This window comes from Nocardiopsis chromatogenes YIM 90109 (assembly GCF_000341185.1).
GTDB lineage: Bacteria > Actinomycetota > Actinomycetes > Streptosporangiales > Streptosporangiaceae > Nocardiopsis_A > Nocardiopsis_A chromatogenes.
In genome coordinates this window covers 1-47,282 of record NZ_ANBH01000106.1, presented here as the reverse complement: position 1 = coordinate 47,282, position 47,282 = coordinate 1, and the positions used below count along the sequence as shown (strand labels likewise).

Sequence of the window (47,282 nt, the reverse complement as noted above, 5' to 3'; positions counted from 1 at the left end):
CGCAGTCGGCAGAAGTTCCACCACTCCAGCGGACGTGCCCCCCGTCAGGCGGGGAACCGGGCCGGTCGGCGGCCGCGTCCAACGGGGCGCGTGTTTCCGCTTGCCCCCTGGAGGACGAACCGATGAGCCCACGCTTTTGGCAGAGGCCGCGAGGAAAGCGGGGCAAGCGGGACGCGTGGGACGACGCCGCCGAGTTCGTCGCGTGGGCGGCCGACTCCCGCAAGGGCCAGGACACGCCCGGCGACGACGTCGAACGCGACGAGTGGGGCGTACCGCTCGACCGGTCGCAGGAGCGCGCCACCCTCCTGCGCTCCGACCTCCCCGGCTGGCTGCGCGTCTGGATGCGCGGTCCGCGCGGCTCCGACGCGCGCAAGGCGCTGCACTGGAGGAACCTGCTCCTCCTGCCGACCGCCCTGATGTTCTCGGTCATGATCGTCGCGGTGCTGGTCGCCTGGCGCATCGAACGCTGGACCGACCCGGTCACCGAGGTCGGCACCGGCGCCGTGGAGTTCTCCGGCGTCGCCTGGCAGAGCGAGGACGACACGCGTGTGCAAGCGCGCGAGGGCGCGGTCGCCGCGCACGGCGTGAAGGGGTGGGCGACCGATGACGGAGTCGTGCGCGCCGACTACCGCGGCCTGACCGCCTACGCGGCCGAGGACGGCGCCCCGATGTGGCGCTATGAGCCCGCACCGGATGAGATCTGCGCGGTCGACCAGGGGGTTGACCAGGGGCAGGCCCCTGGGGTGGTTGTGCTGCTGCTCGCCTTGGAGAAGGACGAGGTCGACCACCCCGACGGCGACGGGAGGCGGGTCCGCTCGTGCGATACGGCCGTCGCCGTCGACCTGTCCGACGGCCGGGAGCTCTGGCGGACCGGTGTCGACCGCGACCCGGAGGGCATCGTCACCGCGGCCGGGGTATGGACCGTGGGCGACCTGGTCCTGGTCCGCTGGGGAGAACACCTGTCCGCCATGGACGCCGCCACCGGCGAGCGCGTCTGGTCGGCCCCGGGGGCGGGCGGCTCGGAGGAGGACATGTGCACCCTGGAGTCCGTGCGGGCCCGCCCCGGGGAGGGCGACCTGGTCGGATGGGTGAGGTGCCTGGAGGACGGGGTGAGCCCGTACCTGGTCGTGCTGGACCCCGCCGACGGGTCGGAGCGGACGCGGGTGGAGCCGCCACCGGAGTACTCCGGTGGCACCCACGTCTACCGCCTGGTGTCGGCGGATCCGGCCGTGGTGGCGGTCGACGGGCTGCTGCACGACGACATCGGGCGGCATCTGCTGGTGGTGGACCCCGATACCGGCCGGACGCGGCGCATCGACGGTGAGGGAGGGACGGCCTCGGTGGTGTCGAGCCCGTGGGGGATCGACGTGGCCGAAGCCGGGGTGCTGGCCGAAGGGGGCACCGCTTTCGCGGCCACGGACGTGCGCGACGACACCAACCGCGCGGTGGCCTTCGACATCGCCTCCGGGGAACAGGCGTGGTCCGCACGGCTGCCCGAGAAGACCCGTGTGCGCCCGGTCGCGCTCGACGGAGACCGGCTGCTGGCGCTCGGCGCGGAGACGGTGCCCTCTGAGCCTTCTGAGCCCTCCGGACGGGAAGAGGAGTCGCCGGGCGGGGAGCCGGGTGGCGGGTCCGAGCCGGAGCCGGACGAACCGGTGACCACCGGCCCGGTCATGGCCTTCGACACGGCCACCGGAGCGGTCACCCGGATCTCTGGGGACATCGACCACGGGGTCGACATCGGCGAGAACGACCCGGAGACCGTGTGGGACGGCGAGACGGTCTACGTTCTCCCCGAACCGGTGGCCGCTCCTGAGGACGGCGAGCCGTCCCCGGCGGTCGTCGCCATCCGGTGAGGGAGGACCGCGAAGGGCTCCGGCCGCGGCCGGAGCCCTCTCACGCGCTCTGGTCGCCGCTCGCCCGGCCGGGCCTCACTCCTCGATCGGGATGTCCTCGAACGTGCCGAACGGCCCCGCGTTGAACGTCACCGACTCGACGTCAGGCGGCGGGGCGGGGACGTAGTAATAGCCGTACTGCGGCGTGTCCTTCTGCCGGGTCGGCGGGAACGGCGCCGCGCCGACGGCGGCGTAGTGCCGGTCCTCCCTGTCGGCCTTGACGTCGATGTAGGTGGTGCCGGTCGCCGGATCGGTCACCGAGAACGGGAAGTTCCCGAACCCCGAGTTGAGCGGGGCGTCGGTCCGCGCCAGCCGCTCGCCGTCGTGCGCGATCGCGAACCGCGTGACCAGGAAGGCGCCGTCCCGATAGAACGGGTAGACCTCGATGCTCCACGTCCTCTTGTCGGCGCCGACGTAGGGCTGGGCGATGCCTTCCTCGGACGCCACGGGTTCGAGGTCGGCGTGCGAGTGGAAGGTGCCGGGCCCCTCGACCTCCTCGGGGTCGGTGCGCCCGGTCTCCACCTCGCCCTCCTCCTCGGTCTCGGTCTCGGTGACGACGTCCTCCTTGAAGGCGTAGGAGATCTCCACCCGGCGGTTCGCCGCGCGCGCCTCCTCGTCGTCGTCACCGCCCTCCGAGCGGACCGGGTCCGAGGAGCCCTTGCCGACGGTCTCGTACTCGTAGCCCGAGCCGAGCCCGTCCTCCAGGATGTCCTTCACGGCCTCGGCACGCTGCTCGGAGAGTTCCTGGTTGTAGGCGTCGTCCCCGATACCGTCGGTGTGGCCGGTGATGGTGATCGGCGGCTTCTCCGGGTCGGCGCGCTCACGCGTCTCGTCGATGACGTCCTTGAGGACGTTCGCGGCCTGGCCGTTGACCTCCGCCTTGTCGAACTCGAAGAGCACGTCGGTGCGCAGCGCCACCGTCTCCCGCTCGGTGTCGGTGTCGCGCTGCTGGACCACGCCCACGGTCGTCCCGGTGAGCTCCCGGTACCCCTCGCCCTCGTCCAGGGGCTCGGGGTCGCCGACGGCGACGGGGTAGGTGAAGGTGTCGCCCTCGCTCGGCGCCTGTTCAGGCGGCTCGGTCGGGTAGTCCTTGGGCTCCCCGTCGACGACCGGGACCCCGGCGAACTCGCCGATCCCGCCCGGGGCGCGGACCGTGACCGTGTCGACGCCCTCCTCCAGCGGGGGCGAGAAGACGACGATCTCGTAGGTGACGCCGGGGATCCACTGGTCGTCGCTGAACCGGGGGAGCCGGGTGCCGAGGTCGGTGTAGACGCCGTAGGCGTGTTGGCGGACCGTGTCGATCAGTTGGAACTGGCTGAGCGAGCGGCTGGCGGCCGCGTGTGAGGAGAAGATGTTCTGTTCGACGTCCACCGGTTCGTCTTCGAGGCTGGTGAACTCGATGGTGGTGCGCGTCCGGTCGTCGAGCCGGGCGACCTCGGTGATCTCCACGCGCGCCTTCAGGTAGGTGTCCCATTTCCCGACATGGCCTTCTTGGACGAATCCGCCGTCCGGGACCGAGGGGCCGGAGCCCTCACCGCCGCCGTCCTCCTTTCCGTTCTCCTGAGCCGAGCATCCTGTCAGTACCAAGGCCCCGGCGAGGGGGAGCGAGACCAGGGCGAGTGCGCCCCGCCCGGGTCTGTGCCCGCCGTTCGGTGCGTCGGTGCGCCTTCCGTGTCCGTGCATAGGGGGTCTCCTCTTCCGGGTCCGTATCCGTCGGGTCGGTATCCGTGGCCCCGCGGGGTGCCATCCGAGGATTCGGACGCACCCCGTGCACGGATGGTTCTCATGCGCACGCGAATCGTCATCGGCGAGGCGCAGGTGCGGCGCGGTGGCGGGCGGGGAGCCGCTGCGGCCCCCGCCCGGTACCCTCCTGGGGACCGAGCCGAGGAGGTGCCGTGGAGCGGGAACGGGGCGGCCGCGTGCTGGCCGCCAATCTGCGGGTGCTGCGCGAGCGGTCGGCGCTGTCGCTGTCGGAGCTGGCGCGCCGCTCCGGCATCGCCAAGGGGACCCTGTCCCAGCTGGAGTCCGGCTCGGGCAACCCCACCATCGAGACGGTGTTCAGCTTGTCGAACGCTCTGGGGGTTCCGGTCTCGTCCCTGCTGACCGAGCGCGAGGACCCCGAGGTGGTGCTGGTCCGCTCGGACGGCCTGGAGGTGCTCAGCAGCAACGCCGTCGACCTGCGGATGCTGCGCCGGATGGACCTCACCGAGCGCGTGATCGAGCTCTACGACCAGCGGGTCCGGCCGGGGGAGCGGCAGTACTCCTCCGGCCACCCCGGCCGCGAGCACGTGGTGGTCACCGACGGGGTGCTGCGTGTGGGCCCGCCGGAGTCGCCGTATGAGCTGAACCCCGGCGACTACGTGTGCTTCCCGGCCGATCGCCCGCACATCTACGAGACCGTCGGCGGCCCGGTGGTGTCGGTGCTGCTGCTGGAGTACCCGGCCGACGCGGGCCCGCCGACCCTGGGCGGCTCCTGCCCCGCCGAGGGCGCCGCCCGGAACGGCTGAGCTGAGTCGGCACCCCTGGGAAGTGCCCGGACGTGTCGGGCCGGACCGGGGGCCGCCACGGGGCCGACGGCGCTTTCGGCGGCGCTTTCGCCGATATCTTTGCAGGTGGGGTCTGTGGCGCGGGCAGGGACGGATCCGACGGGGCGCCCCTGCCGTGCCTCCGCTCGCGTGCGCCCTGGCCCCCTGTGTCCCCATGGCGCATCCGGGGGAGAGTGCCCAACGGGGGGATTGACGTAGATCACACCGGCTGCCTAACCTCGCGGTGTTCATTTCATTGAACACCCATTGGGGGTGCGACGTGACCGGACACCCGGACGCCGTCGTGGTCGGCGCGGGCATCGTCGGCGCCGCGTGCGCCGAGGCCCTGGGCCGGGCGGGGCTGCGCGTCACCGTCGTCGAACGCGGCGCCCCGGCCGGGGCCACCACCGCCGGCGGCGAGGGCAACGTGCTCGTCTCCGACAAGGAGCCCGGCCCCGAGCTGGAGCTCGCCCGGTCCTCCCTGCGCCGCTGGCCGGACGTCCTGCGCGGGGCCGCCGCCGTCGCCCCGGACGCCCCGGACCCCGAATGGGACCCCAAGGGTGGACTCGTCGCGGCCCTGGGCGGAGAGGCCGGGGAACCGCTCACCGCCTTCGCCGCCGCCCAGCGCGCCGCCGGGGTCGACGCCCGCGCCATCGGCGGCGGCGAGGCGCGCGAGCTGGAACCCGGCCTGTCCCCGGAGGTGGGCGCGGCGGTCCTCTACCCGCAGGACGCCCAGCTCCAGCCGGTCGCCGCCGCCGCGGCCCTCCTGGCGGCCGTGCGCGCCCGCGGCGGCGAGGTGCGCCACGGCACGGCCGCCCTCGGCCTGGTACGCGGCGCCTCCGGCGCGGTCGCGGGCCTGCGCACCGACCGGGGCGCCATCCCGTGCGGGGCCGTCGTCAACGCGTGCGGCCCCTGGGCGGGCGAGTTCTCCCGCCTGGCCGGCGCCCCCGTCGACGTCCGTCCGCGCCGCGGCATGGTGCTCGTGACCGCTCCGCTCCCGCCGGGCACCGTGCGCCGGAAGGTCTACGACGCCGACTACGTGGGCGCGGTGGGTGCGGGCGAGGCCGACCTGCGCACCTCCACCGTGGTGGAGTCCACGCACGCGGGGACCGTACTGATCGGCTCCAGCCGCCAGCGGGTCGGATTCGACGACACCGTGCGGGTGGAGGTGCTGCGCGCCATCGCGCGCAAGGCCGTGGCCCTGTTCCCGGCGCTGGCGCGGGTCCCGGTGATGCGCGCCTACGGGGGCTTCCGCCCCTACACGCCCGACCACCTGCCCGTCATCGGGGAGGACCCGCGCATCCCCGGCCTGTGGCACGCGACCGGCCATGAGGGGGCGGGCATCGGCCTGGCCGCGGGGACCGGGCACCTGCTCGCCGCCCTGTTCACCGGCGCGCCCACCGACACCGACCCGCACCCCTTCCGCGTGCTCCGAGGAGAGGAGACCGGCCGTGAGTGAGTATCTGACCGTGACCGTCGACGGGGAGCGGGTGACGGCCGTCCCGGGACAGACCGTGGCCGCGCTCCTCATCGGGCTCGGGCGCCGGTCCTGGCGCACCACCCGCGGTGAAGGGCGGCCGCGCGGGATCTTCTGCGGGATCGGGGTGTGCTTCGACTGCCTCGTCGTCGTCAACGGCGAACCCGACGTCCGTGCCTGCCGCCGCCGCGTCGCCGACGGGGACGCCATCCGCGTCCAGCACGGTGCGCAGACCCCGTCATGACCGCGCGTCGGCCGGTGGCCCCCGTGCACGTCCGTCATGGGACGGCGCGCAGGAGTCGCGGGGGCCGGGCGCGGACCGGGGCACGGCCGTGTGGGCCGCACTCGCCCCGGCGGGCGCCCGAAGAGGCGGCAGGGCTCGGGGTGGGGCGGAGGCGCCGCCATCGGACCCTGCCCGCCCACCCCGACGCCTGTACGGCCATCGCCGCGGAGGATCGGCCCGCGGGAGGAAAAGTGACCGGAAACCCGCGTGGATCGGAGACCCAGTCATGACCGTGCATCCACCCGTCACCGTCGTCGGTGCCGGTCCCGCCGGGCTGGCCGCCGCCAGCGCGGCCACCGCCGCCGGGGCCCGGGTCCGCCTCATCGATGCCGAGCCCTCCCCAGGAGGGCAGTACCTGCGCGGCGACGCCCTCGGCCGGGCGTACGACGGCGCAAAGGTCCACGGCGCCCGTGTGCCCGACGGCGTCGACTACCTTCCCGACACGGAGGTGTGGGCGCTCGAACCGCTCCCCGGCGGCGGTGCCCGCCTCCACCTGCGCACCGGCCCCGCCGACGGCTCAGGGGGCGCGGTCGGCGCGGGCAGGGCCGACCCGGTCGGCCGCCCGGGGCCCTCCACCGGTCGGACCACGGGGGAGCCCGACGCCGCCCCGCCGTCGGGTACGACGGCAGACGACCGACCCGGCCCGATGGGCGTCCGAAGCGCCCCGTCCACCCGGCCCCGGGCGGACGATGGCCGTGCCGCGCCGTTGGAGGCGACCTCCACCGTCGCCGTCCACACCGTCGACGCCCCGGTCCTGGTCCTGGCCACCGGCGCGCACGACCGCGTCCTGCCCTTCCCCGGCTGGGACCTGCCCGGAGTCGTCACCGCCGGAGCCGCCCAGGCCCTCGCCAAATCCCAGCGCACCGCCATCGGACACAACGCGGTCGTCGCCGGGACCGGTCCGTTCCTGCTCCCCGTCGCCCGCTCCCTGCACGGCGTCGGCGCACGTGTGGCCGCCGTCCTCGAAGCGGGCGCCCCCGTCTCCGGCTGGCTGGGCGACCCCGGAGGCGCCGCCGCGGGCTTGGGCAAGCTCGGCGAACTCGCCGGACACACCGCCGCCCTGGCACGCCGCCGCGTCCCCTACCGCACCCGCACCGCCGTCATCGAGGCCCACGGCGACGGCGCCCTGGAGGCGGTGACCACCGCACGCCTCGACCCCCGATGGCGCCCGCTCCCCGGCACCGAACGCACCATCGCCGCCGACGCCCTCTGCCTGGGCTTCGGGTTCACCCCGCGCCTGGAGGCGGCCATCGCCGCGGGGTGCGCGACCTCGGGCGGATTCGTCCGCGTCGACGCGGCACAGGCCACCTCGGCGCGCGGAGTGTTCGCCGCCGGAGAGCCGACCGGCATCGGCGGCGCGGCGCTCGCCGCCGCCGAAGGGGAGGTCGCCGGAACGGCGGCCGCGCGCGCCGCCGGACACCCCGTCGCCCCGCCCCTGGGCGCCCTGCGCCGCGTCCGCACGGGCCGCAGGTTCGCGGCCGGGCTCGCCGCCGCCCACCCCATAGGCCCCGGCTGGAAGGAATGGCCGCGAGACGACACCCTCGTCTGCCGCTGCGAGGAGGTGGCCCTGCGCGACCTCCACGCCGCGGCCCGCTCCGCCCCGGGCGGCCGCGCCTTCAGACTCGCCTCCCGGGCCGGGCTGGGCCTGTGCCAAGGGCGGGTGTGCGGGCGCAACACCGCCGAACTCATCGGCCTCACCGACGAGGACGCCCGGCGCTTCGACCGCCGCCCCATCGCCGTCCCCATCCGCCTCGGCGACCTCGCCGACGACACCTGACCCGCCGCCCGGTCCACGGGACCCCCTACGACCGCCGCCACCACCACCAGGGAGAAGCACCATGCCCGATGAAAGGCTCGACGGCGTCATCGTCGCCACCGCCCTGCCCTACGCCCCCGACGAGCGCGCACCGGCGGGCCTACGCGTCGACCTCGACGCCTACGCCGAACACTGCCGCTGGCTCATCGACAGCGGGTGCCGGGGCGTGGGCCCCAACGGCTCCCTCGGCGAATACTCCTCTCTGGAGCCCGACGAGCGCCGGGCCGTCGCCCGCACCGCCGTCGAGGCGGTCGGCGACGACGGGGCCGTCGTCGTGGGCGTCCACGGCGTCGGAGCCCACCAGGCCCGCATGTGGGCCGAGCGCGCCGCCGAGGACGGCGCCGACGGCGTCCTGTGCCTGCCGCCCACCATGTACCGCGCCGACCGCGCCGCCCTCCTGCACCACTTCGAGCAGGTCGCCTCGGTCGGACTGCCCGTCATGGTGTACAACAACCCCATCGACACCAAGGTCGACCTGGCCCCCGGCCTCGTCGCCGAGATCGCCGCCATCGACAACGTCGTGGCCGTCAAGGAGTTCTCCGGGGACGTGCGCCGCGTCCTGGAACTGCGCGAACGCGTGCCGGACCTGGCCGTCGTCGCCGGGGCCGACGACGTCGTCCTGGAATCCCTCCTCATGGGCGCCACCGGCTGGTTCGCCGGGTTCCCCAACGTCTTCCCCGCCGCCTCGGTGCGGCTGTACGAGCTCGCGCGCGCCGGGCGCCTGGACGAGGCGCGCGCCCTGTACGAGCCCCTGGTGGGCGCGTTCCGCTGGGACTCGCGCACCGAGTTCGTGCAGGCGATCAAGCACGGCATGGACATGGTCGGCCGGTACGGCGGCCCCTGCCGCCCGCCGCGCAGCCCTATCACCGGGCAGCGCCTCGCCGACTTGGAGGCCGACATGCGCCGCGCCATGGACCACCTCGACGCGCACCCCGTGGCGGCCTGAGATGCGGGCCGCACGCTACCTCTCCGCCGTCGACTCCCACACCGAGGGGATGCCGACCCGCGTCATCACCGGCGGCGTGGCCCCCGTGCCCGGGGCCACCATGGCCGAGCGCCGCGCCCACTTCGCCGAGCACCTGGACCACATCCGGGAGCTGCTCGTCAACGAGCCGCGGGGGCACCCCGCCATGAGCGGGGCGATCCTCCAGCCGCCCCTGCGCCCCGACGCCGACTGGGGCGTGCTGTTCATCGAGGTCTCCGGCCTGCTCCCGATGTGCGGCCACGGCACCATCGGGGTGGCCACCGTGCTGGTGGAGACCGGGATGGTGGAGGTCTCCGAGCCGGTCACCCGCGTCCGCCTGGACACACCGGCGGGCCTGGTCACCGCGGAGGTCGCCGTCGAGGACGGGAGGGCCGAGGCGGTCACCTTCCGCAACGTCCCGGCCTTCGCGGTGGAGACCGGCGCCTCGGTCACCGTTCCGGGCCTGGGCGAGGTCGCCTACGACATGGCCTTCGGCGGCAACTTCTACGCCATCGTGGACATCGCCGACCTGCACATCCCCTTCGACCGGGCCGAGCGGGACCGGATGATGGACGCCGGGACGGCGATCATGGCGGCCATCAACGAGCAGGCGCCTCCGGTGCACCCGGCCGACCCCGGGATCTCCGGGTGCAAGCACGTGCAGTTGGTCGCCCCCGGGCGGGACGGGGCCGACGCCCGCAACGCCATGGTCATCCACCCCGGCTGGTTCGACCGCTCGCCCTGCGGCACCGGCACCAGCGCGCGCATGGCCCAGCTGCACACGCGCGGAGAACTGCCTCTGGACCGCGACTTCGTCAACGAGTCCCTGATCGGGACGCGCTTCACCGGCCGCCTCGTCGAGACGGCCGAGGTCGGCGGCGTACCCGCCGTCGTCCCCACCATCACCGGCCGCGCCTGGATCACGGGCATGGGCCAGTACCTCCTCGACCCCCGGGACCCGTTCCCGCGCGGGTTCACCCTGTAGCGCCCGGAGAGCCCCTGACCAGACGGGGCGCGGAGCCGCCGGACCGAAGCCGCGGGGCGGCGTCCGGCAGCGGGTGCGGGCTCGCGTGACGGCCGAAACGGCCCGTCCGCACGAGGCGGAGCGATCCTCGGCCCCGTTCCCACGCCCCCGTCCCGTCAGGGCCTCCCGGTGCCACCGACGCGGGGCCGGCCGCCCGGCCGCGCCCCGCCCATCCCCCACGGCCCGTACCGCTCGCGCCTCCAGGGCCCGGCGCTCGTCCTGCGCGCATTCGCGAATGCCGACCGGCCGAGCCGTCCCCCCTGAGCGGCGCCGACGGGCCGACCCACGGACGACCGGAAGGCGGTCCGCCATGGATTTCCTCGTCGCGCTCAACGACCGGCTCTGGGACCCCCTCGTGGTCCTCGCACTCGGGCTGGGACTCGTCCTGACCGTCCTCACCCGGGGCGTACAGTTCCGCCGCATCCCCGACATGCTCCGCCAGATCCGCGGAGGCGGCGGCACCGAGGCGGGCGTCTCCTCCTTCCAGGCGCTGATGCTCACCCTCTCCAGCCGCATCGGCGTCGGCAACATCGCCGGGGTCGCCACCGCCATCGCCGCCGGAGGCCCCGGCGCCCTGGTGTGGATGGCGGTGATGGGCCTCCTCGGCGGCGCCCTCGCCTTCGTCGAGGCCACCGTCGCCCAGATCTACAAGCGCCGCGTCGACGGCCGGTACTGGGGCGGTATCCCCTACTACATCGAGCGCGGCCTGGGGCGGAAGTGGCTCGCCGTCGTCGCGGCGCTCACCGCGCTCACCCTGTACGCCGTCCTGGCCCCCGGCGTGCAGGCCAACAGCATCACCGCGGCGTTCGACACCGCCGCCGGTGTCGACCCGTGGATCACCGGCGCCGTCCTGACCGCCCTGCTCGGCTCCATCATCGTCGGGGGGCGGGCCCGCATCGTCGCCGCCGCCGACAGGCTCGTGCCCGTCATGGCCGTCGGCTACATCGCGGCGGCCCTGGCGGTACTGGCGGCCAACGCCTCGGCCGTTCCCGGGGCGCTGCGGCTCATCGCGGCCAGCGCCGTCGGCGCCGACGCGGTCTTCGGCGGCATCGTGGGCGCCGCCGTGGCCTGGGGCGTGCGGCGGGCGGTCTTCTCCAACGTCGCCGGGGTCGGCGAGGGCACCTACGGCGCCGCCGCCGCAGAGGTGTCCCACCCGGTCAAGCAGGGCCTGGTACAGGCGTTCTCGGTCTACATCGACACGCTGTTCGTGTGCACCGCCACCGGGCTCATGATCGTGGTCACCGGGAACTACAACGTGACCGCGCCCGACGGGAGCGCGGTGGTGGAGCACCTCCCGGGAACCGAGGCCGGGCCCGCCTATACCCAGGGCGCCGTCGGCACGCTCTTCGCCGGTGCCGGTCCGCTGTTCGTCGCGCTGGCGCTCGCCCTGTTCGCGTTCACCGCGCTGATCGCCTTCACCTTCATCGCGGAGACCAATCTGACCTACCTGTTCGGGGCGGCGCCGCCCCGGGCCGCGCTGGCGGCCCTGCGCGGGGCGGTGCTCGCGGTCACCTTCTCCGGGGCGGTGCAGTCCGCCGACCTGGTGTGGGCGGTCGGCGACGTCGGGTACGCCTCGCTGGCCTGGGTGAACATGCTGTGCCTGCTGTTCCTGGCCAGGCCCGCCCTGGCGGCGCTGCGCGACTACGACGCCCAGCGCAGGCAGGGCCGCGACCCGGTGTTCGACCCGGAGGCGGCGGGCGTGCGCGGCGCCGACCTATGGGAGCGGGGCGGCGCACCGCGCCGACCGGAGGCCTGACACGCCCCCCCCTGGGGCGGCCGCAGCCCGGCCGCCCCAGGACGCGTTCACCCCGTCATGTCGAAGTGCGCGATGACCTTGTCCGGGCGCAGGCGCGCCACGACCTCCCCGGGGACGCCGTTGCGGCGGCCGAACTCCTCGGCCCGCTCGCGCCCCATGTAGCGCGCGGCGATCTCCGTAGCCGTACGCAGCAGCTCGCCGGGGTCCTCCGAGAGCGTGACGCGCCCCTGCACCTGGACGAACGCGAACGGCGGCTCCTCCAGGTCGACGCTGATCGCCACACGCGGGTCCCGGGCCATGGAGCGCCCCTTGGCGGTCTCTCCGCCGGTGTTGAACACGATGTCCCCGTCCTCGACGATGAACCAGACCGGAGCCACGAGGGGGCGGCCGTCCGAGGCGGTGAAGGCGAGCTTCGCGGTGCGCGTGCCCTCCATGAGGAAGTCGCGCACGCGGGTGTCGTTCAGCGATGGCATACGAGCACCGTAGTCCGGGGCGGCCGCGCGGACGGTGCACGGGCATGTGTGTCGTGGAACCGGGGACCGGTCGTGCCGCAGGGGGCGGAGCTCCCGCGCGCTTGCGCTACACTCTCCGTCGTGACCTGCCACGAGCACCGCTATACGTTTACCGAGCCGGCCCGGGTGCGGCCGGCCGCTGGAGCGTGAGCAGAGCGGTCGACGGGTCCCGAGCCGGCTGAGAGCGAGAAGGCGACGCCTTCCGCTCTTTTTCTTTTTCCAGCGGTCGGCTCCCCTTTGGCCAGGTGGGCGGTCGGCCGCCCTCAAGCCGAAAGGAACCAGCGACGATGACCCCCACCAACGGCGCCGCCGATCCGAACGCCCCCCGGGTGCAGGAGCTGCGCGGGCGCATCGACCAGGTCGACGCCCAGCTCGCCGAGCTGCTCGAACGGCGCGCGCTGCTGGCCGCGCAGGTGCAGCGCCTCAAGCCGGTCGGCGGGTACGCCGGACGCGACGAGAACCGCGAGCGCCGCCTCGTCGCCGCCATGGCCCGCCGCGCCCCGAGGCTGGGGGAGCGGCGCCTGTCCCGCATCATGCGCGCCGTGATCGAGGCGGGGCTGGACGCCGCCGAGCAGGACCGGTCTCCCGCCTGACCACCGGCCCGGCCGGGGCCTCCGGCCCCCGCCTTTGCAGGGGGCCGTGGCCGACCACGGGAGTGCGTGGTAAGAGAGGGGCGTCCTGGAACGGGCCCGAGCGCACGGAGGTGGCCGTGGCCGACGGAAGGGCACCGGCCGCCCGCACGCGGCCGCCGGTACCGGTGACCCCCACGACGATGGAGCTGCTGCGCACCGGCCCCTTTCACGATGCCCTGCGCGCGGCGGTCGAGGACAGCGGGCTGACCCTGGAGGGCCTGCAGCGGCGCATCCGCATGCGCGGGGTGCGGGTCAGTCTCACCGCCCTGAGCTACTGGAGGCAGGGCCGCAGCAGACCCGAGCGCCCCGACTCGCTTCGCGCGCTCCGCGCCATCGAGGACATCCTGCGCCTCCCCGACGGCGCGCTGCTCGCGCTCCTCGGGCCGCCCCGCCCGCGCGGGCGCTGGGCCCACCGGTCGGCAGGCGCGCTCTCCGCCCCTGGCGGCCCCGTGCCCTTCCCGCCCGGTACCGGGGCCCCGGTCGCCTGCGACACCGCGCTGCGCGCGTTCTGCCAGATGGACAGTGTCCGGGTGGGGGCCGACCGGTCGATTCGCAGGGTGAGCACCCGCATGGTGCTGCGCGCGCTGGACGAGGGGCCCGAGCGGTGCACGGTCGTCTACAGCGGAGAGCCGGGCGTTCCCCCCTCGGCCATCCGGCCGGAGGCCGTCGAAGGCTGCACGCTGGGGCGGGTGCGCCGCCACCCGCACGACCCCCTGGTCGCGGCGGAGCTGCTCTTCGGCCGCGCGCTGCACGCCGGGCAGACGCACCTCATCGAATACGCCTTCACCATCACCGACCCGACCGCCAGCAGGGACTTCCGCAGGGCGTTCCGCTATCCCGCGCAGACCTACGTCCTCGACGTCCGCTTCGACCCCCGCGCGCTGCCGAAGAGGTGCTTCCGCTTCTCCCAGCCGGACCCCGCCTCCCCCGAGGTGGTCGAGGGCGAGCTCGACCCGGAGCCCCGCGGGTCGGTGCACATCGCCGAACACGGCATGGGCGGCGGGGTCCTGGGCATCGGCTGGGACTGAGCGCCAGGCGGTTCACCGCCGGGTTCACCGCTGCGCCGAGAAGGCCTCCACCATCTGGCGGAAGTCGTCGTCGGCGTACAGGGCGATGCTCCTGGCCTCGTGGTCCACCTCCACCCGGACGGGCCGCAGGTCCGGTCGGCCGTCGGGGCCGCCTCCCGGGCGCCACCAGAACACCCGGTCGGTGATGGGCTTGTCCCCCTGGACGAAGTGGGCGGCCACGTCCTGCAGGGTCTCCAGCGCGGCGACCGGGTGGTGCCCCCCGATGGGGTGGGCGATGACCACCTGCGGAACCGGCAGGATGACGAGGGCCCCCGACGGCGGCACCCCGCCCAGCGCCCGGTCGAGCGTGTGCACGTGCGCCGCCATGTACGGGTGCTCGCCCCCGATGTGCACCAGCGGGAGCCCTCCCGGCCCCTCGTGCGGAGTGATCTCCGCGGGCTCGTCCACCGAGTTGCGGATGGCGGCCTGGAACGCCCCTTCGGGGGAGGCGCCGGTCTGGTCGAGGGCGGAGCGCTGGAGTGCCTGCACGGTGTCGGGGAAGTCGACGGCGACCGTCTCCCACAGGCCCGGAGCGAGTTCGCGTGTGACGAGTCCGGCGCGCATCTCCTCGGTCAGCGCCGACTCCGGGTACAGCCGCAGGCGCAGCGCCTGCACCCCCTCGCCGGAGACGGTCTCGGGCTGGTGCGTGACGCGCCCCAGGTCCCGTGCGCAGTCCCGGGCGAAGTCCGCGGCCAGCGCCTCGGCCTCGGCGGCCGGGCGGCCCTCGACGGCCGAACGGTAGCCGCGCGCGTCGATCTTGGCCGCGAACCCGTCCGGCGTCTTCAGCCCGATCGTCCCCGGGTCGAGGAAGACCGCCGAGAAGCCCTGCCCCTCCAAGGCCCGCAGCACCGTGTGGCCTGCGCCGTCGTCCTGCGGCAGCGGGTAGTGCGTGCCCAGCGGCACGCCGCGGCGCCGAAAGCCGCGCATCATGCCGCGGACCACGCCCGCGGCGAACTCGGGCAGGTCGCCGGGCGGCAGGCCGCCGGCCTCCCGGAAGGCGTCGGCCAGTTCCAGGTCGGTGGTGCCGCCCCCGGGCAGTGCCACCCGGATCCCGGCGGAGCCGATGTGCTCGGCCTGGATGCGCTCGCGGGAGAAGGCCTCCAACAGGGCGGAGGCGAAGTCCGGCCCAGGGGCGCTCGCGGCGGCGCGGTGCCGGCCGTGCGCCGGCGTCATCTCGTCACTCACGTTCCTGCGACGCTGTGGGCCCCCGCCGCGGTTCCCGTTCCCCTTTACCCGGACGGAGCCGCGCTTTACCCGGTGCGGGTGATGATGGCGGTGAGGGGGTGGCTACCGTGGTCAATCCTGTCTGGACCGGCACCCTGACGTTCGGCATGGTGTCGCTGTCGGTGCGGCTCTACAGCGCCCGCGAGCGGCACGGCCCGGTCATGCACCAGTTCCAGCGCGGGACCTCGGACCGGATCCGCTACAAGCGGGTGAACGAGCGGACCGGGAAGGAGGTCTCCCGGGACGACATCGTCCGCGGCGCGCGCGTGGACGAGGACGACGGGGAGGACTATGTGGTCCTGGAACCCCAGGACCTCGAGTCGATCCTCCCGGCGCGCTCGCGCGCGATGGAGATCCGCGGGTTCGTCCCCCGGCAGCAGGTCGACCCGCTCTGGTACGCGGCGACGTACTTCGTCGGCCCCAAGGAGCGCGCCGCCGCCAAGCCCTACCGGCTGCTGTGCTCGGCCCTGGAGCGCACGGGGCGGCTCGGGCTGGCGACGTTCATCATGCGCGACCGCGAGCACCTGGTCCTGGTGGGGCCGCAGCAGGGCGTGCTCTCGGCGTCGACGCTGTGGTGGCCCGACGAGATCCGCGCCCCGGAGGACGTGATGCCGCCGATCGCCGAGGCCGACCTGAACGAATCGGAGCTGGGACTGGCCGAGCAGCTCGTGGAGGCGATGGCGGCGGACTGGGAGCCGTCCGACTACAGCGACGCCTACGAGCAGCGCCTGGAGGAGCTGATCGAGGCCAAGGGCAAGGGCCGCACGATCAGCTACCAGGAGGAGGAGCCCGAGGAGAGGGGCACCGTCGTCGAGTTGACCGACGCCCTGCGGGAGAGCCTGAAGGACCGGAAGAAGAACGGGAAGGGCTCGGGCGGCAAGCAGAAGGGCGGCGGGTCCACGCGCGCGCGTGCGCCCAGCCCGCGCCGCGCCCAGGAGGGGGAGGACGCGGCGGGGCGGCCCGCCAGACAGACGAAGAAGGAACTGCTCAAGGAGGCGGGGGACCTGGAGATCCAGGGCCGCTCGAAGATGAGCAGGGACGAGCTGGCCGAGGCCGTGGAGGAGGCGAGGAACGCCCCATCGCGCGCGGCACGCTGAACCGTGCCCCCGTCGGCTCCGCCGCGCCTCCTCAGACGCGGAGCGTCCTGTGCCCGGTGTCCCGCGCCCGTGCCCGTCAGCCGCCCGCGTCCGATTCGATCTCCAGGCCCGGGGGCACGTCGCCCGGCGCCAGGTCCGGGCGGGGACGGATGTAGCGCACCAGGTGGCGCCACTTGCCGCCCGCCACCGAGACGTCCGGCTCGATCTCCACCACCAGCTCCGGTTCGACACGCGTGTAGGGCTGGCGCGACTCCCGGCCCCAGGCCGGGCCGAGGGTGCGGGGCCACGGGTGGTCCTCGCCCGCCTTGGCCAGAAGGCCGTCGAGCCCTTCCCGCTGCGTCTCGTCCAGGTCGGAGGTCCGTCCCACCGGCCGCAGCGCACCCGTCTCCGGGTCGCGGCGCCCCAGGATGAGGGCCCACGGATGGTCCGGACGGCCCACCACGCCCCCCACCACGGCCTCGGTGGTGGTGACCCGCTTGAGCTTGTCCCACCCCCGGCGCCCGGGCCGGTAGGCGCGTCGGCCGTCCTTGATGACGAGCCCCTCGATCCCCGTGTCGGCCAGCCCGTCGAACCACTCCCGCGCCGTAGCCGGGTCGCCGGTCTGCCAGCCCAGGACCAGGTGCGGGTCGTCGACGCCGTCGAAGAGCCGCTCCAACCGGGAGCGGCGGTGGCGCAGCGCGCGCCGGGTGAGGTCGGCGCCGTCCTCGCGCAGCAGGTCGAAGAGCACGATGTGGCACGGCTCCTCGGCCGCCAGGCGCCGGGCCGACCGGGGGGAGGCGCGGTTGCGCCGCTGCAGGGCGGCGAAGTCCAGGCGGCCGTCGGCCCAGCGGACGATCTCGCCGTCGGCGAGGACCCCGCCGGGCAGCTGGGCCTCCAGGGCGGCGGCGACCTCGGGCCAGCGCGTGTCCAGTCGGCGGCCCCGCCGCGACATCAGGCGGGTGGGGGCGGTCGACGCCAGCGCGCGGAAGCCGTCCCACTTCGGCTCGTACACCAGGTGCGGGCCTTCGGGCAGGACCGGCACCGTGCGCGCCAGCATCGGTTCCACAAGGACACCGTGCCCGGCCGCTGTCCAGGGCAATCGTGGAAAGGACAGGGGCGGGGGCGCGGCCCGCCCCCTCGGCCCGGGGGCGGTCGCCGCAATGGGCCTAGATGGGCCTAGGCAGGGGAGGGCCCCGCGCCTATCGTCGCGACTGTCCCGCCGCATCCGGCGGCCGCGGCGCCGCGCCGACCGGCGCGCCGCGCCCACGGGCGGGAAGCGACCGCGCCCCGCCCCACCCCCGACGTCCTCCCACACCGCGAGGAACGCCATGTCTTACATCCCCCGCACCCTGCGAAGGACCCGGCCCGTGGAACGGAGCCCGCACGCCCGGAGGGCGGCCGCCGTCGGCGCCGCGGCCCTGGCGGCCGTGTTCGCCGCCGCGCTCCTCGCGGCACCGGCCCCCGCCGCCGCGGACGGGGCCGCCACCGGGCAGGTGCAGCAGGCGCAGATCGTCGCAGGAGACCCCTTCATCAACACCTCCGCCCCCCACTCCCGCTGCACGATCGGCGCCGTCGTCACGGTCGGCTTCCTGGCCGCCTCGACCTGCGGGTCGGCGGGCGACAGGATCAGCGGCCGCGACGGCGGCACCGGGACCGTCGCCTGGAGCTCCAAGGAGAGCGGGGTGCTGCTCGTCGAGGCCGACGACAACTGGAGGCCCACGCCCTACATCAACACCCACGGCGGCGGGCGGGCCGTCGTCCGCGGGACCACCGAGGCACCCGTGGGTGCCGGGGTCTGCCGGACCGGGTCGACCACCGGGTGGCACTGCGGGATCATCCAGGCGAAGAACCAGACGATCCGCACCCCCGACGGGACCGTGTACAACGTGACCCGCACCAACGTGTGCGCCGAACCCGGGGACCAGGGCGGGGCCTTCTACTCCGGCGGCCACCTCCAGGGGCTCACGCTGGGCGGCTCGGGCAACTGCGCGTCCGGCGGAACCACCTTCTTCCTGCCCATCGGCCCGATCCTGGCCCGGTACGCACTGACACCGGTGACCGGCTAGCGTCGAAGGCGATCGGCGGGCGCCGATCGGCGGGCGGTCCCGGCGGTGGCGCCCCGGTCCATGCGGCGTCCACGGCCGGAGCCGCCCGCGCTCCCGACCGCCCGGAGGGGCGGGGGCCGGATCGAGGGGGATCCGTTGCCGAACGGCGCCCGATCCGTGACGCCCGAATGGCGCTCCAGAGCGACAATGGAGCCCAGAAGTGGTAGAGGAGCCCGCGCCCGGCGGGAGGTCCGCGCGGACGTGCGGCCCTCACGGGAGGTGGATGCCATGTCCACGATCGCTCACGCCCGCTCGCACGCGCTCGTGCACGCCTGGCGGGGCCTGGTCTCCGGCCTGGCGGGCGGTGTCGTCTTCGGGGCCCTCATGGCCGCCACCGGCATGCTCCCGATGGTCGGCATGCTGGTGGGCACCGAGAACGCGGTCGCCGGAGGTGCGGTGCACCTGGTGATCTCGGCCGGGTTCGGCCTGGTCTTCGGCCTGATCGCGGGCGCCATCGCCGACCGCCCCGGCCCGGTACTGGCCGCCGGCGCGGTCTACGGCGCCTTCTGGTGGGTGGTGGGAGGCCTGGCCCTCATGCCGGCCATGCTCGGCATGCCGCTGTTCGAGATCACCGCGAACGCATGGACCAGCCTGTTCGGCCACCTGCTGTACGGCCTGGTCACCGCGGCCGTCCTGATGTGGATGAGCCACAAGGAGGTGTGAGTCGCGACCGGGGCGCCGCCCCCGCCCGGCGCGGGGCGGCGCCCCCGCGCGCCCCGGCGGGGGAGCGGCCGCCCGGCCCGCGGCGGTGGCGCGGCCGCGCCGTGAGTGGCAAGCTGGTGAGGCGTGGCCGTACGAGACCGAATCACCGATACCGAATGGTCCCTGCTGGCGCCGCTGATGCCCGTCGGCGCCGGAGAAGGAGAGGCGCCGGGGGACTTGCGCCCCGTGGTCGAGGCGGTGCTGGAGCGCCTGCGCACCGGGTGCCCCTGGCACGAGTTGGGCGGCCCCGCCGCCGAAGGGGCGGCCGCCGCCGAGTGGTACCGGCGCTGGAGCGCCGACGGCACCTGGCAGCGCATCGCCGACCGCCTGCGCATCGATCCGGCGACCGGCCGGAGCCTTGTGGACAGGCCCCAGGTCGAGGCGGCGTGCGCGGTGCGCCCCGCGCCCGTCGCGGTGTGGATGGGCGCCAGGTGCACCCTGCGGCGCACCCGACGCCCGCACGGCGGCCCGCACTGAGGGGGCCGCACTGAGGGGCGCCGCCGTCCGGCGGCGCCCCGCTCCGGCGGGCGCGTCCCTCACATCCGCGGAGGCACCGCGGCCCGGCCGCCCGGGGCGAGCTGTGCCCGCCAGGCGGCGGGCGGGTGGCCGAAGAGGTCGGTGGACACGATCCGGTCGTAGGGGGCGCACCGGGCGTACCCCTGGTCGGGGCGGGCGATGAACACCTGCGCCGGGCAGCCCGCCTGGGCGAGGCGCCAGCGCGCGGCCGCCGCCTCCACGGGGTCCGCGGCGGTCGCCGTCACCAACGCGGGGTCGCCGGTCCGGTGGCAGATCAGGGCGGTGGCGTAGCCGCTGCCGCAGCCCACGTGCAGGACCCGCATGCCCGGGCCGATGTCGGCGCTGTCCAACACCGTGAGCAGGGTGGCCAGGGCGGGGTCGGGGCCCATCGGGTCCGCGGACCACAGGGGCCGCGCGGAGAAGAGGCGGCGGGGGACGGCGGCCACGGCCGGGCGCCAGGCGGCCGGTGCGTAGCAGGCGGCGTGGGCGCGGGACAGGGCGGTGGTGGACACGGGGGCACTCCCGGTGCTCGGGGACGGGGGCAGGGCGCGAGCGGGGTGCACCTAGAGTAGTCGCTCCGCGCAGGTCCGTGAGGGGCGGGGGAAGGGGACGGGGGCGTCCCTCCGAAGACCGCTGCGGGGCCTGGCGGACGTGTCCGGGGCCGTGCGTCCCGGGCCGCCCGTGCCGGGCGGCCGCGTCCCGGCGGGGACGGCCGCGCCGACCGGGTGCGCCGTCAGCCCGCGGTGCGGGGGTAGCCCGGGATCGCCCGGCTCACGAGCCACGTCACCACGCCGCACCCGGCCCCCACCAGCGTGCCGACGACCAGGCTGCTCACGAAGGAGAACCCGCGCATCAGGAACTCCTCGGCCGCGCCGGGGAGCGCCCCCTCCAGGTTGCCGCCCAGCGCAGGCGGCGCTTCGAAGGCCCAGGCCCAGGTGACCTGGTGCGTCACCGCCAGCAGCACCCCGTAGGCGACGCCCACCGCGATCAGGGTCACCAGGGGGTTGGGGACGCGCCGCCACAGGGCGACCGCCACCCACACGGTGAGCGGCGCCCAGACCAGGAAGGCGTTGCCCACCGCCCCCACGAGGTCCAGATCGTGTGCGACGACCCGGGGGACCCCGAGCAGGGCCAGTCCGATGATCCCCGGTACCGGAAGGCCCAGACGCCCTCGGGAACCCTGCGCTGTTCGACCGCTCACCTTCACTCCTCCTGTCGCACTCTCGCACTCGCACGGGGCCGCACCATGCGCACCGCCGTACGCGTCCGCGACGAGTGAGCCTAGGTAGCCGCCCCCCGTCCGCGCCTCACTCTGTGCGCTGCAATCGGTCTACATCGCGGGGTGTACGCGGACGGCCGCGCGTGCACCTCTGGGTGTTCCGACCGCGCGCACGGACGGTGTCCCCAGGGCCCCCACCGCACCGGTGCGGCCTCCGTTCGGCCGGGTCGGCGCGGTGGCCCCGGCCCTGAGCCGAGGCCGCCGAGAGTTCCGCCGTTCCAGCGGAGGCCGCCGTGCCCACCGGAGGGGCCCCCGCCGGAGGCGGCCCGCGCGGAGCGGGCCGGGGCTCCGGGCGCAGCGCCCCGGGGCCCATCATTCCGCCGATAGAATCGGCGGAATGAGCGATCGGACCACCAATGGGCGCCCCGACCTCGACCAGCTGCGCACCTTCCTGGCCGTCTACCGGGCGGGCTCCCTGACCGCGGGGGCGCGTCTGGCCGGGGTCTCCCAGCCCACAGCCACGGCCCAGGTCCGGGCCCTCGAAACGCGGATGGGCCGCCAGCTCTTCGAGCGCCTGCCGCGCGGCGTGGCGCCCACCCCCGTCGCCGACGACCTGGCCGGGCGCCTCGCCGAGCCGATGGACGCCCTGGAGGCGGTCGCCGGGACCCCCGACGCCCCCGCCCCCGTCCCGCCCCTGCACCTGGGCGGGCCCGCCGAGATGCTCTGCGCCGCGGGCCTGCCCGCGCTGGCGCCCCTGGTCGAGAAGGGGGTGCGCCTGCGGGTGGCCACCGGCCTGGCCGACGACCTCCTGGCGGGGCTGCGCGCGGGCCGCCTGGACCTGGTCGTCTCCTCGGTGCGGCCGCGCGGGCGCACCCTGGCCGCCGAGCCGCTGGCCGACGAGGACTTCGTGCTCGTCGCCGCCCCCTCCTGGGCAGAGCGGCTGGACCGGGACCGCCTGGCCGCCGAGGGGTCCGCCGCCCTCGACGGCGTGCCGCTGGTGTCCTACGCCGAGGACCTGCCCATCCTGCGCCGCTACTGGCGCCACGTCTTCGGGGAGCGGCTGACCGCCACCCCCGCCATCACCGTGCCCGACCTGCGCGGCGTGGCGGCGGCGGTCGCGGCGGGGGTGGGGGTGAGCGTCCTGCCCCGGTACCTGTGCGTGCGGGAGCTCGCCTCGGGCGCCCTGGTGGTGCTCCTGGAGCCGGAGGATCCGCCGATCAACACCGGGTTCCTGGTCCAGCGCACGGGCGCGCAGACCCACCCGCACCTCGGCCTGGTGCGCGACCGGCTCAAGGTGGCCATGCGCCTGTGCTGAAGGACGGCCGGAACCGCCCTGTGCACGGAGGATCGCGGAATGTAAAATTATGATCGCCCATTGTGATGGCCCCGTGGCGGGGCCGTCGCGACCGGTGCCCGGCGGCCGCCGGACACCGCGGGCCCGAACAGCGCGGAGACGGACCGACGGAGGCGGACCGACAGTGAGGCCATCCCCCGCCCGTCCCTCTGCCCGGCCTGCCCGGAGCGGCGAGGCCACCGGCGGCACCGCATTCCGGATCCTCGGCCCCGTCCGGGCCGAGCGGGCCTCGCACCCCGTCCCCCTTCCGGGGGGCAAGCAGCGCACGCTCCTGGCCGCGCTGCTGGCCCGGACCGGGGCGGGGGTGCCCGCAGGCGAACTGGTGCCCTACATCCTCAGCGGAGGCGGGCCGGAGAACCCCGAGGCGGCCGTGTACACCTACGTCGCCCGGCTGCGCAGCGCGCTGGCGCGCCATGCCGAGTGCCCCGGCCTCATCCGCACCACTCCGGACGGCTACCGTGCCGACCTGGGGCCCGACCGGCTCGACCTGCCCGCCTTCCGCGGCCTGGTCCAACGCGCACTGCAGCGCATCGACCGGGCGGACCTGCGCGGCGGTGCGGCGGACCTGNGGGGGGGGCCCGCAGCCGACGGCCTGGGGTCGGCGGCCTTCCGCAGAGCGGTGGCCGAACCGTTGGAGGAGGAGGCCGTCAGGGCGCTGGACCGCTATCTGGACGTCATGTGGGCCCTGGGGGAGAGGGCGGACGCGCTGGCCGAGCTGCGGGGGATGGCGGCGGTCCACCGGGGCAGGGGAGCCCTCGGGCGGAGGCTGGAGGAGACGCTCCGGAACTGCGGCGACGGAGCCGCGTGAAGGCGCCCCGCCTCCGGCGGACGCCGTCGCCCCGAGCCCGATCATCGGCAACCGCGCGGATTCGTCTTGGTTTGCGCGCATAAACCGAACACCGGTGGGCAAAAGATGCGGCAAGGGTTGCATCGGCCGGGTGGGGCGGGACTTCGGTCCCGCCCCACCCGGTTCTTCTGTGCCGCATTCCGTCCGGCCGCTCCGGCCGCCGTGCGGCCGGGGCCGGTTCACTCGCCCCGGGCGGGCGCGACCTCCTCGCCCTCCTCCCCGGGCTCCGGGGCCGCCCCCGCCGGGCCGTCGGACACCGCCTCCGTGCGCCCGAGCGCGCGCTGGACGAGGGCGCCCGACCCGACCACCGCCAGATTGACCGCCAGCCCGTACAGCCCGGCGTTCACATCGGCGATCGCCGCCCCGTAGACCGCCGACAGCGCCAGCGTGACCGCGACCCCCGCCGCCATGCCCGCCAGGACCACCCACGGATGCACAGGGCGCCGGCGCCACAGGCCCAGCGCGATCGCGGGCGTGATCTGCACCAGGCCCGCGTACGTCAGCAGGATCAGGTTGGCCAGCAGGTCCGGCCTCAGCAGCGCCAGCAGCAGCGCCGCGAGGCAGGCCGCGACCACGGCCGCGTGGTTGGTCCAGAACTGCACCCGGGGCGAGCGCGCCGGGACCACGTTGCGCGCGACGAGCGTCGAGACGCCGATGGCCATGCTGGCCGCGGGCACCATCGAGGCGATCAGCGCCGCGACCGCGACGATGCCCACCAGCGGCTCGGGCAGCATCTCCCGCACCAGGGTCAGCAGCGACCCGTTGGGCTCGGTGTCCCCGGACAGCACCAGAACCGCGGTGAACCCGATGACCATGGGGAACGCGACCACGACGGTGAACAGCGGAAGGAAGGCGTAGTTGCGCCTCAGGGCCCGCGCGCTCCCCGCGCTCAGGACGCTGTTCCACAGGAACGGCAGCCCCATGAGCCCGAACCCCAGCACGCTCACCAGCGCGCTGGAGAAGAACCACACCGGCCCGGCCCCCTCGGCCTGGAGGGTCAACAGCTCCGGGCGCTCGGCGGCCAGGCGCTCGAACACGCTGCCCACACCGCCCGCGTAGTGGATCGGCACCGCGACCGCCAGCGCCCCGATCACCAGCAGCGTGACGGCGTCCTTGAGGTAGGCCGTGGCCACCACGCCGCGCACCCCGGCCCACAGGACGAACACGACGACCAGGACGGTCCCCGCCGCCATGCTCACCGCACCGGACGCGGCGTCCCCCGTCACCAGCTCCAGGACCAGTCCCAGGCCGGTGATCTGCAGCTGCAGGTACGGGAAGAGGAACAGCAGCGCGAACACCGCCGAGACCGTGCCCAGGGCGCGGCTGCCGTACCGGTCGGCGAGGAAGTCCCCCTGGGTCAGGTAGCCGCGCTCCTTGCCCAGCCGCCAGATGCGGGGGCCGACGAAGAACAGCAGGATGTAGCCGACCCCCAGGTAGGGCACCACGTACAGCGCGGCGACGCCGCCGGTGAACACCAGGCCGACCAGGCCCAGGAAGGTGAACGCGGTGAAGATCTCGCCCGCCTGGAGGAACCACACCGTCGCGGCGCCGAAGTTGCGCCCGCCCACGGTCCAGTCCGCCAGGTCGCCGGAGGGGCGGCGCCGCCCGAGCATCCCGCACAGGGCGATCACGGCCATTCCGGCCAGGGCGATGGCCAGTGTGGTGCTCATGCCCCGCCCTCCTCGCGCTCGGCGCCGCGTGCGATGAACAGCAGCGCGGGGGTGACCAGCAGGCACCACAGGACGACCCACACGAGCATCGGGGGGAGCCCGAGCCACAGGCCGCCGGTGCGCAGGAAGGGGAGGAAGGGGGTGGCCATGAGCGCCGCCGCCGGAACGGCCGCGGCCAGGTGCCTGCTGCGCAAGGGGCCTCCCGATGCGCGAGGGGGTAGGGGCGCAAGCGACCCTAGGCCCCGGTCCCCGGCGGCGCAACGGCCGCCGTCGGGAGGTTCCTCCGCCGTCCCGGCGCACCCCGCGCGCATGCATGGCCTCGGCGTGCGGGGGTAGCCGGACGGGGTGAGCCGTGATCGCCGAGGAGGGGGAAGCGACATGACCGGCGAACTGGAAGGCTGCACGGTGGCCGTGCTCGCCACCGACGGCGTCGAGCAGGTCGAGCTGGAGCGGCCCCGCCGCGCCCTGGAGGAGGCCGGTGCCCGGGTCGAGCTGGTGTCCGTCGTCCCCGGGCCCGTCCAGGCGATGAACGGCGACATCGCCCCCGCCGACACCTTCACCGTGGACCGGAGGGTGACCGCGGCCGACCCGGCCGACTACGACGGCCTCGTCGTCCCGGGCGGGACCATCAACCCGGACCGGCTGCGCACCGTCCCCGAGGCCGTCGAGTTCGTCCGCGCCTTCGCCGCCTCCGGGCGCCCGATCGGGGCGATCTGCCACGGGCCGTGGATCCTCGCCGAGGCCGGCGTGGTGCGCGGCCGGGTCGTGACCTCCTATCCCAGCATCCGCACCGACCTGCGCAACGCCGGGGCGGAAGTGGTCGACAAGGAGGTCGTCACCGACCGCGCCGTCACCACCAGCCGCGAACCGGGGGACCTGGACGCCTTCTGCGAGCGCGTCGTCCAGGAGATCGCCCGCTACTGAGCGGGCTGAGACGCCCGAGCGGGCCCGGCACGGCGGCCGGGTGCAGGCCCGCCCGGGCCGCGCGGTAGCGGGCGGGACGGGAAGGCCGGTCAGGACAGCCCGGTGATCTCCCCGTCGTCGTCCAGGTCGACACGGTAGGCCGCGGGCGAGCTGCCCAGCCCCGGCATGGTCTGCATCGTCCCGCAGATCAGATAGACGTACCCCGCCCCGGCCGCAGGGCGGACCTCGCGGACCGGAAGGGTCCAGCCCGTAGGCGCGCCCCGCAGGGACGGGTCCGACGACAGGGACAGGTGCGTCTTGGCGATGCACACCGGCAGGCGTCCCAGGCCGTTGCGCTCGCAGGCGCGCACCTGGCGGTCGGCGGTCTCGGAGAACTCCACCCCGTCGGCCCCGTAGACCCGGCGCGCCACCTCCTCCACCTTGTCGCGGATGGTGGCGTCCGCCGGGTACAGGGGCGCGTAGTGCGACTCCTCATCGGCGGCCTCGGCCACCGCCCGGGCCAGGTCCTCGGCGCCGCTCCCGCCGTCGACCACGTTGGTGCACACCGCGCTGCGCGCCCCCGCCTCGGCGGCGATCCGGCGCACCTCCTCCAGCTCCGAGGCGTGGTCGGTGGGGAAGGCGTTGACCGCCACCACCGGCGACACCCCGTGCAGGCGGCAGTTGTCGATCTGCTTGACCAGGTTGGCGGCCCCGGCCCGCACGTCGTCGGTGTTCTCCTCCAGCATCCCCTCGGGCAGCGGGCGGCCCGCGGCCACCGCGTGGCGCCCCGAGTGCGCCTTGAGCGCGCGCACCGTGGCCACCACCACCGCCGCGTCCGGGGCCTCCCCGGAGACGCGGCACTTGATGTTGAAGAAGCGCTCGGCGCCCATGTCGGCCCCGAACCCGGCCTCGGTCACCAGGAAGTCCGCGGAGCGCAGGCCGATCAGGTCGGCCACCACCGAGGAGTTGCCGGTGGCGATGTTGCCGAAGGGGCCGGTGTGCACCAGGACCGGCGTGTGCTCCAGGGTCTGCAGGAGGTTGGGCTTGATCGCCTCGCGCAGGACCGCGGCCATCGCCCCCGCGCCGCCNCGGTCACCGGCTTGCCCGCCCGGTCGCCCGCCACGATGATGCGCCCCAGCCGGGCGCGCATGTCCTGGGCCGACGACGACAGCGACAGCAGCGCCATGACCTCCGAGGCGGCGGTGATGTCGAACCCGGTCTGCCGGGGCACCCCGTCCAGCCGACCGCCCAGCCCGGTGACGATGTCGCGCAGGGAGCGGTCGTTGATGTCCACCACCCGCCGCCAGGAGACGTCGTTCGGGTCGATGTCCAGCGGGTTGTCCCGGAACAGGTGGTTGTCCAGCAGGGCCGCCAGAAGGTTGTGCGCGGCCCCGACCGCGTGGATGTCCCCGGTCAGGTGCAGGTTCAGCCGCTCCATGGGGACGACCTGGCTGTAGCCCCCGCCGGCCGCGCCGCCCTTGATGCCGAACACCGGCCCCATGGAGGGCTGGCGCAGCGCGAGGGCGGTGCGGTGGCCGATGCGGTTGAGGCCGTCGCCGAGGCCGACCGTGATGGTGGTCTTGCCCTCGCCCAAGGGGGTGGGGGTCACCGCGGTCACGACGACATAGCGGGCACGGGGGCGGTCGGCCAGCGCGTCCAGGGCGGAGAGGCGGATCTTGGCCACATGGTCGCCGTAGGGCTCCAGCAGGTCGGCTGGAAGCCCCATACGGTCGGCGACGTCGGAGAGCGGCTCCAAAGCGGCGCCGCGGGCGATCTCCAGGTCGGTCGGCATTGGCAACGACATCACCCCTAGCGGCCCTCGGCCCGCCGGGAAGCGTCCTCCCGCAGGAGGTGCGGGGCGAGAGACCCGACGTTTTGACTGGTTGGGGAACCCGCACTTACATTCTCGGGCACGGTTGAGCATCACGCAATCAGTTTCGTAATACGCAATCGATGGCCGGGTGCGGCCACCGTCGCACACCCGGGCGCCCTGCGCCCGGGGAGACGCGCCCGCATCAGGGAAGACCGGGAGGGGACCCGGCTCGGAGCCGGAACGGACGACGGAAGGGACGGCGCATGGGCCTGGCAGAGGGGTTCGACGCCCTGACGGTCGGCGACCTGCGGGCGCGGGGGACGCTGAAGTGGTCGAAGTACGGCGAGGACGTGCTCGGGGCGTTCGTCGCCGAGATGGACTTCGGCACCGCGGAGCCGGTCCTGCAGGCCCTCCGTGAGGCGCTGGAGGGCGCCGCCTTCGGATACCCGCCGCCCGGCGCCGACGCCGAGCTCGCCGAGGCGTGCCGCGGGTGGCAGGAGAAGGCCTACGGGTGGAGCGTGCCCGCCGAGCGGATCCACACGGTGCCCGACGTGCTGCGCGCCTTCGAGATCGCGACCACGCACTTCTCCCGCCCGGGGAGCCCGGTCATCCTCCCGACGCCCTGCTACATGCCCTTCCTCACGGTCCCCGGACGCCTGGGGCGCGACATCATCCAGGTCCCCATGGTCCAGGGAGAGGACGGCTGGAGACTCGACCCCGACGCCCTGGCCGGGGCCTTCCGGAGCGGGGGGCACCTGCTGGTCCTGTGCAACCCGCACAACCCCCTCGGGCGCGTGTTCAGCCCCCGCGAGCTGGCCGGGGTCGCCGAGGTGGTCGACCGGTACGGCGGGCGCGTGTTCGCCGACGAGGTGCACGCGCCGCTCACCTACCCGGGACACGACCACGTGCCCTACGCATCCATCGGCCCCACCGCCGCCGAACACAGCGTCACCGCGACATCGGCCTCCAAGGCGTGGAACATCCCGGGCCTCAAGTGCGCACAGCTCATCATCACCAACGACGCCGACGCCGAAGTGGTGCAAGGCATGGAGCCCTTCGCGCTGCACGGGGCCAGTGTCCTGGGAATGGCGGCCAACACCGCCGCCTACCGGCACGGTGCGCCGTGGCTCGCCGAGGTCCTGGAGTACCTGGACGGCAACCGGCGCGCCCTCGGCGGCCTGCTGGCCGAGCACCTGCCGGACGCCGGGTACCGGCCCCCGGAGGGGACCTACCTGGCGTGGATCGACCTGCGCGGCGTGGTGCCGGAGGACGACCCGGCAGGGCGGATCCGCGAGCGCGGCGGCGTCGCGGTCGTCGACGGCGCCGAATGCGGCGAGGCGGGGCGCGGGTGGGTGAGGCTGAACTTCGCCACCCCGCGCCCCGTGCTGGAGCGCATCGTCCTCGGAATGGCGCGGGCCGCCCGCGCGCGCTGACCGACCGGCGCACCGCACCCCGGCGGGCGGGGCACCGGTCGGGAACCCGGAGGCGGGGGCGGTCGACCGGACGTGCGGCCCGGCCGGACGGGAGACCCCCCCTTCAGGGGAGGCGGCCGTCCCGAGCGGCGGGGGTGGTAGGTTCACCACCTGATCGCACCCCGGCCGGGCGAATCGCCCTTCCGGCCCCGCCCCCGAAGCGCCGGGCGTGTCCCACCGGTGCCGACCGGCGGCCCCTCGACCTCCAAGGAGAACCGGTGAACGAAGGCCGCCCCGGCGGCGGCCGGCGGTCCGCCGCCCGCCGCGCGGTCCTCTTCGTCCTGCTCGCCGCGGCGCTCCTCATCGCCGGAACCCGGCTCCCCGGGCTCGGTGAGATGCACGCGGCCGTCGAGGCCGCGGGCCCCGCCGCGCCCCTGGCCGCCCTCGGCCTCTACCTGGCCGCCGCGCTCCTCCTGGTGCCCCGGCCGCTCCTCAACGCGGCCACGGGGGCGCTGCTCGGCCCGGCCGTCGGGTTCGCGGTCGCCAGTGTCGGCGCGGTGGCCGGGGCGCTCGTCCAGTTCTGGGTCGCCCGGGTGATGCTGCGCGGCGCGGTGCGGACATGGGTGCCGCCCGCCGTCCGCGCCCGCCTCGACCGCGCCGTCGCCCGGCACGGCCTGTTCGCCGTGGTCTACCTGCGGCTGATGCCGATCGCCCCGTTCTCGGCGATCAACCACGCCCTCGGCGCCACCGCCATGGGCGTGCGGCACTTCGTCGTCGGCACCGCCCTGGGCTGCATGCCCTACACCGCGGCCCTGGTCGTCCTCGGCGGCTCGGCCGCCGACCCGCTCTCGCCGGAGTTCCTGGCGGCGGGCGCCGCGACGGCGCTGCTCGTGGCCGCGGGGCACACCGCCGTGGTGCTCCTGCGGCGCGCGGAACGGGCCGCAGGCGGCACCGGCGACGCGGGCACCGTTGACGCGGGCACCGCTGCGGAGGGTGCCGCCCCGGCGACGGCCGGCCGGGACCGGCGCCCGCCCCGCCTCCCCGCCGCATCCGGGAGGCCGGACCCGGACGATTCCCGGAAAACGCCGTATACGCAGGGCTCTGTCTCGGTACAGTGCGTACCGAGGCGGAGTCGAGCGTCGCAGCGGGCAGGGCGAGGGCCGGATCATGATCCAGCGGACGGCGGGGGCGCTCCCCCGGCAGCTCACGGGGTTCGTCGGCCGTGAGGAGGAGGTGGCCCAGGTCACCGGCCTGCTCGGGCAGGGCCGCCTGGTCACCGTCCTGGGCCCCGGCGGCGTCGGCAAGACCCGGATCGCCCTGCACGTGGCCGAGCGCGTCGCTCCCCGGTACACCGACGGCGCGCGCTTCGTGGAACTGTCCGGGCTGCGCGACCCCGAGCTGATCGCGCACACCGTCGCCTCCACGCTCGGGCTCGCCGAACAGGACGCCCGCTCCCAGCTCGACGTGCTCCTGGAGTACCTGCGCGGCCGCTCCCTGCTGCTGGTCCTGGACACCTGCGAGCACCTGGGCGACGCCTGCGCCATGCTCGCCGAGGTCGTCCTGCGCGAGTGCCCCGGGGTGACGATCCTGGCCACCTCCCGGCACGCGCTCAACGTGCTCGGGGAGTTCAGCCACCCCGTCCCGCCCATGCCGGTGCCCGACCCCGACGACGCCGACGGCGTGCGGCACAGCGCCGTCGAGCTGTTCGAGCGGCGGGCGGCAGCGGTGGTCCCCGGCTTCACCCTCACCGAGGCCGACCGGCGCCACGCGGTGCGCCTGTGCCGCCGCCTGGACGGCATCCCGCTCGCCATCGAACTGGCCACCGTGCGCCTGCGCGCCCTGCCGCTGCAGCACCTCGTCGAGCGCCTGGAGGACCGCTTCCAACTGCTGACCGGCGGCTCACGGGCCTCGCTGCCCCGCCACCAGACGCTGCGCACCGGCATCGAGTGGAGCCACGACCTGTGCACGCCGCAGGAGCGGGTGCTCTGGCGCAGGCTGTCGGTCTTCGCGGGGGGATTCGACGCCGCGGCCGCCGAAGAGGTGTGTGCGGGCGAGGGCCTCGAACGCGGCGAGGTGCTGGAGGCGCTCATCGGCCTCGTCGACAAGTCCGTCGTGCTGCGCGCCGACCGGGGCGGGGACCGCTACCGCCAGCTCGACACCCTGCGCGAGTACGGCGCCGAACGCCTCGCCGAGGCGGGAGAGGAACAGGAGTGCCGCGGGCGGCACGTCGAGCGCTGCCAGCGCTTGGCGGACCGGCTCGACCAGGGCTTCACCGAGGACCAGCTCGGCCGCTTCCGCGCGCTGGCGGCCGAGCACGCCGACATCCGCAGGGGGCTCGAATACGCCTTCGCCGTGCCGGGCTGGGAGCCGAAGGGCGCCCGCCTCGCCGCCTCTCTGTGGGGCTACTGGCAGATCTCCGGCCGCCTCAAAGAGGGCCGCTACTGGCTCACCAAGGCCGTGGAGTCCCTGCCCGAGGGCAGTCCGCAGCGCGCGTGGCCCCTCGGGGTCCGGGCCTACCTCGGCACCTTCCTTGGTGAGTTCGACAACGCCCTGGCCGACCTGGACGCGGCGATGCCCGTCCCGGAGGCGCACCCCGACGAGCGGCTGAGGGGGCGGATGCACCTGTACCGCCACCTGGCCCTGGTGTTCGCCGGGCGCCACGGCGAGGCGCTGCCCGAGTACGAGGCCTGCGCGGCCGCCGCGAAGCGGGCGGACGACTTCGCGACCTCGGTGTCCCTCCTCGCCCAGCAGGGGTACCTCCACCTGCTCAGCGGCGAGCTCGACGAGGCGGTCGCCGTGTGCGCCGAGGGCCTGGAGCGCCTGGAGGGGCGGGACGCCGAGCTGTGGCTGCGCTCCTACATGCTGGTCATCACCAGCGCGGCACTGACCTTCAAGGGCGATGTCGCGGGCGCCGACGCCGCCGGGGCGCCCGCCCTGCGCATGAAGTGGGAGCTGGGCGACTTCGTCGGGCTGGCCTACTACCTGGAGGTCACCGCCTGGCGGGCGGCGAGCCAGGAGCGCTTCGCGCGCGCCGCCTGGCTGTTCGGGGCCGCCGCCCCGCTGTGGGACCGGGCGGGGGAGCGGCTGGGCGGCACCGCCATCATGGAGGCGTTCCACCAGGAGGCGGTGGGGGCGGCGCGCGCGGGGCTGGGGGACGGGCACTTCGCCGAGCTGTACGCGGAGGGGGCCGACCAGCCCCTGGAGCGGATCGCGGACGCGGCGGTCGCCGACGCCGACACCCTGACGCCCGGGCGCCAGGACCCGCCGCCGGGGGAGGCCGCGCTCACCGCCCGGGAGCGCGAGGTGGCCGGGCTGATCGCCGAAGGCCTGTCGAACCGGGCGATCGCCGAGCGGCTGGTCATCTCCAAGCGGACCGTGGACACGCACGTGGAGAACATCCTGGCCAAGCTCGGGGTGTCCTCCCGGGTGCTGGTGGCCCAGCGGCTGGCCGACACCGTCTGAGGCGGCCCGGTCGGCGGCGCCCGGAGGCGCAGGCCGCGGGACGGCCGCGAGAATGAGGGCCGCCGTGCCGCCGTCCTCCGCGCGGACGGGCGGCGCGGGCTGGACAGGAGGCGGTCACGGCGGGAGAGTGGTCCCTGGAGGAGCGGTGACGCCGCTCCCCCTCAAGCGGCGTCCGCACACGACTCCCCCAGGGGATCCCCTCGGCGCGGCCGGTATGCCAGGACGTCCGCGGCCGCACCACCAATTCTGGGGCCGCGAAGGGCGCGAACGCCGCCGGTCCGACCCGGATGGGTGCACGGATCTCGGCCCGCGCCCCTACCGAGAGGGCCTCCGCCCCCTGACCCATACGGATACGTGCCCGAGGGGTGCGGGCTGACCGATGGGGCCGCCCTACGGATACGGACGGCGCGCAACAGGACCGGTCGCCGGACGCCCACCGTCACATGCGCCCGTGCGCGCCGACGCACCGCACCGGCAACGGTTCAGGGCTTGCGGCCCACGGCCACCAGGTGCGGAATGGCGCGGCCGCCGAAGAGCGTCTCCGCATCGGGGCGCCACTCGGGGGCGAACACGACACCGGGGTCCGACAGCTTCAGGCCCTCATAGAGATCCTCGATCTCGGCCCTGCTGCGCGTGCGCATGGGGTGCGGGTTGGCCTCGTTCCACACGCGCAGCAGCTCCTCCATACGCTCGGGGACGACGTCGGCGGTGGGGTGGCCGACGATCAGGAGGCTTCCCGGGGCGAGCGCGCCCATCAGCGTGGAGACGATGGCGCGCGCATCGTCCTGGGAGACGACGTAGTTCAGCACGCTCGACAGGACCACGGCGGTGGGCTCGTCCATGTCCAGGGTGCGGGCGGCCTCGGCGAGGATGGCCTCGGGGCCGTGCACATCGGCGTGGATGTAGTCGGTGGCCCCCTCAGGGGTGCCGACCAGCAGCGCCTGGGCGTGGACCAGCACCAGCGGGTCGTTGTCGACGTAGACCACCCGGCACTCGGGTGCCACGGCCTGCGCGACCTCGTGGGTGTTGTCCGCCGTGGGGAGCCCGGTGCCGACGTCGAGGAACTGGCGGATCCCGTGCCCGGCCACCGCGTGGCGGACCGAGCGCGCGAGGAACTGCCGGTCGGCCCGGGCGCTGACCACGCCCTCGGGGACGATCTCCTTGAGCCGTTCGCCGACCTCCCGGTCGACGGCGTAGTTGTCCTTGCCGCCGAGCCAGTAGTTCCACACGCGTGCGGAGTGGGGGACGCGGTCGTCGATCATCGGCTCGGTCATCCTCGTTCCGATCTCGCGCACGGCAGAGGCCCGGCTCGGCGCGTCAGGGGGCGAATACGTCGAAACGGACCCTAGTCCTCCCAGAGGGCGCACGCACACCGAACCCCGCAGTGACAGGGCCTCCCGGGGACGGGCGGGAACACCCCGCCCCTGCGGAGCCCTCTCGGGGAGCTCCCGGGCGGGGCGGACGGCCGGCGGTGTGCAAGCATGTCGGGGTGATCACGGGCTTGCCCGGAACGACGGCTCGACGAGGAGGCGACGTGGAGGAAAGCGGTCCCGAGGCGACCCCCGAACGGATCGTGCAGCGCGGCCTGTACTTCGAGGAGCTGAAGGAGGGCGCGGTCTACCAGCACCGGCCCGGACGGACCGTCACCGAGGCGGACAACACCTTCTTCAGCACGCTCACCATGAACCCGCAGAGCCTGCACCTGGACGCCCACTTCAGCGCGTCCACCGAGTTCGGGCGGCCGCTGGTGAACAGCCTGTTCACCCTGTCGACCCTGGTGGGGCTGAGCGTCGCGCAGCTGACCCAGGCCACCACCGTGGCCAACCTGGGGTTCGGGGAGATCGCCTTCCCCCGCCCCGTCTTCCACGGGGACACGCTCTACGCCGAGACGACCGTGCTGGAGAAGCGGCTGTCGTCCTCGCGCCCGGGCAACGGGATCGTGAAGTTCGAGCACCGGGCCCTGAACCAGGACGGCGAGCTCGTCGCGCGCGCCCAGCGCAGCGCCCTCATGCTGTGCACGCCGGAGGAGGCGCGATGATCGGCACCTCCGGGATCCCGGGCCCGTCGCTGCTGTTCTGCCCCGGGGACCGGCCCGACCGCTACGCCAAGGCGGCGGCGCGCGCCGACGCGGTCATCATCGACCTGGAGGACAGTGTCGCCCCCGACGCCAAGGACGGCGCGCGGAGGATGCTCTCCGAGGCCTGGCCCGAGCTGGACCCCGAACGCACCATCGTGCGGGTCAACCCCTTCGGCAGCCCGTGGTGGGAGCGGGACGTGCAGGCGGTCCAGGACCTGGGCGTGCGACTGGTGATGCTCCCCAAGGCCGAACAGGTGGAGGCGGTGCGCGCGCTGGCCCCGGCGCGGGTGGTCGCCCTGTGCGAGTCGGCCGCCGGGGTGCTGGCGGCCCCGGCCATCGCCGCCGAGCCCGGGTGCGCCGCGCTCACCTGGGGCGGGGAGGACCTGATGGCCGACCTGGGCGGGGCGTCCAGCCGACGGTCCACCGGGGGGCTGCACGACGTGGTCGTGCACGCGCGCTCCTCGGTGCTGCTGGCGGCGGCCGCGCACGACAAGCCCGCGGTCGACACGGTGTACCTGGACATCTCCGACACCGACGGGCTGGCGGCGGAGGCGCGCGAGGCGGCCGAGACCGGGTTCGTGGCGAAGATGTGCGTCCACCCCGGCCACGCCGATCCCATCCGCGAGGCCTTCCGCCCGCCGGAGGAGGAGGTGCGCTGGGCGCGCGGCGTCCTCAAGGCGGCCGAGGAGAACCCGTCCGGGGTGTTCCGGTACGAGGGCCGGATGATCGACGCACCGCTGCTGGGACAGGCCCGCGCGATCCTGCGCCGAGCGGGGGAGTAGGGCGGCCCGCGACGGGCGGCCTTCCCGCCCCTTCTCCGGGGTCACTCGCCCTCGGCGGCGATCCGGACGAGCAGGTCGGCCGGGGGCACCGGAGGGGCGTGCGGGCGGCGCACGGCCCGCAGCGGGCGGTGCAGGTCGACGCCGCTGACCGGCACCTCCCGGAGCCGCCCGTCGGAGAGCTCGGCGGCGACGGCAAGTTCGCTGAGCACGGCCGGGGCGGCCCCGCTCTGGACGGCCACCTTCACCGCCGCGTTGGAGGGCAGTTCCAGCGCCGGGGGCTCCGGGTCGGCTCCGAGGGCCAGGCGCAGCGCCTGCTCCAGGGTGGTGCGCGTCCCGGAGCCGCGCTCCCGGGTGACCAGGGCGGTCCCGGCCAGTGTGCGCGCGGGCAGCGGGCGGCTCCGGGCGGCCCAGGGGTGCCCCGGGGCGACGACCGCGACCAGGCGGTCCCGCCGCACCAGGAGCCGGTCCAGCCCGTGCGGGGCGTCCAGGGACTCGACGAACCCCAGGTCGGCGTCGCCGTCCCGGACGCGCTGGGCGACCTCCTCGGAGTTGAGCACGTCGAGGGCGACCTCCACCTCCGGGGCCCGGTCGCGCAGGCGGGCGAGCCAGCCGGGGACCAGGTACTCGGCGACGGTCATGCTGGCCGCCAAGCGCAGGGTGGCCCGCCGGTCGCGGCGGAGCGCGGTGACACCGCCGGTCAGGTCGCGGGCGGCGTCCAGGACGTTCTGGGACCACCCGGCGACGGTGAGCCCCTGCGGGGTGGGCCGCGATCCCCCGGTGGTCCGGAACAGCAGGGGCAGGCCCAGCTCCCTTTCCAGGGTGTCCAGGCGGCGGCTCGCGGAGGCCTGGGTGAGCCCGGACCGGGCGGCGGCCCGGCCGATGCTGCCCTCCTCGACGACGAGCAGGAACAGTTCGAGACTGGCGAGGTCGGGCCAGGCACGGTAGGGCCCCGCCCCCGGCGCGCCATTGCGCGGGTGGCCGTTGGTCATGCGGTCACTGTATGCGCGCGGAGGGGGCCCTGCGCGAAGGCCGCTCACCCGCACCTTCACGGTGCGCGGACGCGCGGTGGCGTCAGGCGGTGTACTCGACAATGCGGGGCCGGCGGTCGTTCAGACCCGGCCCCGGAGGCCGCCCGCCCCGCCCGGGAGTACGCCGTGGCCGTACACCGGGAGCGGTATACCGCGCTCGTCGGGGAGCGGAACGACGTCCTGTCCGTTTCCGGCCAGGGGAGGAGCGCGCCTCCGGCCGCGTGCGGGATCGCAGGCCCGCAGGGGTTCGTCCCGGCGGCCGAACGTGAAGCGGTCTCATCCGGTGCGCCCTCTGCAGCCGGTGTGACATGCGGACACGAAGGCGAACCGCACCGACGAAAAGGCCGTCGGATCCGTGATTGACAGTCTGGGCCCCACCGGTCGACGATCACTCGAGGCGACCGCCGGGGTCTGCGGCCCCGTCGGGGAGGAGAACGGGGGAGACCTGCTTGGGCGTCAATCCGGGCGATTCCGATGGGCTTCAGTGCATGGCGTCTCTGGCCTCGCTGGCCTCTCCGCACGGTCTCGTCTCGCATACCTCGGCACTCCCCGTGGCCGAAGGGGATCCGGCCTTCGCCGTCCGCGTCTCCGGCATCGGCGACCCCTCGAAGGTCCTGCCCGCCATGCAGGGCCGGAGCGGCGGCGGTGGCCTGGGAGGCCTCGACGGGGTGGGCAGTGCGCTCTCCGGTGAGCGCGCCGGGCTGCTCTCGATCGCCGAAGCACTAAAGAGGTACTCGACCTGCGCCTGGCACGAGGAGGACCTCGTCGTCGCCGCCGAGGACGACCTCGGCGAGGACGCCGTCTCGCCCGCGCGGTGGCCCCGGTCCTCGGAGCGCGAGTTCGCCCGTGACGACTGCGGGCTGGCCCCCTACGCCCCCTCCGTCCCGATCAGGTGGGTCCCGGCGTGGTCGCTCACCCGGCGGCGCGCCGTCCTCGTACCCGCCGCCGCGGTCTACCTCCACATGGCGCCGCGGTCACCGTCGGAGCTGTTCACCCGGGGGACCGCCACCGGTGCGGCCGTCCACTCCGACATCCGCCGCGCGGTCCTGGGCGGGTTGGCGGAGGTCGTGGGGCGCGACGCGCTCGCGCTGGCCTGGCTGCAACGCCTGCCGCTGCCGGAGCTGTCGGTCGATCCGGAGTTCCTGGGGCCGTCGGAGCGCGCCGACCACGCGGCCGGGACCGCACGCCACCTCGACGTGCGGCTCTTCGATGCCACGACCGACTTCGGCATCCCCGTGGTATACGCGGTGCAGGCGTCCACGGACGGGGACCTGCCGGACCACATCGTCTGCGCCGCGTGCGACGCCGATCCGCGACAGGCGGTCGGCAAGGTCCACCGCGATCTGGCGTCGGTGCGCGCGGCGCTGCGCGAGCGCGCGGCCGCCGCCCCGGCGGCGCGGCCGGACGACGGCGCCGTCAGCGTGACGGGGGCGTCCGCCCACGACGCTTCGCCCGAGCGGCGCGGCGCCTTCCGCCACCTGTTGGAGGGGGAGCGCAAAGTGCGGCGCCTCGAAGAGCTGCCGGACCTGTCCCGTGAGGCGGACCCGCTGGCGGCCGCGGTCGCGCGGCTGGCCGGGCGCGGGGCCGAAGTCCTCGCCGCCGACGTCACCACGGACGAGGCGCGGCAGGTCGGCATGCACGCCGTCAAGGTCATGGTGCCCGAGGCCGTTCCCCTGTCCTTCATCCACGGCGAGCGCTACCTCGCCACACCTCGGCTCTACGCCGCCCCGGCGGCGATGGGGTACCGCAGCCGCGGTGAAGAGTCGCTGAATCCGGAACCACAGCCGACCGCGTAGCCGCTGCGCAGATAGGGGATCGAGCACGTGTCGGCAGAACAGTCGCGAGAATGCCTCTACCTGGTCAGGGACGCGTTCGGAGAGCAGTACGCCGACGCCTATCCGGCGGCGGCGCCGATCCGGGTCACCGGAAGCGGCCTTCCCGACGCCGCTCGGGACGCGCCCGCCGCGATGATCGCGGCCGTGCACTCCGGACAGGACGGGGAACTGCGGGACGCCCTCGACCGGCTCGGGTTCGAGCGGGGCGTCCCGACGGTCGGGGTCGGACTGCTCCCGACGAGGATCGTGTGCGGCCCGGCCGTGATCCCCGGATCCACGGCCTGCTACGCCTGCCACCGGCGGCGCGCCGAGCAGCACCGAGACCCCGCGGACACCGGCGACCCGGGCGAGGCGTCCCGGGGGCTGCCGGAGGGCTTCGGCCGGATGCACCTGGCGGTCGCGCACGGACTGCTGGAGCTGGCCAAGGCCGAGATGCGTGCCGGGCCGGAGGGCATCGGCGGCACAGTGCGCAGCCACGACCTGGTCTCGGGGACGCTGTCGACCGCCTCGACGGTGGCGGTGGACCGCTGTGCCCGCTGCGGGGACCGCTGGAGCGGCCTGCGGAGCGGCCCCGCCGCCTTCGCCGGTCTCACATGATGTTTCGGCCGTGGGTGAGGAGAGCAACCGATGGGTGCTGAGCTGAGGGGGGACACCCTCGGACGGGTCGCGCGCCGGGACAAGCAGATCGCGGTGCCCGTCCGCCCCGTCCTCCGCAAGGGCGTCCGGCTGCGCCGGTCCGGCGACGCCGTGATCCTCGACGGCGCGGAGAAGCGCCAGGCCTTCACCGGCAGGTTCGCACGCGAGGGGCTCGGCCGCCTGGCCGCCGCCTGCGACGGCACCGCCACGCACGCCGAACTCGCCGCCGCGCTGGGGCTCGACGAGGCGGCCGTGTACAAGTCCCTGGCCCTGCTGTGGGCGTCAGGGGCCCTGGAGGAGGGCGACCGGGAGGGCCCCGACCCGGCGGTTCCGCCCGAGCTCGCCTGCCTGCTGTCCCGGCTCGGCGGCTCCACCGGGGTCAACCCGTCATGGACCGACGCCGCGGCCCGGCTCGGCCGGGCCGCGGTGGCGGTGGTCGGCGACCGGGCCCTGGCCGAGGCCGCGGCGGCCTGCCTCGACGGGGTATGCGAGGTGGCCCGGGACACCGGCCGCCCGTCGGACGCCGATGGCGCCCTCGTCGTCTTCTTCGAGACCCGGAACTCCCGGCCTGAGCTCGCCGCACTCCGGGACCGGTGCCGGACGGAGGGGCGGGCCCTGCTGCGGGTCCGGGCCGACGGCGCCTCGATGACCCTGGGCCCGTACGTGGACCCCGCGTTCACGCCGTGCCTGGAGTGCGGCGTGTCGGGCGAGGAGGCGCCGACGGACGACCCGCCCCCGCACTCGACCGGGCTCATCGCCGGTCTGGCCGCCCACCACGTCCTCGCGCTCCTGTCCCGGGCGGTCCGGACCCACCTGCCGCTCGACTCCGGCACCGTCGACCTGTCCACCCTGGCGACGCGGTACCGCCCGAGCGCGGTCCGTCCCGGATGCCCGACCTGCTCGTTCAGCGAGGGCCCGGTGGCGCCCGCGCCGACGGCCGGCGCGCTGTACGAGGCCGCGGTGGCGCTGCCGCCGCGCGCGTTCCTGGACACCATGGGGCACCTGGCCCACTTCCAGTCCTCCAACGTCGAACTGCAGTGGCGGTTCCGGACGTGGCCCGGCCGCCCGCGGGTGGAACTGCCCGAGGCCGACGTCGCGAGGCTGGCCGGGGCGCCCTCCGGAGAGGAGGGGCGGACGGGCCTCGGACGGCCCGAACTCGCGCTGCTCCTGGCGATCGCGTTCGGCATCCGGGAGAGGACCGACGGCTGGGTCCAGCGGTGGACCGCGGCCGGAGGCAACATCAGCTCGGCCACGGCCTACCTGATCAGCCGTGACGAGGACGTCCTGCCCGCGGGTGGCTATGCCTACCGCGAAAAGGACCACACCCTGGCCCGCGTCGCCGACGGCGGCCCGCCGGGCGGCCTGCGGGGTAAGGCCCCGGTGGCGCTGGTCGTCACCGCCGACCTCGCCAAGATGGCCGCCAAGTACGGCACCTTCGGGTTCCGGCTCGCGCTGGGGAACGCGGGCTGCGCACTGTCCTCCGCCCGGACGGTCGCCGACCGGCTGGGGCTGGCCGTCTCGCTCGCACCGGACTGGGACGACGGCCTGCTGAGCGGATACCTGGGCCTGACCCCGTCCGAGGAACCCGTCGCCGCGGTCATGGAGGTGGGCTGAACCGTGCGCTCCGACCCGTCCGTTCTGCAGTCCCTGCTCGACGCCTTCGCCACCCGGGCGCCCACGGGCGACGGCCGCGCGGAGCACCGGTCGCCGAAGCCGTTCCCCGCCGCCGACCCCGTCGCGGTGGAGGAGCCGGGCGAGGACCCCGCGCGCGATCTGCACGCCACACTGCTGGCGCGCCGCTCCTCCCTGCGGTACGCGGACGCGCCGGTCCGCACCGACCTGGTCCTCGGCCTCGTGCGCACGGCGCTCCGGCGCGATTCGGAGGACTGGGGCCTCGACGGCGACACCGGCCCGCTGGAGGTGTTCGTCTTCGCCCTGCGCAGCGAAGGCAGGCCCGCCGGGGTCTACCGGGTCACCGCGCGCGAGGCGTCGTTCATCGCCCCCGCCTCCGACCTGGGCGACCCAGAGCTCCTGGGCGTCCAGCGCGAATTCGCCGACGCGGCCGGGATCGTCGCCCTCTACGCCGACCTCGACCGCGCGGACTCCTGGGCGGGCGCGCACGGCTACCGCGTCTGCGCGGTGCGCGCCTCCATGGCCCTCTACGACTTCCACCTCAGATGCCAGTCCCACGGCCTTGCCGGAACCCCCTTCGGCGGGTTCATCGGCTCGGCGGTCCGCAACCTCGTCCAAAGCGACGGCGCGGCACGGCACCCCCTGCTGTCCGCCACCTACGCCCATCCGGCCCCCTGACCGGCGGCCGGCCGGGGCGTGCCCGGGGGCGTGGCACGTCCTCGGCGCGCCGATGGGCCGCCTCGTCCTGCGGGCTGAACGGCGCAGCACGGGGTTCCGCGGCAAGCGGCCCGACCCGTTCACCGACGACCGGGGCGGGAAGGACCCGCCGGTGCCGCCGGTGCCGCCGTCCCGGGGCACGACGCGTTCGGGCGTGTCGGGTTGACCACGCTCCGCGTCCGATTCCGGCCGGGGCGGGCCGTGTCCGCGGAACGGGCCCTGCACAGGCGAATCGGCGCCGTCCCGGCCGGAAACGGTATCGGTCCCGCGTGATCTCGCGCTAAGGCCGGTGAGAAACGGCGGCGCGTGGGCAGAGGGCAGACATGGACGTGAGTACCCCGCGTGGGACGCGCAGCCGCGACCGGCCGCGCGGAGGCGCTCGGCGCGTCCCACCCTCCGACCCCTGCACGCGACCTCGCACACGATCCGGATTCGGACCCCGCCCCCACCGGCCCCCGGGCCGCACGGGCGACCGGTCCTGAACGCCGTCATCCCCTACCAGCGCCGCGTGGCCCTCGGCCGCGACCGGCCGATGCCCCCGCTCCACGGCCAGTGGCCGATCGCCGCTCGGTGCTGCGACCGAGAAGGAGCACACCGGTGTTGATCAGAACCATCGGCGCGATCGGGCTCGCGGCCGCGACGGCCGCCGCCGCTGCCGCCCCGGCCGCGGCCTCCCCGTCCCCCGACGGCGAGGGACCCCCATCGCCGTCCCCGTCGGCCGCCGGCCCCGGAACGGCGGAGGAGTCCCCCTCCGCGCAGCAGACCTGCCCGGGCTCCGCCTCCCCGACACAGAGCGACTTCAACGGCGACGGCCACGCCGACGCCGCCGTCGGTGACCCGTTCGCCGCCGTCGACGGCACCAACGACGCGGGCGCGGTCACCGTCATGTACGGCGGCGGCGACGGCCGCCTGGGCGAGGGCGAGCGCGCCCGCATCACCCAGGGTTCCCCGGGCGTGCCCGGAGCGGTCGAAGGCGGCGACTGGTTCGGCGCCGCGCTGGAGCCGGTGAACCTCGACGGCGACGGCTGCACCGACCTCGTCGTCGGAACCAACGGTGAGGACCTGGGCGGCGTCGAGAACGCGGGCGCGGTCGTCGTCCTCTACGGCTCCCCGGACGGGCTGGGCGCGGGCCGCGAAGCGCTGTGGATCGACCAGTCCACCGCGAAGGTGCCCGGGTCCTCCGAGCGCCACGACGAGTTCGGCTATTCGCTCAGCGCGGCCCCGGCGAAGGGCGCCGACGCGGCGACCCTGGTCGTCGGCACCCCCTACGAGGACCTCGGCGCGGTCCAGGACGCCGGCGCCGCCACGGCGATCTGGTTCACCGAGCCGGGCGAGATCGCCGCGTCGATCAGGTTCGACCAGGACACGCCGGGGGTGCCCGGCGCCCCCGAGGCCCACGACCTGTTCGGCCTCGGCGTCGAGCTCGCCCAGGTGTCCGGCAGCAGCGGCCGCTGGGACCTGCTCGTCGGCATGCCCTACGAGGACGTCGGCTCCAAGCAGAACTCCGGGGGGCTGATCAGGATCGAGGACATCGCCGAAGCGGTCGCCGAGTACCCCTCGGCCTGGTGGGACCAGGACTCCCCGGGCGTGGGCGGGGTGCCCGAGGCGGGCGACCTGTTCGGCACCGATCCCGAGTACGTGCCCACCCCGGAGGGCGGCTACGTCGCCGTCGGCGTGCCGGGGGAGGACCTGTCCGGACACCATAACGGCGGGATGGCGCAGGCGTTCCTCGGGACCGGCGACGGCCTCCGGGCGGACCGCTCGTTCCACCAGGACAAGGAGGGCGCCGCAGGGGCGGTCGAGGACAACGACTACTTCGGCTTCGTCCTGGACGGTGTCCCCCGGCCGGTCTCGGGCGGGCACGCGCGCATCGTCTTCGGCCTGCCCTACGAGGACATCGGCGCCGAGCAGGACTCCGGCGCGGCCCAGTCCTTCTCCCTCGACGCCATCGGGTACGACGACCGGTGGATCGACCAGTCCACCGCCGGGGTGCCGGGCGTTCCGGAGGCGGGCGACTTCTTCGGCGAGCAGGTCACCACGGCCGGAGACGAGGACGAGCAGGCGCTGCTGGTGGCGGCCCCCGACGAGAACGCCCACGGCACGGTGACGGTGCTGCCCTTCGACGGCGGCGCCCGCGCCTGGGAGCCCGGTGTGGGCGGCGTCCCGGAACCGGCCAACCGGTTCGGCGCGTCCCTCGCCGGACACGCCTGACCCCTTCCGCTCCTCCTGGGACGGACAGGGCCCCGGGGCGCTCCGGCGCCCCGGGGCCCTGCCCGTGTTCCTCCACACGTGTTCCCCGGACCGCCGGGACGCCGGTCACCCGCCGAAGGGGCCCAGGGGCGGCACCTATACGCTCCTCAGGGCCATCTCCGGGTGCCCCCAGGGGAGTTGCCGGACTCCCGAACACGCGTGGGGCGGGGACCATCGGCTTACGCGCCGCCCGGCGCGGGGCCCACCGGTCGTTCAGCCACGGGACCGGGGGCCGCCCCCTCGTCATGGAACAGGTGTCCGTGCCGGAAGGATCGGAGTCCCCCTGTGAGCACGAGAGCCCTCCTGCACCTCCGGCACGTGGGCAACGACCTCTCACGCGACAAAGGCGTCAACCTCGCCCTCGCCGCCGTCCTGGTCCTCAGCGCATTCCTGGCGGCCACCGGCGCCATGGTCATGGAGCGCGTCGTCGGCTCCGTCGACCGGCTCTTCGAGGAGGCGCAGCCTCCCCACTTCCTCCAGATGCACAGCGGCGACTACGACCCCGGGGCCGTGGAGGCATTCGCCGCGAACAACCCCGACGTCGAGGCGTGGCTCATCGAGGACATGCTCGGGTTCGACGGCGCCGCCGTCTCCTGGAGCCGCGCATCGAACGGCGAGTCGGGGGACTTCTCCGACAGCCTGATCGACAACCTCTTCGTCACCCAGAACGACGAGTTCGACCTCCTCCTGGACGAGACCGGCGCGGCCCCGAGGCCCTCCCCGGGGGAGGTCTACGTCCCGGTCGCCTACCAACAGGCCTACGACCTCCGGGCCGGGGACGAGCTGGCGGTCGAGACCGGCGCCGGAACCCGGGAGTTCCGTGTCGAGGGCTTCGTGCGCGACGCGCAGATGGCGTCGTCGCTCTCCGCGTCCACCCGCGTCCTCGTCTCCGAGGAGGACTTCCGCGAGCTGGCCCGCGCCGGAGGCGGCGCCCCGGAGATCATCGCCGAGTTCCGGCTGGCCGACCCCTCCTCGGCGGCCGACGTGCAACGGGCCTACGAGGCCGACGACGCCCTGCCGAAGAACGGGCAGGCGGTCACCTTCGACATGGTCCGCCTCATCAACGCGGTCAGCGACGGCCTTCCCGCGGTGGCGCTGGTCTTCGCCGGCCTCCTGCTCATCGCCATCGCCGTCCTGAGCGTGCGCTTCGTGGTCCACGGGGCCCTGGAGGGCGAGGTCCGCGAGATCGGCGCGATGAAGGCCGTCGGCATCCCCGACCGGTCGATCATGGTCCTGTACCTCACCAAGTACGGCGTCATGGCGCTCCTCGCGTGCGCCGTGGGCGGCGCCCTGGCCGTCCTCGCGACCGGCCTGCTCACGCGCGGCGTCGAGGCGAACTACAGCCAGGCGCCGCTCGGCGCCGCGACGGTCCTGGTCCCCGTGGCCGCGCTGGCGGCCGTCTTCCTGATCGTTATGGCGGTGTGCCGCGGCGTCCTGGGCAGGGTCGCCCGGATGCAGGTCGTCAACGCCCTGGTCCACGGCAGCCTCCTCGACGAGCGGCGCGAGGCGCGCCGCGCCCGGAGGCGGGCACGGCGGCTCCGCCCCAGCGCACTGGGCTCTGGCCGGGGCCGGTCGGTCAACAGGCGGCTGGCCCTTCTGGACCTGCGCACCGAGCGCGGACAGTGGATCCTCCTGCCCGTCGTGTTCTTCCTCGCCGCGGTCCTGATGGTCCTGCCGATGAACCTGCTGAGCACGTTCGCGAGCCCCGGCTTCGGCGTCTACATGGGGGTGCCGGACAGTGGCCTCCGCGCCGACGTCCGCTTCTCCGACGACGTCGAGGCCGTGCACGCGGACCTGGTGGCGGGCATGCGCGGCGACGACCGCCTGACGGACGTGCGCTCCTTCGGCAACGTGCGCATGGAGGCCGAGGACGCGGAGGGCCCGGTCACCCTCAGCGTCGATGTGGGGGACCACCGGGCGGGCGCGATCGAGTACCTGGAGGGCGGGCCGCCCGAGTCCGGGCAGATCGCGCTGTCGATGCTCAACGCCGAACGGTTCGGCGCCTCTGCGGGCGACGAGATCGCGGTGGACGACGGCGACGGCGCGGCCCCGCTCACCGTCAGCGGCGTCTACCAGGACGTCTCCAGCGGCGGCTACACCGCGAAGATGCAGGGGGAGCCGCCGGGCGGCGCGGACGCCTACACCGTCTACGCCGACACCGCCGGGGACGCGGCCGCCGGAGCCGTGGCGGCCGACTACGGGGAGCGGTACCCCGACGCGACCGTGATCCCGATGCGCGAGTACGTCCAGCAGACGATGGCGTACGCGACCGACGCCCTGCGCGGGGCCGCCGTCCTGTCCGCCGTCTTCGGACTGGGGGTCGCGCTGCTCATCACCAGCCTCTTCCTGCGCCTGGTGCTGTCCAGGGACCGAGGGAAGACCGGCCTGCTGTCCGCCGTCGGGTTCTCCTCCGGAGAGATCATCGGCCAGGTGTGGCTGAAGGTCCTCGCCGCGGCGGCGGCCGGAACGGTGTCCGGGGTCGTGTTCGCGGCGACGGCGGGGGAGACCCTGGCCGGTGCCCTCGTCTCGTCGGCGGGGCTGGGGATCGGGGACCTCGCGTTCATACCGGATCCGCTGATCGCCTACGCGGTGTACCCGGCCGCCCTCCTCGGCGCCGCGCTCCTGGGCGCCCTCCTCCTCACCGCCCCGCTCCGCAGAGCGGACAAGAGCTCGTGGCTCGGACGATGACCGGAACGACGACGGGAGCGACCATGGCGCAAGCCCCGACGGCGGCACTGGAGTGCCGCGACCTGGCGAAGACGTACTACTCCACCGACCCTCCGAGCGAGGTCGTCAGCGGGATCGACCTGGCCGTGCGGCGGGGCGAGTTCCTCGCCGTGATGGGGGCGTCCGGCTCGGGGAAATCGACGCTGCTGTACAACCTCAGCGGAATGGACCGCCCGACCGGCGGGCGGGTCCTGCTGGAGGGGCGGGACCTGACCACACTCGACGACCGGGAGATGAGCCGGGTCAGGCTGACGCGGGTGGGGCTGGTCTTCCAGCACGCCTACTTTCTGCGCACCCTGAACGTGCGCGACAACATCCTCCTGCCCGCCCTCAAGGCCGCACAGGGCAGGCGGCAGGCGGCGGACGCGGCCGCCAGGGTCGACGCGCTGATGGAGCGGTTCGGGATCGCCCATGTCGGGCGGCACGGGATCACGCAGGTGTCCGGGGGACAGCTGCAGCGGGCCTCGATCTGCAGGGCGCTGGCGTGCGAGCCGTCCGTCCTGTTCGCGGACGAGCCGACGGGCGCGCTGAACAGCGGCATGACGAAGGAGGTCATGGACGCGCTGACCGATGCGCACACCGGGGGCGCGACGATCGTCATGGTGACGCACGACCCGGCGTGCGCCGCCCGCGCCGACCGCGTGGTGTTCCTCCGCGACGGCCGACTCGTCGATTCGCGCGAGTTCGGCGCGTGGAGCGAGGAGGAGTCGAGGCGCCGCGAGGACGACCTGGTCACGTGGCTGAGGGAGCAGGGCTTCTGAGAGGGAGCCCAGACGGGGAACGGCTCCTCCCGTGGCGGGAGGAGCCGAATCCGGAAGCGCGCTCCCGAGGTCGGGAGGTCGACGGCGGTCTCTTACTCCAGCGCTCTCCCATCTGAGCTACACCGGCCGTGCCGGTGGCAGGACTCGAACCTGCGACCTTTGGTACCAATTGAAGTATCCGCCGTCTTCGCACCGAGAGCGCGCGAAGGAGGTTATCAGGGCTGTTCTGGGTGGAGAAAGGGATTTTCCGGTCCGGGGATTGCGGCGCGTCCCGGTGGTCACTCGGTGACGATGATCCCGGCCGCGCGCAGTTCCGCCACGGCGGCGTCGGCACCGCCGGGGTGCGCCCCGACGAACACCGTCGCCGGGCCCTCAGGCGGGAAACGGCCCCTCCCGGTGGGGGAGAGGCCGTCTCCGGCGAGCGCTCCCGAGGTCAGAAGGTCGACGGCGGGTTCATGGTCCAAAGCTCTTCCATCTGAGCTACACCGGCTGTGCCGGTGGCAGGACTCGAACCTGCGTCCCTTGGATTAGGAGATGAAGTATCCGCCGTCTTCGCACCGAGAGCGCGCGAAGGAGGTTATCA

Annotated in this window: 40 protein-coding genes and 1 pseudogene; 29 read left to right on the top strand and 12 right to left on the bottom strand. The window is 74.8% G+C overall.

Annotated features, from left to right (window positions below):
* Positions 1–122: 122 nt before the first annotated feature.
* Entirely contained in the window at positions 123–1,856 is a 1,734-nt protein-coding gene (locus tag D476_RS0110735) for an outer membrane protein assembly factor BamB family protein (protein WP_020380450.1), read from the top strand.
* Between the two features lie 75 nt (positions 1,857–1,931).
* On the opposite strand, the gene D476_RS0110730 is transcribed toward D476_RS0110735, so the two are convergent.
* A complete protein-coding gene (locus D476_RS0110730) occupies positions 1,932–3,578 on the bottom strand; it encodes an OmpA family protein (RefSeq protein WP_017623953.1) in 1,647 nt (548 codons plus the stop codon).
* A gap of 212 nt (positions 3,579–3,790) precedes the next feature.
* On the opposite strand from D476_RS0110730, the gene D476_RS0110725 reads away from it, so the two are divergent.
* The 7 genes from D476_RS0110725 (at position 3,791) to D476_RS0110695 (ending at position 11,740) form a co-directional block, all read left to right on the top strand.
* Positions 3,791–4,402, top strand: a complete 612-nt coding sequence (locus tag D476_RS0110725; RefSeq protein WP_017623952.1) for a helix-turn-helix domain-containing protein — start codon at positions 3,791–3,793, stop codon at positions 4,400–4,402.
* Between the two features lie 298 nt (positions 4,403–4,700).
* Positions 4,701–5,879 (top strand): NAD(P)/FAD-dependent oxidoreductase, encoded by a 1,179-nt coding sequence (locus tag D476_RS0110720; RefSeq protein WP_017623951.1) that lies wholly within the window; start codon positions 4,701–4,703, stop codon positions 5,877–5,879.
* Positions 5,872–6,141 (top strand): (2Fe-2S)-binding protein, encoded by a 270-nt coding sequence (locus tag D476_RS0110715; RefSeq protein ID WP_017623950.1) that lies wholly within the window; start codon positions 5,872–5,874, stop codon positions 6,139–6,141. Before D476_RS0110720 ends, D476_RS0110715 begins: the two co-directional genes overlap by 8 nt.
* Before the next feature lie 265 nt (positions 6,142–6,406).
* Positions 6,407–7,957, top strand: a complete 1,551-nt coding sequence (locus D476_RS0110710) for an FAD-dependent oxidoreductase (protein WP_017623949.1) — start codon at positions 6,407–6,409, stop codon at positions 7,955–7,957.
* A gap of 61 nt (positions 7,958–8,018) precedes the next feature.
* Complete coding sequence (locus tag D476_RS0110705; protein WP_017623948.1) at positions 8,019–8,942, top strand: dihydrodipicolinate synthase family protein; 924 nt, start codon at positions 8,019–8,021, stop codon at positions 8,940–8,942.
* 1 nt (position 8,943) lies between these two features.
* The gene (locus tag D476_RS0110700; protein WP_017623947.1) at positions 8,944–9,945 is read left to right on the top strand and encodes a proline racemase family protein; all 1,002 of its coding nucleotides are present in this window, start codon (positions 8,944–8,946) and stop codon (positions 9,943–9,945) included.
* A gap of 349 nt (positions 9,946–10,294) precedes the next feature.
* Positions 10,295–11,740, top strand: a complete 1,446-nt coding sequence (locus tag D476_RS0110695) for an alanine/glycine:cation symporter family protein (protein ID WP_017623946.1) — start codon at positions 10,295–10,297, stop codon at positions 11,738–11,740.
* 47 nt (positions 11,741–11,787) lie between these two features.
* Here the strand turns inward: D476_RS0110695 and D476_RS0110690 are convergent, their stop codons facing one another.
* A complete protein-coding gene (locus tag D476_RS0110690) occupies positions 11,788–12,213 on the bottom strand; it encodes a PPOX class F420-dependent oxidoreductase (protein WP_017623945.1) in 426 nt (141 codons plus the stop codon).
* Positions 12,214–12,539: 326 nt separating this feature from the next.
* Between D476_RS0110690 and D476_RS0110685 the strand changes: the two genes are divergently transcribed.
* Positions 12,540–12,845 (top strand): chorismate mutase, encoded by a 306-nt coding sequence (locus D476_RS0110685; RefSeq protein WP_017623944.1) that lies wholly within the window; start codon positions 12,540–12,542, stop codon positions 12,843–12,845.
* A gap of 116 nt (positions 12,846–12,961) precedes the next feature.
* Complete coding sequence (locus D476_RS0110680; RefSeq protein WP_017623943.1) at positions 12,962–13,912, top strand: hypothetical protein; 951 nt, start codon at positions 12,962–12,964, stop codon at positions 13,910–13,912.
* 24 nt (positions 13,913–13,936) lie between these two features.
* On the opposite strand, the gene D476_RS0110675 is transcribed toward D476_RS0110680, so the two are convergent.
* Positions 13,937–15,136, bottom strand: a complete 1,200-nt coding sequence (locus tag D476_RS0110675) for a hypothetical protein (protein ID WP_239648664.1) — start codon at positions 15,134–15,136, stop codon at positions 13,937–13,939.
* A 107-nt stretch (positions 15,137–15,243) separates the two neighbouring features.
* Between D476_RS0110675 and ku the strand changes: the two genes are divergently transcribed.
* Positions 15,244–16,272 carry a non-homologous end joining protein Ku gene (ku, locus tag D476_RS0110670; RefSeq protein ID WP_017623941.1) on the top strand — a complete coding sequence of 343 codons (1,029 nt, stop codon included), beginning with the start codon at positions 15,244–15,246 and terminating at the stop codon, positions 16,270–16,272.
* 76 nt (positions 16,273–16,348) lie between these two features.
* On the opposite strand, the gene D476_RS0110665 is transcribed toward ku, so the two are convergent.
* A complete protein-coding gene (locus D476_RS0110665) occupies positions 16,349–17,308 on the bottom strand; it encodes an ATP-dependent DNA ligase (RefSeq protein ID WP_017623940.1) in 960 nt (319 codons plus the stop codon).
* 310 nt (positions 17,309–17,618) lie between these two features.
* Here D476_RS0110665 and D476_RS0110660 point away from each other — a divergent pair, with 310 nt between their 5' ends.
* The 3 genes from D476_RS0110660 (at position 17,619) to D476_RS0110650 (ending at position 19,535) form a co-directional block, all read left to right on the top strand.
* On the top strand, positions 17,619–18,317 hold the full coding sequence (locus tag D476_RS0110660) for a S1 family peptidase (protein WP_017623939.1): 699 nt from the start codon (positions 17,619–17,621) through the stop codon (positions 18,315–18,317).
* Positions 18,318–18,584: 267 nt separating this feature from the next.
* Positions 18,585–19,019 (top strand): hypothetical protein, encoded by a 435-nt coding sequence (locus tag D476_RS0110655; RefSeq protein ID WP_017623938.1) that lies wholly within the window; start codon positions 18,585–18,587, stop codon positions 19,017–19,019.
* A gap of 123 nt (positions 19,020–19,142) precedes the next feature.
* Positions 19,143–19,535, top strand: a complete 393-nt coding sequence (locus D476_RS0110650) for a transposase (RefSeq protein ID WP_239648663.1) — start codon at positions 19,143–19,145, stop codon at positions 19,533–19,535.
* A 59-nt stretch (positions 19,536–19,594) separates the two neighbouring features.
* On the opposite strand, the gene D476_RS39685 is transcribed toward D476_RS0110650, so the two are convergent.
* The gene (locus D476_RS39685) at positions 19,595–20,086 is read right to left on the bottom strand and encodes a protein-L-isoaspartate O-methyltransferase family protein (RefSeq protein ID WP_017623936.1); all 492 of its coding nucleotides are present in this window, start codon (positions 20,084–20,086) and stop codon (positions 19,595–19,597) included.
* 221 nt (positions 20,087–20,307) lie between these two features.
* Positions 20,308–20,775: a hypothetical protein gene (locus tag D476_RS0110640; RefSeq protein ID WP_239648662.1), complete on the bottom strand. Its 468-nt coding sequence runs from the start codon at positions 20,773–20,775 to the stop codon at positions 20,308–20,310.
* A gap of 415 nt (positions 20,776–21,190) precedes the next feature.
* Between D476_RS0110640 and D476_RS0110635 the strand changes: the two genes are divergently transcribed.
* Positions 21,191–22,108, top strand: coding sequence for a LysR family transcriptional regulator (locus tag D476_RS0110635; RefSeq protein ID WP_017623934.1), 918 nt, complete (start codon positions 21,191–21,193; stop codon positions 22,106–22,108).
* 49 nt (positions 22,109–22,157) lie between these two features.
* On the top strand, positions 22,158–22,955 hold the full coding sequence (locus tag D476_RS0110630; protein ID WP_449289401.1) for an AfsR/SARP family transcriptional regulator: 798 nt from the start codon (positions 22,158–22,160) through the stop codon (positions 22,953–22,955).
* 218 nt (positions 22,956–23,173) lie between these two features.
* Here D476_RS0110630 and D476_RS0110625 read toward each other — a convergent pair whose 3' ends face one another.
* Both D476_RS0110625 and D476_RS0110620 read right to left on the bottom strand, forming a co-directional pair.
* Positions 23,174–24,664 carry a sodium:solute symporter family protein gene (locus D476_RS0110625; RefSeq protein ID WP_017623932.1) on the bottom strand — a complete coding sequence of 497 codons (1,491 nt, stop codon included), beginning with the start codon at positions 24,662–24,664 and terminating at the stop codon, positions 23,174–23,176.
* Complete coding sequence (locus D476_RS0110620; protein WP_017623931.1) at positions 24,661–24,858, bottom strand: hypothetical protein; 198 nt, start codon at positions 24,856–24,858, stop codon at positions 24,661–24,663. Before D476_RS0110620 ends, D476_RS0110625 begins: the two co-directional genes overlap by 4 nt.
* 184 nt (positions 24,859–25,042) lie before the next feature.
* Here D476_RS0110620 and D476_RS0110615 point away from each other — a divergent pair, with 184 nt between their 5' ends.
* A complete protein-coding gene (locus tag D476_RS0110615; protein WP_017623930.1) occupies positions 25,043–25,588 on the top strand; it encodes a type 1 glutamine amidotransferase domain-containing protein in 546 nt (181 codons plus the stop codon).
* An 89-nt stretch (positions 25,589–25,677) separates the two neighbouring features.
* Here the strand turns inward: D476_RS0110615 and D476_RS32880 are convergent.
* A pseudogene (locus tag D476_RS32880) lies at positions 25,678–27,293 on the bottom strand (formate--tetrahydrofolate ligase).
* Positions 27,294–27,643: 350 nt separating this feature from the next.
* Here D476_RS32880 and D476_RS0110605 point away from each other — a divergent pair.
* The 3 genes from D476_RS0110605 to D476_RS0110595 all read left to right on the top strand — a co-directional run bounded on the left by D476_RS0110605 (position 27,644) and on the right by D476_RS0110595 (position 32,254).
* Positions 27,644–28,813 carry a MalY/PatB family protein gene (locus D476_RS0110605; protein ID WP_017623929.1) on the top strand — a complete coding sequence of 390 codons (1,170 nt, stop codon included), beginning with the start codon at positions 27,644–27,646 and terminating at the stop codon, positions 28,811–28,813.
* A gap of 257 nt (positions 28,814–29,070) precedes the next feature.
* Positions 29,071–30,018 carry a TVP38/TMEM64 family protein gene (locus tag D476_RS32875; protein ID WP_017623928.1) on the top strand — a complete coding sequence of 316 codons (948 nt, stop codon included), beginning with the start codon at positions 29,071–29,073 and terminating at the stop codon, positions 30,016–30,018.
* Positions 29,960–32,254, top strand: coding sequence for an ATP-binding protein (locus D476_RS0110595; RefSeq protein WP_017623927.1), 2,295 nt, complete (start codon positions 29,960–29,962; stop codon positions 32,252–32,254). Before D476_RS32875 ends, D476_RS0110595 begins: the two co-directional genes overlap by 59 nt.
* Positions 32,255–32,736: 482 nt before the next feature.
* On the opposite strand, the gene D476_RS0110590 is transcribed toward D476_RS0110595, so the two are convergent.
* On the bottom strand, positions 32,737–33,528 hold the full coding sequence (locus D476_RS0110590) for an SAM-dependent methyltransferase (RefSeq protein ID WP_017623926.1): 792 nt from the start codon (positions 33,526–33,528) through the stop codon (positions 32,737–32,739).
* Between the two features lie 260 nt (positions 33,529–33,788).
* Here D476_RS0110590 and D476_RS0110585 point away from each other — a divergent pair, with 260 nt between their 5' ends.
* A complete protein-coding gene (locus D476_RS0110585; protein ID WP_017623925.1) occupies positions 33,789–34,292 on the top strand; it encodes a MaoC family dehydratase in 504 nt (167 codons plus the stop codon).
* Positions 34,289–35,113, top strand: a complete 825-nt coding sequence (locus tag D476_RS0110580; RefSeq protein ID WP_017623924.1) for an HpcH/HpaI aldolase/citrate lyase family protein — start codon at positions 34,289–34,291, stop codon at positions 35,111–35,113. Before D476_RS0110585 ends, D476_RS0110580 begins: the two co-directional genes overlap by 4 nt.
* 41 nt (positions 35,114–35,154) lie before the next feature.
* Here D476_RS0110580 and D476_RS0110575 read toward each other — a convergent pair whose 3' ends face one another.
* A complete protein-coding gene (locus tag D476_RS0110575; RefSeq protein ID WP_017623923.1) occupies positions 35,155–36,102 on the bottom strand; it encodes a LysR family transcriptional regulator in 948 nt (315 codons plus the stop codon).
* Positions 36,103–36,629: 527 nt separating this feature from the next.
* Between D476_RS0110575 and D476_RS0110570 the strand changes: the two genes are divergently transcribed.
* From D476_RS0110570 to D476_RS0110540, 7 genes are all read left to right on the top strand, one after another.
* Complete coding sequence (locus D476_RS0110570; protein ID WP_040725954.1) at positions 36,630–37,937, top strand: YcaO-like family protein; 1,308 nt, start codon at positions 36,630–36,632, stop codon at positions 37,935–37,937.
* 27 nt (positions 37,938–37,964) lie between these two features.
* Entirely contained in the window at positions 37,965–38,573 is a 609-nt protein-coding gene (locus D476_RS0110565; protein WP_026123404.1) for a cyclodehydratase, read from the top strand.
* A gap of 30 nt (positions 38,574–38,603) precedes the next feature.
* Positions 38,604–40,226: a hypothetical protein gene (locus tag D476_RS0110560; RefSeq protein WP_017623921.1), complete on the top strand. Its 1,623-nt coding sequence runs from the start codon at positions 38,604–38,606 to the stop codon at positions 40,224–40,226.
* Between the two features lie 3 nt (positions 40,227–40,229).
* Positions 40,230–40,922: a nitroreductase family protein gene (locus tag D476_RS0110555; protein WP_017623920.1), complete on the top strand. Its 693-nt coding sequence runs from the start codon at positions 40,230–40,232 to the stop codon at positions 40,920–40,922.
* Between the two features lie 636 nt (positions 40,923–41,558).
* Positions 41,559–43,172: an FG-GAP repeat protein gene (locus D476_RS0110550; RefSeq protein ID WP_239648661.1), complete on the top strand. Its 1,614-nt coding sequence runs from the start codon at positions 41,559–41,561 to the stop codon at positions 43,170–43,172.
* Between the two features lie 324 nt (positions 43,173–43,496).
* The gene (locus tag D476_RS0110545; RefSeq protein WP_017623918.1) at positions 43,497–45,899 is read left to right on the top strand and encodes an ABC transporter permease; all 2,403 of its coding nucleotides are present in this window, start codon (positions 43,497–43,499) and stop codon (positions 45,897–45,899) included.
* A gap of 23 nt (positions 45,900–45,922) precedes the next feature.
* The gene (locus D476_RS0110540) at positions 45,923–46,699 is read left to right on the top strand and encodes an ABC transporter ATP-binding protein (RefSeq protein ID WP_017623917.1); all 777 of its coding nucleotides are present in this window, start codon (positions 45,923–45,925) and stop codon (positions 46,697–46,699) included.
* A gap of 278 nt (positions 46,700–46,977) precedes the next feature.
* Here the strand turns inward: D476_RS0110540 and D476_RS0110535 are convergent, their stop codons facing one another.
* Positions 46,978–47,163, bottom strand: a complete 186-nt coding sequence (locus D476_RS0110535; RefSeq protein WP_017623916.1) for a hypothetical protein — start codon at positions 47,161–47,163, stop codon at positions 46,978–46,980.
* Positions 47,164–47,282 lie beyond the last annotated feature (119 nt).

What these genes read in the sequence shown, in the direction of transcription:
- D476_RS0110735 (WP_020380450.1), top strand. Translation starts at nt 123, where the DNA reads ATGAGCCCACGCTTTTGGCAGAGGCCGCGAGGAAAGCGGGGCAAGCGG.
- D476_RS0110730 (WP_017623953.1), bottom strand. Translation starts at nt 3,578, where the DNA reads ATGCACGGACACGGAAGGCGCACCGACGCACCGAACGGCGGGCACAGA.
- D476_RS0110710 (WP_017623949.1), top strand. Translation starts at nt 6,407, where the DNA reads ATGACCGTGCATCCACCCGTCACCGTCGTCGGTGCCGGTCCCGCCGGG.
- D476_RS0110705 (WP_017623948.1), top strand. Translation starts at nt 8,019, where the DNA reads ATGCCCGATGAAAGGCTCGACGGCGTCATCGTCGCCACCGCCCTGCCC.
- D476_RS0110700 (WP_017623947.1), top strand. Translation starts at nt 8,944, where the DNA reads ATGCGGGCCGCACGCTACCTCTCCGCCGTCGACTCCCACACCGAGGGG.
- D476_RS0110695 (WP_017623946.1), top strand. Translation starts at nt 10,295, where the DNA reads ATGGATTTCCTCGTCGCGCTCAACGACCGGCTCTGGGACCCCCTCGTG.
- D476_RS0110690 (WP_017623945.1), bottom strand. Translation starts at nt 12,213, where the DNA reads ATGCCATCGCTGAACGACACCCGCGTGCGCGACTTCCTCATGGAGGGC.
- D476_RS0110685 (WP_017623944.1), top strand. Translation starts at nt 12,540, where the DNA reads ATGACCCCCACCAACGGCGCCGCCGATCCGAACGCCCCCCGGGTGCAG.
- D476_RS0110665 (WP_017623940.1), bottom strand. Translation starts at nt 17,308, where the DNA reads ATGCTGGCGCGCACGGTGCCGGTCCTGCCCGAAGGCCCGCACCTGGTG.
- D476_RS0110655 (WP_017623938.1), top strand. Translation starts at nt 18,585, where the DNA reads ATGTCCACGATCGCTCACGCCCGCTCGCACGCGCTCGTGCACGCCTGG.
- D476_RS0110635 (WP_017623934.1), top strand. Translation starts at nt 21,191, where the DNA reads ATGAGCGATCGGACCACCAATGGGCGCCCCGACCTCGACCAGCTGCGC.
- D476_RS0110625 (WP_017623932.1), bottom strand. Translation starts at nt 24,664, where the DNA reads ATGAGCACCACACTGGCCATCGCCCTGGCCGGAATGGCCGTGATCGCC.
- D476_RS0110615 (WP_017623930.1), top strand. Translation starts at nt 25,043, where the DNA reads ATGACCGGCGAACTGGAAGGCTGCACGGTGGCCGTGCTCGCCACCGAC.
- D476_RS0110605 (WP_017623929.1), top strand. Translation starts at nt 27,644, where the DNA reads ATGGGCCTGGCAGAGGGGTTCGACGCCCTGACGGTCGGCGACCTGCGG.
- D476_RS0110595 (WP_017623927.1), top strand. Translation starts at nt 29,960, where the DNA reads ATGATCCAGCGGACGGCGGGGGCGCTCCCCCGGCAGCTCACGGGGTTC.
- D476_RS0110590 (WP_017623926.1), bottom strand. Translation starts at nt 33,528, where the DNA reads ATGACCGAGCCGATGATCGACGACCGCGTCCCCCACTCCGCACGCGTG.
- D476_RS0110580 (WP_017623924.1), top strand. Translation starts at nt 34,289, where the DNA reads ATGATCGGCACCTCCGGGATCCCGGGCCCGTCGCTGCTGTTCTGCCCC.
- D476_RS0110575 (WP_017623923.1), bottom strand. Translation starts at nt 36,102, where the DNA reads ATGACCAACGGCCACCCGCGCAATGGCGCGCCGGGGGCGGGGCCCTAC.
- D476_RS0110570 (WP_040725954.1), top strand. Translation starts at nt 36,630, where the DNA reads ATGGCGTCTCTGGCCTCGCTGGCCTCTCCGCACGGTCTCGTCTCGCAT.
- D476_RS0110560 (WP_017623921.1), top strand. Translation starts at nt 38,604, where the DNA reads ATGGGTGCTGAGCTGAGGGGGGACACCCTCGGACGGGTCGCGCGCCGG.
- D476_RS0110540 (WP_017623917.1), top strand. Translation starts at nt 45,923, where the DNA reads ATGGCGCAAGCCCCGACGGCGGCACTGGAGTGCCGCGACCTGGCGAAG.